The following is a 54,050-nucleotide window of genomic DNA, read 5'->3' on the forward strand; positions in this document are numbered from 1 at the left end:
CACCACCCGGATCACGGCCGACGGGCGGGACGGCTATCCGGTCGAGGCGGGCCGCTATCGGTTGATCGCGGCGCGGGCCTGCCCGTGGGCTAACCGGACCCTGATCGTGCGCCGGCTGCTCGGGCTGGAGGACGCGATCTCGCTCGGGCTGTGCGGGCCGACCCACGACAAGCGGAGCTGGACTTTTGATCTTGACCCGGGCGGCGTCGATCCGGTGCTCGGCTACGAGCGGCTGCAGCAGGCCTACTTCGCCCGGATCCCGGACTACCCGCGGGGCATCACGGTGCCGGCGATCGTCGACGTACCGACCAAGGCCGTGGTCACCAACGACTACCCGCAGATCACCCTCGACTTCTCCACCGAGTGGACCGCGTTCCACCGCGAGGGCGCGCCGGATCTCTATCCGGACGATCGCCGCGACGAGATCGACGAGGTGGCGGACCTGATCTTCCGCGACGTCAACAACGGCGTCTACCGCTGCGGGTTCGCCGGCTCGCAGGAGGCGTACGAGAAGGCGTACGACCGACTCTTCGCGCGGCTGGACTGGCTCGAGGAACGGCTGCGCGGCCAGCGCTATCTGGTCGGCGACACGATCACCGAGGCCGACGTCCGGCTGTTCACCACACTGGCCCGGTTCGATGCCGTGTACCACGGACATTTCAAGTGCAACCGGCAGAAGTTGAGCGAGTTCGACGCGCTCTGGGCCTACGCCCGGGACCTCTTCCACACACCGGGATTCGGCGACACCACCGACTTCGTCCAGATCAAGCAGCACTACTACGTGGTGCACACCGACATCAATCCGACCAAGATCGTTCCGGCCGGACCGGACCTGAGCCACTGGTGGCAGCCGCACCACCGGGTGCAGCTCGGCGGCCGCCCGTTCGGCGACGGCACGCCGCCCGGCCCGCCGCGGCCGGCCGAGCAGGTGCCGGCCGAGCACGGGCTGCCGCCGCAGGCTTCGTGATCTTCGTCATCCTGATCTTGGTGGAGGGAATGCCGGCGCCGGGCCGCCGGTTGTCGTGATCATGGTGAACGACGTACGCGGCGTGGGGGTCTGGCGGAGGTCCGGCCAGACCGGCCCGCAGTTGGCGAAGGAATTGGAGAACCTCGGGTACGCCTCGATCTGGCTCGGGCTGTCGCCGGGCGACCTGGCCGAACCCGAGGAACTGCTCGCGGCGACCGACCGGCTCGTGGTCGGGACCGGAATCGTCAACATGTGGGCGGACGAACCGGAACCGGTGGCCGAGGCCTACCACCGGGTCGCCGCGCGGTTCCCGGGCCGGCTGGCGCTCGGGGTCGGGATCGGGCATCCGGAGGCCACCCGGGAGTACCGCAGCCCGTACGCGACGATCGTCGACTACCTGGACCGGCTGGCCGCGGCCGGCGTGCCGCAACAGGACATCGTGCTGGCCGCCCTGGGCCCGAAGGTGCTCAAGCTCGCCGCGGAACGGACCGCCGGGCCGCACCCGTACCTGGTGACGCCCGAGCACACCCGCCGGTCCCGCGAGCTGATCGGACCTGAGCCGCTGCTGGTGACCGAGCAGAAGGCGGCGCTGACCAGCACGCCGGCGGCCCACGACGTGGCCCGGGATCGGGTCGCGATGTATCTCCGGCTGCGCAACTACGTCAGCAACCTGCTCACCCTCGGTTTCACCGAGGAGGACGTGGCCGGCGACGGCAGCGACCGGCTGATCGATGCGCTGGCACCGCAGGGTGACCCGGCCGCCGTCGCGGCCGCGCTGACCGCGCACCTGGACGCCGGGGCGAACCAGGTGGTGCTGCAGCTGCTCACCGCGGACGGAGAGGACCCGCTGCCCGGGTATCGCGCGATCGCCGAAGCGCTCGGGCTCGGCGCCGGCTGAACCCGGTCCGGCGTTCCTCGGCCGGGACCGCAGACGCCGGGCGACTTGGTGCGTACGCTGTCCGTGAGGGGAGCACGCCATGACGGAAAGGTTCGCCCTCACCGACGCCACGATCGTCACCGGTGACGCCGACGGGACCGTACGGCCGTCGATGTCGATCGTCGTCGACGGTGACGGAGTCATCGAGCGGGTCGGCGCCACTGCGGAGACCCCGGTTCCGGCCGGGTACCGCACGATCGAGGCCACCGGCCGCTTCGTCGTGCCGGGCCTGATCAACGCCCACGCGCACCTGTTCGCCGACGGCCGGCCGATTCCGCCGATCCTGTTGGACGAATCCGCCCAGGGCGTCGTGTCCGCGATCGGGCACAGCCCGGTCGGGAAGTGGCTGTTCAAGCGGCGGACCAAGGCGAACGTGATCACCCAGCTGCACTCCGGCGTGACCACGCTGCGCAGCGTCGGCGACGTGGCCTACGAGGTGGTGGAGGTGGCCCGCGAGATCGACCGCGGCGACTACCCGGGCCCGCGGGTGATCCCGTCCGGGCCGCTGCTCGCCATCACCGGCGGCCACGGGGCACCGCAGATCGCCCTGACCGCCGACTCGCCCTGGGCCCATCGGCGCAACACCCGGCGCAACCTGCAGCGCGGCGTCAAGGCGATCAAGATCTCGGCCACCGCCGGTGTCACCGACGCCCGCGAGGTCGGCTACGCAGGCCGGCCCGAGATGACCCAGGACGAGATGACGGCGATCTGCGAGGAGGCCCACAACGCGGGCGTCGTCGTCGCCGCGCACGCGCAGAGCAAGGAGGGCATCCTCGCGGCGCTGAGGTCCGGCGTCGACACGATCGAGCACGGCGCGGAGCTCACCCCGGACCTCGTGGCCCTGTTCCGGGACAACCCACGCTCCCTGCGCGGGACCTCGGCGCTGATCCCGACGCTCCAGGCGGCGGTGCCGCTGGTCCGGCTGGACCGCCGGCTGACCGGGATCAACGAAGTGGTCCACGCCAACGCGGTGATGATCTTGGACGAGATGATCAACGGCATCCGGGCCGCCCGCGAGCACGGGATCCGGCTCGGCATGGGCACCGACTCGGCGCTCACCTACGTGCCGCACTACGACGCCTGGCGGGAACTGGACTTCCTGGTCCGGTTCGGCGGGCTCAGCCACGCCGAGGCGCTGATCGCGGCGACCCGGACCAACGCGGCGATCCTCGGCCTCGACCAGGTGACCGGCTCGATCGAGACCGGCAAGGCGGCCGACCTCGTCGTCCTCGAGGCGAACCCGTTGGACGGGTTCCGGGCCTTCGTCGATCCGGTCCTGGTCGTCGCCCGGGGCCTGATCATCGACCGTCCCGCCGTGACCCGCTTCGACGACCTCGACGCGCTGCTCGACTCGATCTGACCGTCCTAGCGACAGTCGAGGCCGGAGGACACGGACCCGGTCCGCCAGGTCGCGATGGTCCGGCCGTCCTTGCTCACCGTCACCGAGGCGACGCGGGTCGACCCGGACGTGCGCTGCTCGACGTCGAGCTCCAGGCCGCGGCGGCCGGCCTCGGTCCGAGCCCGGTCCAGGTCCCAGCCGTCCCGGGACGCCGAGTAGACCTGCTCGGCCAGGGCACAGTCGTCCTCGGCGGCGGCCCAGCCGTGCAGCTGGAACGCGAAGACGGCGAGCAGGATCGCGACCACGAGGTAGATCACCCGGACCAGCCCGCTCGGCAGGCCGCCGAGCCGGACCCGGCGGTCGTCCCAGCTCCGGTCGTCGCCGTCGGACAGCCGTACCGTCCAGTTCCGGAACAGGTCCGGCTTCGCCACGATCACGAGACACAACAGCGACAACGCCCCGAGCAGGTACGGAAGCAGCTGGACCATGGGCCAGACCCTAGCGGTGCGCCGGCCCCGGTCCCCGGAAGCTCAGCGGTCGAGGCCGGCCGAGATGTCGGCCATGGTGTCGCTGAAGGCCCGCTCCAGGTCGACGCCGTACGCGTCGGCCAGGGTCAGCACGCTCCACAGGCAGTCGGCCAGCTCGTGCGCGATCTTGGCGTCGAGGTCGGTCGTCGGTCGCACGCCGGCCTTGCCCTGGACGAGCTTGGCCAGATCACCGACGTCGCCGACGAAGCCGATCATGATCTCCTCGGTCGTCCAGCTGCGCCCGTAGCGGGCGGCCTCCACGTCGGCGTACCGGGCGCGGACGGCCCTCGCCGCCGCCTGCAGGTCTGCGAACTCCATGCCCGCAGCCTGTCACCTCAGCGGCTGGGCGGCTCCGAACTCAGATCACGCCGAGGGCGAGGACGGCGTCGGCGACCTGGGTGAAGCCGGCGATGTTGGCGCCGGCCACGTAGTCACCCGGCGTGCCGTACTCGTCGGCCGTCTCCAGGCAGCGGTCGTGGATCGAGCGCATGATCTCGCCCAGACGCTGCTCGGTGTACTCGAAGCTCCAGGAGTCGCGGGAGGCGTTCTGCTGCATCTCCAGGGCGCTGGTGGCCACCCCGCCGGCGTTGGCCGCCTTGCCCGGCGCGAACCGTACCCCGGCGTCGACCAGCAGCCGGATCGCGGCCGGCGTGGTCGGCATGTTGGCGCCCTCGGCCACGATCCGGCAGCCGTTCCGGATGAGTTCCTCGGCGTCGTCCTCGGCGAGCTCGTTCTGGGTGGCGCAGGGGAGCGCGATGTCGCAGGGAACGCTCCAGACCGTGCCGCCGGCCAGGTGCCGGGCGCCGTCCCGGGCCGCGGCGTAGTCGCTGACCCGGCCGCGGTGCCCGTTCTTGATCTCCTTGAGCAGGTCGAGCTCCAGCCCGGCCTCGTCGACGACGGCGCCGTCGGAGTCGGAACAGGCGATCACCCGGCCGCCGAGCTGGTGGATCTTCTCGATCGCGTGCAGCGCCACGTTGCCGGAGCCGGAGATCACCACCCGCTTGCCGTCGAACGAGTCGTCGGCGGTGCGCAGGATCTCGTCGACGAAGAACACGGTGCCGTAGCCGGTCGCCTCCGGGCGGACCTGCGACCCGCCCCAGGTGAGGCCCTTGCCGGTCAGCACGCCCGACTCGTACCGGTTGGTGATCCGCTTGTACTGGCCGAACAGGTAGCCGATCTCACGGCCGCCGACGCCGATGTCGCCGGCCGGGACGTCGGTGTACTCGCCGATGTGCCGGTACAGCTCGGTCATGAACGACTGGCAGAAGCGCATCACCTCGGCGTCCGAGCGGCCCTTCGGGTCGAAGTCGGCGCCGCCCTTCGCGCCGCCGATCGGCAGCCCGGTCAGGGCGTTCTTGAAGATCTGCTCGAAGCCGAGGAACTTCACGATGCCGAGGTAGACGCTCGGGTGGAACCGCAGCCCGCCCTTGTACGGGCCGAGGGCCGAGTTGAACTCGACCCGGAAGCCGCGGTTGAGCTGGACCCGGCCGGCGTCGTCCTGCCAGGGCACCCGGAAGATGATCTGGCGCTCCGGCTCGCAGAGCCGCCGGATCACCTCCGCGTCGGCGTACTCGGGATGCTTGCGGACCACCGGGCCGAGGCTCTCCAGCACCTCGCGGGCGGCCTGGTGGAACTCCAGTTCGCCGGGGTTGCGCCCGACCACCTCGTCGAGGATCGGAATCAGGGTCTCGTCGAGTACGGGCACGAAGGTCCTTTCACGGCCGGTGAGCACGCCGGGAATCGCCCCCGGCCTTGATCATCTGACGGTAGCGGCCCGGTTCTCCGCGCCGCCGCGGCCCTCGGACGATCGAGGGCGATGCCGCTCAGCCGAACGGCGCGGCGGCGACGACGGTCGCCTGGACGGTGCCGTTGGGCGCCGGGTAGCTGATCGTGTCGCCGACGTACCGGCCGATGATCGCCTGGCCGAGCGGCGAGCTGGGGGAGTACACGTCGAGGTCGACGCTGGCGTCCAGCGCCGCCAGCTCCCGGCTGCCGACCAGGAAGGTGGTCTGGTCGTCCTCGCCGTCGAACCGTACGGTCACGACCATGCCCGGCTCGACCAGGCCGTCATCGGGCTTGGCGTCGGTCTCCGCCCGCCGGATCAACTCCCGCAGCTCCCGGATCCGCGCCTGCTCGGCGTCGTCCGGGGTCCGGCCGGGCCGGGTCAGATCGGCCACCGTGTCCTCCAGCTGCTGCAGCGTACGCGGCGTCATCCATACCGGTTCAGCGGTCATGCCGATCAGTTCCTCTCTTCGTCCCGGGACGGGTCGGCGTCCGGGTAAAAACGTCCAGCCTACCGGCGGGGCCGGATGGACCCGCGCGGCCGCCGGAAAAGCGAAACGCCCCTCCGGCCGGCGGCCGGAGGGGCGTCCCCTGCGATGGATCAGTGAGTGGCTGAGCCGCTCCTGGTGGCCGCGTCGCCCGACTCCAGCTCGGCGTGGTCGTCGGCCGCTTCCAGCTCGCCGTGACCGTTGCCATGGCCGTTCTCGTGGCCGTTGCCGTGGGCCTGGTGCTCGGCGGCCGCATCGAGTTCGGCCCGGCTCGGCTTGCGCAGCGTGTCCCGGTAGAAGAACCGGGTGGCCAGCCGGCGCCGGTTCTCCGCCTTGACCTCGCCGTCGCGCATCCCGTCGCCCTCGCCGTCGCGGATCGGCTCCAGCGGCAGGTACTCCCGGTGCTGGGTGAGGGTGTAGGCCTCCTCCTGGGTGACCGGGACGTGCTTCTCCTCGTACCCGCCGGACGGGTCGCGGACGATGATGCCGGACTCCGCGCCGTGCAGCAGCCGTGCCTCGTCCCGCCGCTGCAGGCCGATGCAGACCCGCTTGGTGATCATGAACGCGATCACCGGGCCGACGAAGACCGCCACCCGCAGGAAGTTCGTCACCGAGTTCAGCGACACGTCGAAGATCACGGCGATCAGGTCGTTGCCGCCACCGGCCCAGAACAGCCCGTAGCAGGTGATCCCGGCGACGCCGAAGGCCGTCCGGGTCGGGTTGTTCCGCGGCCGCTCCAGGATGTGGTGCTCGGAGTTGTCGCCGGTGATCCACCGCTCGACGAACGGGTAGGCGACCAGGATCGCCGGGAACAACAGCATCAGGCCGACGCCGGGCACGAAGATGTTCCAGGACCAGGTGGTGCCGCCGATGTGCGACTCCAGGCCCGGCATGATCCGGACCGCGCCCTCGACGAAGCCCAGGTACCAGTCCGGCTGCGAGCCGGCGGTCACCTCGGCCGGGTTGTACGGGCCGAACGCCCACACCGGGTTGATCTGCATCACCGCACCCATCAGCGCGATGACGCCGAACACGATGAAGAAGAAGCCGCCGGCCTTGGCCATGTAGACCGGGAACAGGGGATAGCCCACCACGTTCTTCTCGGTCCGGCCCGGGCCCGGGTACTGGGTGTGCTTCTGGTAGAAGACCAGCCCGACGTGGACGGCGATCAGGGCGAGCAGGATCCCCGGCACCAGCAGCACGTGCGCGATGTAGAACCGGGAGATGATCAGGTCACCCGGGAACTCGCCGCCGAAGATGAAGAACTCGGCCCAGGTGCCGATCAGCGGGACCGACCGGGTCAGCCCGTCGACGAACCGGACGCCGGTGCCGGAGAGCAGGTCGTCCGGCAGCGAGTAGCCGGTCAGGCCCGCGAGGATGGTGGTCATCAGCAGGATGACGCCGAGGATCCAGTTCAGCTCACGGGGCTTGCGGAAGGCGCCGGTGAAGAACGTCCGCATCATGTGGGCGTACATCGCGACCACGAACAGCAGCGCCGCCCAGTGGTGCATCTGCCGGACCAGCAGGCCACCGCGGATGTCGAACGAGATGTTCAGGGTGGAGGCGAACGCCTCCGACATGTGCAGGCCCTTGAGCAGCTGGTACGAGCCGTCGTACTCGATCTCCGCCATCGAGGGCTTGAACCACAGGGTCAGGAAGACGCCGGTGATCAGCAGGACGATGAAGGAGTAGAGCGCGATCTCGCCGAGCAGGAAGGACCAGTGGTCCGGGAAGATCTTGCGCAGGTTGGCCCGGCCCAGCTTGGCCAGGCTGAGCCGCTCGTCGGCCCAGCCGGCCGGACCGGCGGCCGCCTTGAGCACCGGGCCCGGTTGCTTGGGCGGCGTCGTCGCCTGGGTCGCCTGGCTCTCGGTGACCTTGTTGGCCGGTTTCGCCATCAGTTATCACCCTTTTGGAAGTCGCCGTGCGAGTCGCGCTCGAAGAAGCTCGGCCCCACCGGAACGGTGAAATCACTCCGTGCGATCAAGTATCCATCGGAATCCGTGGTGATCGGAAGCTGCGGCAGCGCACGCGCCGCCGGGCCGAACACCACGACGCCGGAATCGCCGAGATCGAACGTGGACTGGTGACAGGGGCAGAGCAGGTGGTGGGTCTGGTCCTCCCACAGGCTGATCGGGCAGCCGACGTGGGTGCAGATCTTGGAGTAGCAGAGGATCCCGCCGACCTGCCAGTCGCGGCGCGACTCGGGGATCTTGATCCGGTTCGGGTCCATCCGGACGATGACGATCGACGCCTTCGCCTTGGCCTGCTGGAACTCGGCGCCGTGCAACTCCTGCAGATTCTCCGGCTGACCGTTGATCAGCTGGCCGATCCGCATGTCCGAGGCCTTGATCGGGGTGTAGCTGACGTCCTGGACGAGCTTGACGCCCTCGGCCCAGATCGTCTTCATGATCGTCTCTTTGCGGGTCGCCGCGACCGGCCACGGGCCCAGGTCGGCCAGCGCGACCAGCGCCGGCAGCCCGAGCGCGCCGAGGGCGCCGGCCAGGCTGCGGCCGAGCACCTTGCGGCGGGTGATCGCCGACTCGTCGATGCCCTTGTTGACGTCCGCCACGACCGCCGTACGGTCGTCGTCGCTGGACACCAGCGGGTGCCGGTCGTCGGCGATCTCGTGGTTGGCCATGATCTGGCGGGACCACTGGATCGCACCGATCCCGATCAGCAGGATCGCGAGGCCGACGGTCAGTCCGAGCCCGACGTGCTGGGCGTTGGAGTGCAGCGGGCCGAAGTCGATGTACATGTCGCGGGGCACCGCGAAGTAGATCACCACGAAGGCGATCGCCAGCACCGGCACCAGGCCGAACATGGTCGCGACCTGGCGGGTGGCCCGGTCGGCGGCCTTCGGGTCGACGTCGGTCAGCCGCGGGTGGTGCTCCTCCATGCCCGGGTCCGGGACCGGGTAGCGGGGCCAGTCCTTGCCGGTGTCGACGCCACCCTGGGTGGCAGTCGCCAGCTCCTTGCCCTGGGGGTCGGTTTCGCCCCGGGTGTCACTCATTTCGCGCGAGCTCCCTTTGCGGTGATCCAGACGGTGAACCCGATCAGCACCCCGAGTCCGACGACCCAGGCCCAGAAGCCCTCGCTCACCGGGCCGAGCCCGCCGAGCGTGAAGCCGCCTTGGTTCGGCTGCGAGTTCAGGTGGTTGAGGTAGCCGATGATCTGCCGCTTCTCCTCCGGGGACAGGGCCCGGTCGGGGAAGGCGGGCATCTGCTGCGGGCCGGTCTGCATGGCCTCGTACAGGTGCCGGTTGTCGACGCCCTCGAGGGTCGGTGCGTACTTGCCGTTCGGCAGCGCGCCGCCCGAGCCGGCGAAGTTGTGGCAGGCCGAGCAGTTGGTCCGGAACAGCTCACCGCCGCGGGCGAGGTCCTCGTCCGACATGCCCTCGGTGTTGTAGTTCTCCTCGGCGGGGATGTCCGGGCCCGGGCCGAGCGAGGCGACGTAGGCCGCCAGCGCGGCGATCTCCTCGTCGGTGTACAGGTTCTTCTTGCGCGGGGCCTGCTGGCCGGGCTGGGCCATCGGCATCCGGCCGGTGCCGACCTGGAAGTCGACCGCGGCGGCGCCGACGCCGATCAGCGGCGGGCCCTGGATGGTCCCGCTGACCTGGCCCTCGCCGTTCAGGCCGTGGCAGGACGCACAGCCCACCGCGAACAGGGCCTTGCCCTCGGCGATCTGCTGGCTCTTTCCGGTGTCGGCCGCGACCTGGTCGGCCGGCGAGACGACGGAATAGATGCCGCCGACCACGACGAGGGCGAACAACAGCATCAAGACCTTGGCGGCCGGATGGCGTCGTCTGGCGGACAGGAATCGCACGTCGGGGGTCCCTCTCGGTGTCAGGGCTGACTCTTCAGTCGTCGAGCTGTTCGGTTGTGGGAGGTCGGTCGGTCGCGCGGGTCAGCGCAGGATGTAGATCACGAAGAACAGCGCGATCCACACCACGTCGACGAAGTGCCAGTAGTACGAGACCACGACGGCGGACACCGCCTGCTCGTGGGTGAAGGTGCGGGCGAGGAACGTACGACCCATCAGGATCAGGAACGCGATCAGACCGCCCAGCACGTGCAGGCCGTGGAAGCCGGTGGCCAGGAAGAACACCGACCCGTAGCCGTTGGAGGAGATGGTCAGCCCCTCGTGGATCAGCTCGGCGTACTCGTACACCTGGCCGCCGATGAAGAAGGCACCCATCACGAAGGTCAGCACGTACCACTCGCGCAGGCCCCACTTGTTCACCTGGAGCAGGGAGCCGGTCCGGCCGACCTGGCCGCGCTCGGCGGCGAACACGCCGAGCTGGCAGGTGATCGAGCTGGCCACCAGCACGCTGGTGTTGAGGATGGCGAACTGGATGTTCAGCATCCCGGACTGGGTCGCCCACAGCGACTCGGCCGCGGGCAGACCGGCGGCGGCGTTCTGGCCGTTGGTCACGTTGCGGATCGTGAAGTAGCCGGCGAACAGCGCCGCGAAGAACATCAGCTCGGAGGCGAGCCACACGATCGTCCCCACGGCCACCATGTCCGGACGGCCCGGACGGCCGTGCAGCCGCGACTGCGGAATGGAGTGCAGGGCCCCGGCCGGCTTCGCGGCGGCGGTCGTCGTGGAGTGCGTGTGTAGAGCCACGGGGTCATTATGTCTGTGCTGCTCCGCCCGGTCACGTCGGGGTTGGCAATGTCGCGTGTGTGTCTGGCCACGTCTTCGGCACGCACTCTTTCCTAGAGTGTGGCGGTGACCGAATCGATACCTGCGGCGCTGCGTCCGGACGCCTTCCACGCCGACCTGCGGACCCAGTTCGACACCTTCCTCGACGACCATCGGGCCGCTCTCGAGGCGTCGCTGGACGGGCTCACCGAGGAGCAGGCCCGGCGCCGCCTGGTCCCGTCGGCGACCACCCTGCTCGGCCTGGTGCAGCACGGCACCTTCGTCGAGCGGGTCTGGTTCGACGAGGCGGTCACCGGGCGCAGCCGGGTCGAGATCGGGATCCCGGACACGCCGGACGAGTCGTTCCTGCTGGCGCCGGACGCGACGATCGCCTCGGTACGGGCCGCGTACCGGGCCGCCTGCGCCGACTCCCGGGCCGCCGCGGCCGGGCTCGGCCTGGACGACGTGGTCACCGGCAACCGGCGGGGTCCGCTGCCGCTGCGCTGGGTCTATCTGCACCTGCTCCGCGAACTGGCCCAGCACTGCGGCCACGCCGACATCCTGCGGGAACAGATCCTGGCCGACTGACCCGTTCCTGCTTTCGGTACGATCTGACGGTTTCCAGCGCGACCGGTGAGGATGATGACGATCATGGCTTCTGACCAGCACCACGGCGAGGCGGCGGAGAAGCCGCTGACCGTCCTGCTCTACGCCTCCGATCGGGGCCGCCGGGACAACGTACGGCTCGCGCTGGGCCGGCGGATCGCCGCCGACCTGCCCGAGATCACCGTGCTGGAGGTCGCCACCCAGCCGGCCGTGCTCTCCGCGATCGAGGCCGGCGGCATCGACGTGGTGATCCTGGACGGCGAGGCCGTGCCCGGCGGGATGGGCCTGTGCCGCCAGATCAAGCACGAGATCCTCGAAGGCCCGCCGGTGCTGCTGCTCGCGGCGCGTGCCGACGACGCCTGGCTGGCGACCTGGGCCCTGGCCGACGCCATCGTCGCCTACCCGGTCGATCCGGTCCGGCTGCCGACCGCCCTGGCGGATCTGGTCCGCCGGACGTCCGGGGTCGCGCCGTCCGCGCAAACCTGAACCGCGCAACCCTGAATCGCGCAAGGCTGAGGAGACCGACCATGACCGACGACACCGGGGTCGCCGATCCGACCTGGCCGGGACTGCTGTCCGACCTGATCCGGGGCGAGGACCAGGCTGTCGAGACCACCGCCTGGGCGATGGAGCAGATCCTGGAGGGAGTCGCCACGCCGGCCCAGATGGCCGCGTTCCTGGTCGCGCTGCGGGCCAAGGGCGAGACCGTCGACGAGCTGACCGGGCTGGCCCGGACCATGATCAGGTACGCCACGCCGCTCGAGGTGCCCGGCCCCGCGCTGGACATCGTCGGTTCCGGCGGCGACCGGGCGGGCACCGTCAACATCTCCACCATGGCGGCGATCGTCGCCGCTGCGGCGGGCACCCGGGTGGTCAAGCACGGCAACCGGGCCGCCTCGTCGGCCTGCGGCTCGGCCGACCTGCTGCAGGAACTGGGACTGGTGCTGGACCTGACCCCGGAGCAGCAGCACCAGGTGATCGCCAAGGCCGGCATCGGGTTCCTGTTCGCCGCGCACTACCACCCGGCCTTCCGGCACGCCGGCCCGGTGCGGCGCGAGCTCGGGGTGCCGACCGCCTTCAACTTCCTCGGCCCGCTGACCAACCCGGCGCAGCCGTCGGCCGTCGCGGTGGGAGTCGCCGACGCGCGGATGGCCGGCCTGCTGGCCGGGGTCTTCGCGGCCCGCGGGCAGCAGGGCCTGGTCTTCCATGGCGGGGACGGGCTGGACGAGCTGACCACCACGACCTCGTCGAAGGTGTGGGTGTTCGGCCCGGACTCACCGCCGACCACGCTCGAGTTCGACCCGGCGACGCTGGGGCTGGCCCGGTCCCGCCCGGAGGATCTGGTCGGCGGGCCGCCGCCGGTGAACGCGCAGATCGCCCGGGACGTCCTGGCCGGCGTCGGCGGCCCGGTCCGCGACATCGTGCTGCTCAACGCGGCCGCCGGGCTGACCGCCTGGGACACCCCGCGGCCGGATCGGCTGGTCGAGCAGTTGGGCGACAACCTGCAGCGGGTCGCGACCGCGATCGACACCGGCGCCGCGGCCGCGCAGCTGGAGCAGTGGGTCACCCTGAGCCGGGCCGTCGCCGCCTGAGCAAGGCCGCAAGGGGCCGGATCGGGCTGGGCTATTCGGTGATCCGGAGCGATTCCAGCGATTCCTGGGCGAGCTCGGCGAGCTCCGGGTCGGCGTCGTCGGGCACCGAGCTGGTCGCCGCGATGAACGAGCCGTCGTCGAGCCGGACCAAGATCACCGAGACCTTGTCGTGCTTGCTGGACAGCCCGTCGATCTGGTAGCTGACCCGGAAGTTGATCATGACTCCGGGATGGCCGTCCACCGCCCAGTCGGACGCGGACAGCCGGCCCAGTTTGGTCGCGTGACCGTCGAAGAACCGTTGCGCATAACGTTCGGCGGCCTTGGTCGCGGTCTTCTCCAGGTCGGTCGAGTTGATCAGGTCCGGGCTGATCTGGGCCAGCGCGACCATGGCGGACCAGGTGGACGTGCCGTCGTACCGCTCGTGCACGGGCGCGTTGGCCAGGAAGCAGGTCTGGAACAGGTAGGGGACCGTGATCGGGTCCGCGTAGAGCCGGAACGGGGAGTCCGGCAGCGTCAGCGTGGCCGGGCCGAGGCTGGCCGTTCGGGTCTTCGGGTCGAGCTTCCCGGTCGGCGCGGCTCCCGGTGTGGTCGCCTTGGTCGTCGGCGGCCGGTTGCCGGGCGTCGGCTCCTCGATCGCGGTCGGCGGTCCCGGGTCGCGCCAGATCACCAGGCCGGCCCCGAGGCTCGCCGCGACCACCAGGGTGAGGCTCAGCGTGATCGCCAGCACCATCCGGGCCGGCGACGCCCGTCGCGGTTCGATCACCTCGGGGTCGTCGAGTTCCGGATAGCCGGTCAGCCAGCCCCGGTCGGCCGCGGTCCCGCCGGCGTCCGGCCGGTCCGCTGCCGTGCGATCGGACGGGCCGTCGCCGTCGTCGTCGCGGACCTCGGCGAGCCGGTCCTCGTCCCTCCGTCCGGTCCGCTGGTCGTCCTGGGCGAAGTCGCCCCGGGCCAGGCGGGCCGCCAGGGCGTCGGGCGGCGGCGCCTTCGGCGACTCACCGATCGCCTGCGTCCACTGGGTGCCGTCCCACCACCGATAGCGTCGGGGCACCCCGGCTGGATCGGGATACCAGCCGGGCCTCGGGACGGTCACGGCGACGAGCCTAATCGAGGCGACAAGGCAATCCTGCAACGGAGCGACCAACCCGTGGGACCGCCGACGCAGCGCGCGAGGCATACTGGCTGATCATGATCTCCCGCGAGTTGGCCGGCCGGCTGAGCGATCGGCTGGAGTGGAAACCCGCTAACGGCGACCAGTTCTTCATCCCGCGGCCGGAGATCGCCGATTCGGTGTTCCTGGTCAGCGACATGGTCGTCGAACTGATCGTGCGGGACGGGCAGCGCCGGTTCCACTTCAACGGCACCGTGGAATGGGCGCTGGACTCGGTCGAGGTCGGCGAGGTCGTCTGGCTGCCGCGTGAGGACCAGTTGCGGGACCTGATCGGCGACCGGTTCGTGTCGCTCGACCGCACCGGCGATGGGTACCTGGTCACGTTGAGCGGCCCGCCGCGCGCCTTCCACACGCCGGCCCAGCCGTCACCGGCCGACGCGTACGCCACGGCGCTGCTGCACCTGCTGGACCAGGATCCGGCCGCCGGGGCGGAGCGGTCAGCCGAACGGTGACGGCAGGCTGAGCAGTACCGCCAGATAGACCCCGGCCAGCATCGCCGGCGCGTACGGGAAGCCGCCGCGCCGGCCGGCGATGATCCGGATCGCCCCGAACACGCCGCCGAGCAGCGCCCCGCAGAGCAGGGCCCAGAGCAGCAGCGTCCAGGACACCGAGCCCGCGGCGGCGCCGAGCAGCGGGGCGAACCGGACGTCGCCGAACCCGAACCCGCCGCGGCTGAGCACCCAGATCGCCAGATACACGACGCCGGCGACGGCGGCCCCGGCCACCGTCCGCAGCAGCATCCAGGCGTCGCCGAACGCGAAGGCGGTCCCGACGGTCGCGGCGGCCATCGCGATCCAGCCCGCGTAGCTGAGCCGCATCGGCAGCCAGGTGGTCGCCCAGTCGATCCCGGCCAGCGCAACGCCGAACACGGCCAGCACCAGCCACAGCGCGACCCGGTGCGGCGGGATCCAGCCGACCGCGATGGCCGCCGCACCCGCCGCGGCGAGCGCGCAGGCCGTGACGAAGCCGGGGCGGGCCAGGGCGGCGTAGGGGATCTTGGCCGGTTCGGCGACCAGCGCCCCGCGGCCGGCCTCGGCGCTGTCGCCGTCGCCGGGCTGGGGCGCCGGCGGCTCCGGCAATCGGCGCAGCACGACGGGCAGGCCGACGCCGACGACGGCCGCCGCGATCATGATCAACAGCGCCGCGTTCAGGGGCTCAGGCATCGCCCACCCGCCGTGGATCCACGAGGCACGAGGCTACTGGTCCGGCCACCTCAGGCGACCGGACGCAACGACGGGTCGGCCGCCGGGACAGCCCGCCGGGGCAGCGTCCGCAACGCTGCGAGCACCCGCAGCTGGGTGAGCCGGGAGCAGGCCAGGGTCTGTCCCTCCAGCAGCAGCCGCAGCGCCGGCCGGCGCATCCGGAGGTAGCGGGTCAGCCGGTCGAGGTCCCAGTTCGTCGCGAGCAGCCGTTGCAGGCCCTGCCGGACCGGCTCGGCCGGGACGAGTTCGTACCGGACGGAGCGGACCTCAGCCGCCGTCACCGTGATCAGGCGGCGGGCCACCGGCGCCGGGATCACGTCGTCGCCCGGGCCGCTGCGGCCGAGCAGCGGCCGGAGTTGATCAAGGCGGAGATCGGCGAGCTCGGCGATCACTCCGGCCGAGACCGCTCCGGCGTTGATCAGGAACCGCAGGTGGGCTCGGAACGGGCCGGCCGTGACCGGTGACGCCGGATCGGCAACGAGGGTGTTGATCATGGAATGCTCCTGGACTGTCGTGGGGAGGATCGCCTGCACCCAGCTAGCCAGACGGCGGGCCGGAACTGGCCGTGCCGCTGTCGTCCGTGCCGGGCTTCTGTTGCCCGTCGGCGCCGGACGTTGGCCCGACCCGGCCACGTGTTGCCCGAGAACGGGCGAGTGTTGTCCGATGCTTCGGAATCGGCCTCCGGCGGCACGGTTGTCGCCGCGGCCGTCTAGGGTCGCCCCATGACTGCCGGATACTTCCGCTTCCCAGACGTCAACGATGATCAACTCGTCTTCTGTGCCGGGGACGACCTGTGGCTCGCTCCGCTGGCCGGCGGCCGGGCCGCCCGGCTGACCGCCGACGCGGCGCCGGTCCGGCATCCGCGGTTCTCGCCGGACGGCCGCCGGGTCGCCTGGGCCTCGGCCCGCGACGGCGGCTGGGAGGTGTGGGCGCTCGAGTTGGACAGCGGTGCGGTGCAGCGGCTCACGTACTGGGGGTCGGACCAGACGACGGTGATCGGCTGGCGGGACGACGAGACGGTGCTGGTGGTGTCGTCGGCGGGCGAGATCAATCTGCGGCACACCACGGTCCGGACGGTCGGCCTGGACGGGCGGTCCGAGCGGCTCGGCCACGGTCCGACCTCGATGCTGGCCGTGCACCCGGCCGGCGCGGTCGCGCTGGCCAGCCGGTACAGTCGGCCGGCCGAGTACTGGAAGCGTTACCGCGGCGGCACCGCATCCCGGCTCTGGCTCGACCCGGCCGGCGACGGCGACTGGCGCCGGCTGCTGCCCGACGTCGAGGCCAGCCTGACCAGCCCGCTCTGGTACGGGGACCGGCTCGTCTTCGCCTCCGACCTGGAGGCGGACCTGCCCGGCAACCCGGACGGCCAGGCGAACCTCTACTCGGTGTCGGCCGAGGGTGACGACCTGACCCGGCACACCCAGCACACGGTCCGGCACGGCTACGTCCGGGACCCGGCGAGCGACGGCCGGACCGTGGTCTACCACGCCCTGGGCGTGCTGTACCGGATGTCCGGGCTGAACACGGATCCCGAGCCGGTCGAGCTCACCCTCGGCACGGCGCTGGCGGGCCGGCAGCCGCGCGCCCTCGACCCGTCCGAGCAGCTCACCCAGGTGCGACCGGACCAAGCCGGCAACGGCAGCCTGCTCGAGTGGCGCGGCAACGCGTTCTACCTGACTCACCGAGAGGGGCCGGCCCGCGCGCTGGCGGCCGACTCCGGGGTCCGGATCCGGGAGCCGCGAGTGCTCGGCGCCACCGGCCGGGCGGCCTACGTCACGGATGCCGACGGCGAGGACGCGATCGAGATCCGGGCCACCGACGCGCTCACCCCGGCGCGCCGGATCGCCGGTGGTCGGCTGGGCCGGGTGCTCGCACTGGAGCCGGATCCGGCCGGCGCGCGGCTGGCGGCGGTGAGTCACGACGGCCGGATCAGCCTGGTCGACGTCGAGTCCGGCGATGTCCGCGAGTTGGGCCGCAGCATCAACGGCGAGGCGACCGGCCTCGCCTTCTCGCCGGACGGCCGCTACCTGGTCTGGAGCGAGCCCAATCCGACCCACCGCTATCTGCGGCTGGCCGACCTGGCCGCGGCGCCGGGCACCGAGCCGGTCCAGCTGACCAGCGGCCGGTTCTCCGACTCCTCGCCGTCCTTCACCGCCGACGGGAAGTATCTGGCGTTCCTGTCCGCCCGCACCTTCGACCCGCGGTACGACAGCCACACCTTCGATCTCGGCTTCAGCGGTGCGACCCGGCCGTATCTGGTGCCGCTGGCGGCGACCACCGAGGCGCCGTTCGGACCCAGCGCGGACGGCTGGCCGGTGGCGCCCGCCGACGCGAAGACCGAAGGCAAGGAGAAGGGTGACGCCGAGGGCGACCAGGACGCCGGAGCGGGCGCCAAGGACGCCGGGGTGGCGACGAAGCCGACCGACGAGATCGCGGTCGACGGCTTCGAGCAGCGGATGCTGCCGTTCCCGGTGCCGGCCGGCGGCTACCGCGCGCTGAGCGCGACCAAGACCGGCATCGCCTGGATCCGGGAGACCGACCGCGGCGTGCTCGGCTCGGCCCGCGCCGACGTACCGGGCGAGGGGCCCGGCGACGCGCTCGAGGTGTACCTGCTCGCCGACCGGAAGCTGGAGACGCTCGCCGACCCGGTGGACGACTATCAGGTCAGCGGCGACGGGACCCGGTTGGTCGTCCGGTCCGGTGCCGAGGTGAAGGTGGTGCCGGCCGACCGGCCGGTCAAGGAGGACGACGATCCGGCCGTGGTCACGGTGGACCTGTCCCGGCTCCGGTTCGAGTTGGACCCGGTCGCCGAGTGGCGGCAGATGTTCGACGAGCAGGGCCGGCTGATGCGTGATCACTTCTGGCGGGAGGATCTCGACGGCGTCGACTGGTCGGGCGTGCTGGACCGCTACCGGCCGATCGTCGACCGGCTGGGCAGCCACGACGACCTGGTCGACCTGCTCTGGGAGACGGTGGGCGAGCTCAACACCTCACACGCGTACGTGATGCCGGCCGGCCGGCCCGACCGGGAGGCGAGGCGGGTCGGCCTGCTCGGAGCCGACCTGGCGCCGGCCGACGACGGCTGGGAGATCGCGGCGATCCTGCCGGGGGAGACCTCGGACCCGGAGGCCAGGTCGCCGCTCCGCGCGGCCGGCGTCGGTGCCGAGGCGGGGGACCGGATCGTCGCGGTGGACGGGCGGCCGGTCGATCCGCGGTTCGGCCCGACCGCCTCGCTCGCGGGAGCGGCGGGCCAGCCGGTCGAGCTGACCCTGCGCCGGCCCGGCCGTGACCAGGACCGCCGAGTGGTGGTCCGGCCGCTGGAGTCGGAGGAGCCGATCCGCTACCAGGCCTGGGTGGCCAGTCGCTCGGCGTACGTCCGGGAGGCCACGAACGGCCGGTTCGGCTACCTGCACATCCCGGACATGGCGTCGCCGGGCTGGGCCCAGCTGCACCGCGACATCGACCTGGCCACGCGGGCCGAGGGCCTGATCGTCGACGTCCGCTACAACCGTGGCGGGCACACCAGTCAGTTGGTCATCGAGCGGCTGGCCCGCCGGGTGATCGGCTGGGATGTCGCCCGGCAGATCAGCACGGCCGAGGAGTACCCGAACCAGGCGCCGCGCGGCCCGGTGATCTTCGTGACCAACGAGTTCGCCGGGTCCGACGGCGACATCGTGTCGGCCGCGGCGCAGGCGCTGCGGATCGGCCCGGTCGTCGGCATCCGGTCCTGGGGCGGCGTGGTCGGCATCGACGGCCGGTTCGGGCTGGTGGACGGCACCGGGGTGACTCAGCCGCGGTACGCGTTCTGGCTGGAGGGTTACGGCTGGGGCGTGGAGAACCACGGCATCGATCCCGACATCGAGGTGCCGATCACCCCGGCCCAGTGGGACGGCCCGGCCGACCCGCAGCTGGACCGGGCGATCGCGGAGGCGGAGCGGTTGCTGGCCGAGCGGCCGGCGGCGGTCCCGCCGCAGCCGGAACCGCCGCGGGCCGCCCGCTGACGCCGATGCCGCCGCAACTGGTGGGGATCCTGATCTTCGGGACGATCTCGTTGATCTTGATCGGGATCGTGGTCGTCCTGGTCTGGCGGATCCTGTGGCTCCGCCGGACCGGGCACCGGGTCACCGGGCAGTGCGTGAACGTGTACTGGGAGCGCTACCCGGGCGACCGGAGCTGGATTCCGCGCAAGCTCTGGTTCTCCACCGTCGCCTTCACCGCCCCGGACGGTGATCGCTATCGGCTCCAGGTGCAGACCCGGGCGCACACGCTCGGGCAATGGATCCCGGTGCTGGTGCCGCCGGGCCGGCCGGAGCGGGCGCGGGTGGATTCGCCGTGGCAGCTGTGGTGGGCACCGGCCATGGTCGGGTTCGTCGCGGTCGTGTTCGTGCTCGCGACCATGATGGTGGCCAGCACGCCGCCGGCGATCGTCGTACGCTGACCTCGATGACTGCCTCCGGGGAAATCGACGAGACCTACCGACCGCTCCATCTCGACTGGCCGTCGTGCCTGAACGCGCGGGACCTGGGCGGGATGCCGACCAAGGACGGCGGCCGGATCCGTACCGGCGCGCTGATCAGGACCGACGGGCACCACAAGCTGACCGAGCAGGGCGTCGCCGCGGTCCGCGCCTACGGCGTGACCAGGATCATCGACCTGCGTCGGCAGCGCGAGCTGGACAAGGAGCCGAGCCCGTTCTTCGGTGACCCGCTCTACCTGCACCACCCGGTGCAGAACCCGGCCGATCCTGATCATGAATGGATGACGCTGGCCGAGATCTACATCGCGATGCTCGATCTGCGGCCCGATCTCTACGCGGCCGCGGTGGCCGCCGTGGCCGACGCCCCGCCGGGCGGCGTCGTCGTGCACTGCGCCGGCGGCAAGGACCGGACCGGGATCACGATCGCGATGTCGCTGGCCGTCGCCGGCGTCGACCCGGCGGTGATCGCCGCCGACTACGCGCTCACCGAGGCCCGGCTGGCCGAGGAGGCCGCGGCGCACGTGGCCGGCATCGCCGATCCGCGTGAGCGCGAGATCGTCGCCGGCCTGGTGCCGACCCCGCCGGAGAACATGATCAAGGTGCTGGACCACCTGACCGAGAAGTACGGCAGCATCGAGGGATTCCTCGAGGCCGGCGGCATGACGGCCGACCAGGTGGCCGCGCTGCGCGAGCGCCTGCGCTGAGGATGAACGCGGTCCGGAACTCAGGACAGCATCCGTCCTGAAGGACTCCTAGGGTCGTGATCATGACGAAGCCGACCGAGTTCAGCCCGTACCGGATCGAGATCCCCCAGGCCGACCTGGACGACCTGGCGGCACGGCTCGCCGCCACCCGCCGGCCGGCCGAGCTGGCCGACGTCGGCTGGGGCTACGGCACCCCGACCTCGTACCTGAAGGACCTGGCCGACTACTGGCGGACCGGGTTCGACTGGCGGGCCGCCGAGGCCCGGCTGAACGCTCACCCGCAGTTCCTGACCGAGCTCGACGGCACCCGGCTGCACGTCCGGCACATCCGCTCGGCCGACCCGGACGCGACGCCGCTGCTGCTGCTGATCCACGGCTGGCCGTTCGCCGACTTCTCGGCCTTGATCGAGCCGTTGACCGATCCGGCGCGGCACGGTGGCGGGCCGTCGTTCCACCTGGTCATCCCGACCCTGCCGGGCTTCGGGTTCTCCGGGCCGCACCGGAGCGCCGGGGCGGGGGCCATCGAACGATCGGCGGAACTGCTGGCCCAGTTGATGGCCGGGCTCGGCTACGACCGCTACCTCGCCCACGGTGGCGACGCCGGCTCGTTCATCGCCCCGCAGCTGGGCCGGATCGACACCGACCACGTGGCCGGGGTGCACGTCAACGACCCGATCACGATCCCGGGCCCGGACGAGGACGGCACGGGCTACGACGAGCGGGACCAGGAACGGTTGGCCAGGCTGCAGGAGTGGGGGAGCAAGGACACCTCGGCCTACTCCGGGATCCACGCCAGGCCGCAGACCCTGGCCAACGGCCTGAACGACTCGCCGGCCGGCCTGCTGTCCTGGGTGATCGACATCGTGCACACCTACATCGACCCGGCCAAGGAGCTGCCCGAGCAGGCGATGGACCGCGACCGGCTGCTGACCGAGATCAGCATCCTCTGGTTCACCGGCACGATCGGCTCGTCGATGGCGCTCTACAAGGAGTCCGCGGTGTGGGGCGCGGAGCCGGCGAACTCCGGCGTGCCGACCGGGATCGCGGTGTTCCCGAGCGGCACCAGCATCCGGGCGATCGCCGAGCGGCAGAACACGGTGATCCGCTGGACCGAGTACGACCGCGGCGGGCACTTCGCCGCGATGGAGGCGCCCGACCTGCTGATCCGGGACCTGCGCGCCTTCGCGGCGATGCTGGACTGAACCGGCCCGGAACGACGAAACGCGCCGGCGGAGATCCGCCGGCGCGTTCGCCGTCTGTCAGGAACCGCAGGTCACCGCTGGGCGCGGACGAATCCGGCGGCCTGGGCCGCCTCCTCGCTGTTGAACCACACCTCGGCGATGGTCCGGTTGTAGCCGGCCGCCTCGGGCAGGTGGTACTTCATCGAGCGCTCGTTGCCCTTGATGGTGAACCCGGCCGGCGGCTCGGCGCCGACGTAGACGCCCTCGCCGTTGTACTTGGCGCGCAGCGCGGCATCCGCCGGCTCGGCGTCGGTCTCCGAGTCGGCCACCTCGGCCACGGCATCCGCGGCCGCGGTCTCCGCCGAGGGTTCGGCGTAGCCCGGGTCGCCCGGCTCGGCGGGCTCCGGGACCGTGCTGCCGGCGGTGTCGTCGGTCGAGATGCTCTCGGTCGCGGGGACGTCGGCCGGCTCGTCGGTGACGGCGGCGATCTCCTCGGTCGGCGAGTCGTCGGCGACGCCCACCGGCCCGGTCCCGTTCACCGGCGTCGTGTCCGCGGCGGCGGGGCGGTGCCCGTTGGCCGCGGAGCCGGCCGGCTCCGACCACGGCGAGCTGGGCGTGGGCGGCGTCGGCGCGTACGGAGCCGACGGCCGGGCCGCCTGCCAGCCCTGGTCCGAGCTGCCCAGCAGCTTCTTCACCACGACCGCGGCGACTCCGGCGACGACCGCGACGATCGCGATCCGCTTGATCCAGCGGCCCTTCTTCTTGGCCTTCTGTTCCTTGATCGGCTCCAGCTCACCCTTGGCGGCCTCCACCACGGCGCGGCCCCGCTTGCCCGCCTCGACGACCACCGGGCTGCCGGCGGCGGCGTTGAGCGCCTCGGTCAGCTTCGGCAGCAACTCCTCGTTCATCCGCAGACGTGCGGCCTCCACGGCCGGTGAGACCCGCTCCAGCGCCTCGTCGAGCCGCGGGCCGAACTTCTCCACAGCGTCATGCGCGGCCTTGGCCCCGCGCTTCTTGGCCTCCGCAGCGTACGGTCCGACACGTTCGACAGCCTGCTCCACGTACGGATTGACCCGCTCGAATGCCGACTGGGCGAGGGGTGTCACCCGTTCGGCGGCAGACTGGGCCAGCGGCCCAACTCTGTCTGCGGCTGACTGCGCGAGCGGCCCTACTCGATCGGCTGCAGTGTGGACCAGCGGTCCAAGTCGGTCAGCGGCCGCGTGAATCGCATCGTCGGCGGCTGGTGCAACCAGCTTTCGGGCGGCTTCCACGCGGTCGGAATTCTTGCGCTTCACGATTCCTCCGTTGGGTCACCTACAGCTCCTGTCCGGAGCATCTCTACACCGTACCGTTACCCACTGGCCGGTGGTCAGAACCCGGCGGTGTGAGGTAGGCGCTTGGCGAGGCATGACAGGATGGCGCACGCGACATCAGACGACGACCAGACGAAGGGGCCATTCCGTGCCGCAGCAGACCGCCATCCTGCACACCAACCACGGCGACATCACGCTGAACCTGTTCGGTGACCACGCGCCGAAGACTGTGCAGAACTTCGTGGGCCTTTCCAACGGGACCCAGGAGTACGTCGACCCGGAGTCCGGGCAGAAGACGACCGGCCGCTACTACGACGGCCTGACCTTCCACCGCGTCATCGACGGCTTCATGATCCAGGGCGGCTGCCCGCTCGGCACCGGCACCGGCGGCCCCGGCTACGAGTTCGGCGACGAGATCCACCCGGAGCTGCAGTTCAACCGGCCGTACCTGCTCGCGATGGCCAACCGCGGCCCCGGCACCAACGGCTCCCAGTTCTTCATCACCACCGGCGCTCAGCCGCACCTGAACCGCAAGCACACGATCTTCGGCGAGGTCGCCGACCAGGCCGGCCGCGACGTCGTGGACGCCATCGGCAAGGTCGCCACCGGCCGGCTGGACCGCCCGGTCGAGCCGGTCGTCATCGAGTCGGTCGAGATCAGCGGGTAGGACCGATAGGTGGCCGGACCCGACTTCACCGCGCCGGCCGATCCGGTCTGTTACCGGCATCCGGACCGGCCGACCGGCATTCGCTGCCAGCGCTGCAAGAAGCCGATCTGCGGCGAGTGCATGAACCCCGCGTCGGTCGGCTTCCAGTGCCCGCGCTGCGTCAACGCCGGGCAGCAGACCAGTCGAGCGCCGCGGACGCTGTTCGGTGCCAACCTGCGCGCCGGCGGCGGGATCGTGACGAAGGTGCTGATGGGCATCCTGGTCGCGACCTTCCTGCTCGACATGCCGACCGGTGGCCTGGTCTCGGGGCTTCTCGAGATGGGGGGCTTCTACATCGAACTGGGCCAGTTCTGGCGGCTGCTGACGTACGGGCTGATCACCACGGGCTCCGGGTCGTTCTTCGCGATCCTGGGCCTGCTGATGAACCTGCTGGTGCTCTGGATGGCCGGCCGCAGCCTGGAATCGGAGCTGGGGCCGGTCCGGTTCGCGGCGCTCTACCTGATCGCCGGGCTGGGCGGCGCGACCGTGCTCTACCTGCTCGCGCCGACCAACTACGGGTTCGCCGGGTCGACGACCGCCCTGGTCGGCCTGCTCGGCGCGAACGCGATCTTCAAGCGACGCACCGGCGAGGACATCCGGCCCGACATCACCCTGCTGGTCCTGCTGGTGCTGCTGAACATCCTGGTCTCGTTCGCGTACTTCGGCTGGATCGGCCTGATCGGCGGGATCGTGGTCGGCGCGATCGCCGGCGCGACGATCGCCTACGCGCCACGGGACCGCCGTGGCACCTGGCAGGCGATCGGCCTCGGCAGCATCGCGGCGGCCTGCCTGGTGGCGATCGCGGCCAAGTTCGTCCTGTTCAGCTGAGCGGGAGCGTGAGCGAGACCGACTCCGGTCCGTCGAAGCCGTGCCGGAAGACGGTGCCGAAGCTCAGCGCGGCCTCGTCCGCTCCGGCCGGCAGCGGGGCGGTGAAGACGATCACGCCGGTCACCGTCACACCCACCGGTACGGTCTCGCTCCAGCGGCTGCGCAGCGGCAGCGAACTCGCCTCGGCCGTCGTGTCGCCCGCGGTCAGCAGGCAGTTCCGGTAGAGCGGCAGGTCCACGGTGTTGCCGGTCCGGTTCGTCACGGCGAGCCGGACCCGGGTGAAGTCGCGGGTGACGATCACCTCCCGTACCTCGAACTCGAGCCCTGACCGTTCGACCGCCACCGGCTCGGCGAGCCGGTCGACGCCGTCCTGGGTCGCGGTCAGGAACTGGAAGCCGGTCCGCAGACCCAGCCCGACGGCCACACCGGTGCCGGCCAGCAGCACCAGGACCAGGACCGCGACGCCCACCGACCGGCCGCGCCGCACCGGCGGCCTGGCTCCCCGCGGCCGCGGGGGCTCGGGCCGGTTCAGGTCGATGCCGATCTTGATCATCGCGAAGCCGAACGCGACCACGGCCGGCAGCACCCAGCGCAACAGGCCGGTGTCGGCCTCGGTCAGGTAGCTGGCCACCGCCACGGCCGTCAGCCCGGCGGCCTCGACGCCCAGCGCGATCAGCACCGCCGGCCAGACCGCGACCCGCCGTCCGCCCGCCATGACCGGACGATAGGGCCGCCGGACCGGCGGTCACCAGAGGCGAACGCCACCGTTTCGAAGGTTCAGCCGGCCGGAACCGTGGGTACGTTCAGCGGCTGCATCGGCGGGGTCAGCCAGAGGGCCAGGATCACGCCGACGGTGACGATCAGGGCGACGACGGCGATCGCGGTGATGATCAACAACACGCGCGTCGGCAGCCACGGCACCGGATCCGCGACCGGGCCGGTACCGGGCGCTGCGGCCGGCGCGGAGGCCGGTTCGGGCGCGGGCGCCTCCTCCGTGGCGACGGCCGGCCCGCCGAGGTCGAGCCGTTCCGCCGCGGCCTGTGGTTGTGCTTGCTGCGTGCCGGGGGAGGGCGGAGCCTGGACCGGCGGCGGACCGCTGGCTGCCTGTTGCTCCGGTGCCCGCTGCTCCGGCGCCCGCTGTCGACGCGGTTGCGGCGGCTGGTGTTGCTGCTGCGGAGGCGGAGGCTGCTGCTGCGGAGGCGGAGGCTGCTGCTGCGGTGACTGCGGCAGGTTCCAGGACCAGGGCTCCGGCGGCTGCTGGTTCGCCATCGCTCAGTCGGTGCCCAGCGCGAAGGCCGAATCGAGGTCGTGCTTGGAGTAGCTGCGGAACGCGATGTGGCTCTCCGTGCTCTGTACGCCGGCCACCTTGTTCAGCCGGTCGGCGACGACCCGGGCGATCTCGTCGTGGTCGCGGACCCGGACGATCGCGATCAGGTCGATCTGCCCGGTCACCGAATAGACCTCGCTGACCCCGTCGAGCGCGGCGAGCTCCTCGGCCACCTCGGGGATCCGGGCCACATCGGCCTTGACGAAGACGATCGCGGTCACCATCGGCGCTCCTCGGGCGAAGTCGGCATGCGGCTCAGCCTAGTGGGGACCGGCCCATCGACGGGAGCCGCCACGGGCCTGCCGGCGGGTGTTCCGCCCGGTGACCGACATCTTGAGCGACTGCTCAATTGCCGTGTTAGGCTCTGGTTGAGCGATCGCTCAAGGCGTACGGAAGGGAGGCGGCATGGGGCTCTTCGTGGAGACCGGGATCGCGACCGAGCTGGACCTGCTCTGGCAGCGGACCCAGCGACCGGACCAGCACCAGCGCTGGGATCTGCGGTTCGGCTCGATCACGTACCTGCCGAAGGACGGGCCCGGGGCGCCGCAGCGGTTCCGCTACGCCACCCGGGTCGTCCCCGGCCTGGTGATCGCCGGCACCGGCGTCACGGCCGCGGACCGGCGGCACCGCGACGGCGGCGCGATCTCGGTGCTCCGGTTCGCCTCACCCCACCCGTGCTGCCCGATCCGGACCGGCCAGGGCTACTGGCGCTACCAGCCGGACGGCGGCACGGTCCGGTTCCGCACCGGCTACGACTACCGGCCGCGCTGGGGCCGACCCGGCCGCTGGGTGGACCGGCTGCTGTTCCGGCCGCTGATGGCCTGGGCCACGGCCTGGTCGTTCGACCGGCTGCGGCTCTGGTGCGAGCGCGGGATCCCGCCGGAGCGAGCACTGCGGCAGGCCTGGGCGGAGGTCGCGGTCCGCGCCGCGGCGGTGGCGCTGGCGGTCGGCCTCGCCTTCGCGCTGCGCTCGCCGTACCCGCTGATCCTGGCTGCGGCGGCGATCGGCCTGCCGCCACTGCCGACCACGCCGGCGGCCCGGCGCTGCCACTACCACGCGGGGCGCTGCCGGTGCCGGCCCGCGGACCGCGCCACGAAGGAGCGAGCATGACCTCGATCTTCCGCAAGGCCCTCGGATCCGACTTCGACCGGCTGCACCCGCAACTGCAGCGGCGTTTCTCGGTCGGCCTGGACAGCGGCGAGGCCTGCATCGGCCGTGGCGTGATGGAGCAGGTCTGGCACGGCCGCGGCTTCGTCCGGCCGTTCCTCGCCCTCGGCGCGACCCGGCACATCCTGGTCCCGCAGGTCGGCGCGGGCGTCCCGTTCCGGATCGAGAACTTCCCCTATCGCGACCGGTACGGCCGCGAGACCGTCACCTTCGCCCGCACCTTCAGCTTTCCCGGCGGGCGCGAGCGGCACTGGGACGCGACGATGATCCACAGCCCGGTCCGCGGCTGCATCGTCGACTACCTCGGCACCCACCAGCACCTGGCCAGCGACCTGCACCTCAGCGCCGAACCCGACGGATCATTGCTGATCCGGTCGGGCGAGCACCGGTTCCGGGAGGGCCCGGTCGACCTGCGGGTGCCGGACCTGATCGGCGGCGAGGCCGAGGTGCGGGAGTCGTTCGACGACGCGACCGGTCGGTTCCGGATCCGGGTGCGGGTGGTGAACCGGCGGTTCGGCCCGCTGTTCGGCTATCACGGTACGTTCGACGCCGAGTTCGTCCGGGTCGCCGAGGCACCGGGCCGGCTCCGTCCCGTACGAGAGGAGGCCCGGGTGTGAACGAGTCGAGGACCGCCGCGACGCGGGAGCGGCTGCTCGCCGGCACCCTGACCTGCCTGACCGAGCAGGGGATCGCGAAGACATCGGCGCGCACCATCGCGGCCGCCGCCGGCGTCAACCAGGCACTGATCTTCTACCACTTCGGCACCGTCGACGCTCTCCTCGCCGCCGCCTGCCAGCACGCCGCCGAGCGGCGCGTCGCCCGCTACCGGGACCGGCTGGCCGGGGTCGGCTCGCTGGCCGAACTGCTCGACCTCGGCCGGGCCATCCACGCCGAGGAACAGGCGGACGGCAACGTCCGGGTGCTGGCCCAGCTGCTGGCCGGCGCGCAGACGAACCCGCAGCTCGGCCCGGCGACCGCGGCCGGTCTGCGGCTCTGGATCGAGGAGATCGAGGCCGTCGCGGCCCGGTTGATCGCGGACACCCCGCTGGCCGGGCTGGTTGATCCAGCCGGGCTGTCCCGGGCCGTCGCGGCGTCGTTCATCGGCCTCGAGCTGTACGACGGCGTCGACCCGGACGGCAGCGCCACCGCGTTCGCGGCCCTTGATCAACTGGCCGCGCTGGCGGCCCTGCTGGACGACCGCAGCCCGGTCGTGCGCAAGGCGATCACCGCGGCGCTGCGCCGCGGCCTGCGGAAGAGCGGCAAGGCCGGCCCGGAGCCGTGGCGTCGGCCATGATCAACACCGGGCGGCGGGCCGAGGCGACCACCGTGATCGGGACCGGCGACGCGATCTGGGCCCGCGCCGCCGCGGAGTTGCTGCTCTGGCGGGTGAAGACGGCGAGCGGCTTCCGGGTCGACGACGATCGCCCGGTGACGCCCGGCCGGCGGGTCACGGTGACGGCCCGGCTGCTCGGGTTCGTCGTGGTCGAGCCGGTCAGGTGGTCGCCGTCGTGACCGAGCCGGACCGGGTCGGCTTTTCGTACCGGACGCTGCCGGCGCACCCGCTGTCCGGCGAGGAGACCTTCCTGCTCGAACGCGACGGCTCGCAGGTACGGCTGACGATTCGCTCGATCACCCGGCCGGCGCCGCACCAGCCCTGGCGAGCGCTGTACCCGCTGGTGCGCCTCGCCCAACTCGTCGTACGCCGCCGCTACCTGCGCGCGCTCGTGGTTCCGTGACGATCATGGTCGCGACCCGCAGCACCGCGGCTCGCCTAGCCTGTGGAGGTGCTTCAGACGGAGGCCGAGTGGCGGCAGCGGGTTCCCGAGCTCGTCGCCCGCTACGCCGACCGGTGGGAACTTGATCTTGGTGAGCCGTTCGCGGGCGGTAGCGCGGCTCACGTGGTTGCGGCGACCACCGCCGACGGGCAGGAGGTGGTGTTGAAGCTGTCGTTGCCGCACCGGGAGGCGCGCGGCGAGGCGGCGGCGCTGCGCTGGTGGGACGGGGACGGCGCGGTCCGGCTGCTCCGGTATGCGCCCGAGGACCTTGCACTGCTGCTCGAGCGCTGCCGGCCGGGTGTGCCGTTGACCGCCGCCGACCTTCCGCCGCGGGCCAAGCTGGCGGTCGCTGCCGGGCTGCTGGCCCGGGTCTGGCGGCACGGGATCCCGCCGCTGGAGTTCGCGGTGGAGTCGTTGGCCGACGTGACCGCCGAGTGGGCCGACCTGGTCGAGGATCGGGTGCGTCGGTTGGCGCCGCCGTACGACCGGAACCCGATCGCCCGCGGCGTCGAGCTGCTGCGCACGCTGCCGGCCGGCAGCGACCGCGAGGTCTTCGTGCACGGCGACTTCAACCCGGGCAACGTGCTGTCCGCCGCCGACGACTCCTGGATGATCATCGATCCGAAGCCGATGATCGGTGACCCCGGTTACGACTTCAGTCCGTTGCTGCTCCAGGTGGACGACCCGTTCACTCACCCCGACCCGGCGCCGGTGCTGCGCGAGCGGGTCGAGCTGGTGGCCGAGATCGTCCAGGTGCCCCCGGACCGGCTGCTGGCCTGGTGTCTCGCCCGGCTGGTCGAGGGTGCGCTCTGGTACGCGGACCGGGGCGAGGTCGGGCTCGGCGGCGATGCGATGGACGCCGCCGTCGTGATCAACGACTTGCTGGCCGTGTCGCCTCGATGAGGTGCCGGGTCGAGTGGGCCACGAACGAGCCGCGGTCCCGGATCAGGGCGTCCATCCGGCGCAACTCCGCCTCGTACTTCTCGACGGAGAAGTCGGGCACCCACCAGACGCACTTGCGCAGGATCCAGACCACCGCGCCGACATCGAGGAATTCCATCCGGCAGCGCGCGGTGCGCAGGTCCGTGATCGTCAGCCCGGCCTGCTCGGCCGCGGCCCGTTCGATCGCGGGATCGCGTCCGTCCGTCGCACCCGGCAGCGGGCCGAGGAAGAACTCGCTCAGCTCGACCACCGACTTCGGCCCGACGTGCTGGGCGAAGTACCGGCCGCCCGGCGCCAGCACCCGGTGGATCTCCGGCCAGTCCGGCCGGATCGGGTGCCGGGAGGTGACCAGCTCGAACGCCCCGTCCGGGAACGGCAGCGGCCCGCCCTGCTCCGTGGGGTGGACCTCGACGCCGCGCGGCCCGAGCAGCGCCCGGGCGCGTTCGACGTTGGGCGGCCAGGCCTCGGTCACGGCCATCCGGGCCGGGAACCGCGGTGCCTCGCCGACCACCTCGCCGCCGCCGGTGTCCAGATCGAGCGCGCTCGCCACCCGGCCCAGCCGGTCGGCGAGCAGCCGGGCATAGCCCCACGGCGGCCGCTCCTCGGTGGCCCGGCCGTCGAGCCAGTCGAAGCTCCAGCCCGTCACGTCGGCCTGGGCCGCCTCCGCGACGAGTTCCTCGTACGTACGCATGCCGCCGATCCTGCCCAGCCGCGGACGGCCGGACAACGCCTTTTCAGCTCGGCAGGACGTCCAGCAGCTCGGGCAGCCGCTCGTCGGTCAGCACCCCGTGCAGCGGCCAGGACCAGTCACCCTCGATCTCGATGATCCGCACCCCGGGCTGCTCCAGCCAGTCGGCGACCCGCTCCGCCTCCTCGATCCCGGCGGCCGGCAGCGGACCGATCGGCGGCGCCACGGTCTCGGCGGTTGCGACGCAGGCCCGGGCCACCGCCTGCGGCACCTCATGCGGCCTGGCCAGGGCCGCCCCGGCCAGCCGGCCGTGCCGGATCACGTGGATCTCCCAGTTCTGCTCGACCCGGCGGGCGGCGACGATCTGGGCGCAACCGGCGATGCTGTTGACCCGGTGGTAGCGCCGGCCGGTGCGGGTCAGCGTCGCCAGCCGATGCCGGATGGTGGCCGCCTCCTCGTACCGCTGCTGGCTGACCAGCCGGCGCAACCGGTGCTGCAGCGCCGCCACGGCCGGCCGGACGTCGTCGCTCAGCGCGGACCTGACCTGATCGACGATCCGGTCGTAGTCGGCCCGGCTGATCCGCCCGTCACACGGCGAACTGCACCGGCCCAGCTCGGCCAGCGCGCAGGACGGCGAGGTCTGGGCCAGGGTGATCCGGGTCGCGCACTGCCGGATCGGGAACCCGTCGTAGAGCGCCAGCATCGCGTCGTTCGCCGACTGCCGCTGCCGGAACGGGCCGAAGTAGCTGGCCTGGTCGTCCCGGACCGTGCGGACCAGCGACAGCCGCGGGAACGGCTCGGTCGTGATCTTGATCCAGTGCTGCCGCTCCGGGAACTTGGACCGCCGGTTGTAGCGCGGCGCATGGGTCGCGATCAGCCGCAGCTCGCACACCTCGGCCTGCAGCGCCGTCGCGCACTCGACCGCCTCGACGCCGGTCGCCACCCGGACCATCTCGTCCATCCGGCGCCGCGACTCGGACGCGGTGAAGTAGGTCCGGACCCGGCGCCGGATGTTGACCGACTTGCCGACGTAGAGCACCTGCCGGTCGTCGCCGTGCTCCGCGACGAACAGGTAGACGCCCGGCGCGTCCGGGAGGTCGCTGGCCCAGGACCGCTTGGCCCGGCGGCCCGGCGACACCTTGCGGCTGAACTCGCGCAGGTCCTCGATCGTGTGCACGCCGAGGTTGCCGACCCGCTCGATCAGCCCGTGCAGCACGTCGACCGTGGCTTGGGCGTCGGTCAGCGCCCGGTGGTTCGGTGTGGTGGGGGAGCGGAAGTGCCGGGCCAGCGTGGCCAATCGGCAGTTCGGCACCTCGTCGGCGAGCAGGATCTGCCGGGCCATCGCCGCGGTGTCCAGCACCAGCCAGCGCGGTGCCGGGTAGTCGAGCTCGGCGCAGGCCCGGCGCAGGAAGCCATGATCGAACGGCGCGTTGTGGGCCACCAGCACGCAGCCGTCGGCGAAGGCCAGGAACGAGGGCAGCACCTGGGCCAGCCGGGGCGCCTCGGCGACCATCCGGTTGGTGATCCCGGTCAGCACCTGGATCAGCGCCGGGATCGCCGACCGCGGATTGACCAGCGTCTGGAACTCGCCGAGCACCTCGCCGCCGCGCACCTTGACCGCGCCGATCTCGGTGATCGCGTCCGCGTCGGTGCTCCCGGTCGTCTCCAGGTCGACCACGCAGAACGTGACTGCGGGCAGCGGCGTGCCGAGCTCGTCGAACGACGGCTGTGCCGCCATCACGTCCCGCGCCACCGCTCCCTGGGCCATGGCACGACGCTAAATCACACGACTGACATTCCCGGATGTCCGGTCTCCGACTTCACCACACTTCCTGTCGCTTCACGCGAGAAGTTACCGTGGCAAAGCGCCGGTTTTTCACGTTAACGTGAAAAACATGTGGCGGGAGTGACCAGTGGGACGTGGGCGGGGTCAGCCGCCGCACTCGACGAACACGCTGCCGTGGGTCGCTCGTGCCGTCACGGTGCGCGGGGCGCGCGGGTCGGTGGGCACGGTGATGATCGCCTCGTCCTCGGCGTCCACCTCGACCGCGTACGGCAGGCAGGGGCCGAGGTCGATCGCGATGGTGCCGTTCGCCGTGGCGGCGACCACGTCGTCGGGCTGGCGTACCTCGAGCGAGATCTCGCCGTTGCGGGTCCTGGCCGTCACCGACCGCGCCGACGAGTCCTCGACCAGGATCCGGCCGTTGTCGCTCTCGGCCTCGATCGGTCCCGCGGCGTCAGAGATCTGGATCTGCCCGTCCCGGGTGCTCAGCCGCAGACTGCCGTCGAAGCCCTGCACCTCGATCGGGCCGGTACGGTTCGTCGCGATCACCGTGGTGCCCTCCGGGACCTCGACCGACAGTTCCAGTTCGCAGTCGTACGAGGACGAGGCAGGGCAGTCGGCGTCGACCCGGCTGCCGTCCGGCGCCACCTCGATCCGCGGCTGGTCCCCGCTGTGGCTGCCGCTGCCGTAGACCCGGATCCGGCCGGCCGGCCCGGTCCGCAGATCAAGATCAACTCCCTGCCGCCCGGCGTCCACGGTGACCGTCGGTGCGGCGGCGAGCTCGGTGCTGAACTCGTACGGCCGGGTGCCGGGCAGCACGTCCTGACTGATGTTCAGCGCCGCGAGCACGACGCTCAACGCCAGCAGCGGCAGCACGATGATCAACATCCGGCGCCGGGCCGGTGTGATCATGGTGGTCGCCGTCTCGCTCATCAGGTCATCATCCTGTGACGCCGAGGTAGCGCAGTACGGCCAGCACCCGGCGGTGCTCGCCGCCGTCGGGGTTCAGCCCGAGCTTGCTGAAGATGCTCGAGATGTGCTTCTCCACCGCGGCCGGGCCGATCACCAGCAGCTCGGCGATGCCCGCGTTGGAACGGCCCTCGGCCATCGCCGCGATCACCTCCCGCTCCCGCGGCGACAGTGCGGCGATCGGGTCGGCCCGCCGGCTCCGGGCCAGCAGTTGCTTGATCACCTCGGGGTCGATCGCGGTGCCCCCGGCGGCGACCCGCTGCACCGACTCGATGAACTCCTCGACCTCGGCCACCCGGTCCTTGAGCAGGTAGCCGACCCCTTCGGTCCGGTTACCGATCAGCTCGGTGGCGTACCGCTCCTCGACGTACTGCGAGAGCACCAGGACGCCGATCTCGGGCCACCGCTGCCTGATCACCAGCGCGGCCCGCAGCCCCTCGTCGAGGAACGTCGGCGGCATCCGTACGTCGACGACGCAGACATCCGGTTGATCATGGTCGACGGCCCGGAGCAGCTGCTCGGCGTCCTCGACCGCGGCGATCACCTCGGCGCCGGCGTCGGTCAGCAGATGCCGTACGCCCTCGCGCAGCAGCACCGAGTCCTCGGCGATCACGACCCGCATGGCAACTCCGCTCTGATCATGGTCGGTCCGCCCGGCGGGCTGTCGACCGTGAAGGTCCCGTCGATCCCCTGGACCCGCCCGGCCAGGCCGGCCAGGCCGCCGCCGGCCGAGAACCGGGCGCCGCCGCGGCCGTCGTCGATCACCTCGACCACCATCCGGTCCGCGCCGAGGCGGCTGATCCGTACCGTGATCTTGGAAGCACCGGAGTGCTTGGCGGCGTTGGTCAGTGCCTCGCTGACCACGAAGTAGGCGGCCGACTCGATCGCCGCCGGCGGCCGCCGGTCACCGGTCAGATCGGGCGCGACGGTGATCTCGGCCGGGATCGGCAGCCGGCCGGCCAGTGCCGACAGCGCCGCGTCCAGGCCGCGGTCGGTGAGCACCGGCGGATGCAGCCCGCGGGTCAGGTCGCGCAGCTCGGTGATCGCGGTCTTGGCGTCGGCGTGGGCCTGGTTGAGCAGCCGGAGCACCTCCGGGTCGGCGTCGTCACCGGCCGCGCGCAGCCGTACCTTCGCGCGACCGATCGCCACCGCGACCGCGATCAGCCGCTGCTGGGCGCCGTCGTGCAGGTCCCGCTCGATCCGCTGCCGCTCCACCTCGGCCGCGTCGACCACCCGGGCCCGGCTGACCGTCAGCTCCTCGACCCGGCGGGTCAGCGACGTCCCGCCGAGCAGCCGGCGCGCCACGGTGAGATCGACCTCGACCAGCAGCTTGATCAACAACGGGCTGAGCACCAGGCCGGCGGCCAGGGCACAGGTACTGACCAGCCCGGCCACCCAGTACGAGTCGACGGTGACCGGGCCGACCGACGCCGACCGGGTCGGGAAGCTGGACCAGTAGAGGGGCAGCAGGCCGAGTGTGATCGGCAGCGCGAGCGCCAGCACGACGCCCATCAGCGTGACGAAGGAGAGCGGCAGCCGGACCGCCCAGTAGCCGAGCTGGCGCCAGGTGTGCCGGTTCCGCAGGTAGCCCCAAGCGCCGCGGAAGGCCGAGGTCGTCGCCGGCGGGTCGGGCCGCGCGATCACGGCCCCGGTGCCGGTCTGCAGGATCCGTCGCTGGCTGTCGCCGAGGCGCCAGAGCAGCCGGCCGAGCAGGGCGAACAGCGGGAAGCCGACCACGATCGGCAGGGTCAGCAGCCCGATCGCCGACAGCAGCAGCAGGCCGAGGCCGAGCAGGCCGGTCAGCCCGTCCAGCCAGAGCGTCGCGCCGGCCAGCCACAGGCCGGGCGAGGCCCAGGCCCGGACGGGGTTGGCGGGGATGGCGACGCGGTCCACGCTGGGCAGCGTAGTTACCTCGGGCCCGCCGAGCCCATCCGGCGGGCCGACGACCCGACCTCCGGTTAACCCGACCCCGTCAGCCGCCGAGCCGCTCCCCGGCCGGCGGGCGCGCCGAGTGTGACCCTACGGCCGTTCGAAATCGATTTCAGCGCGTCTTTCCGTCACACTCGGCGACGAGTTGGCGGTACGGGAGGGCGGGTCAGGGGTCGGTGAGGCCGAGGCGCCGGCGCAGCTGGGCGTTCTGGTCCTGGAGGTCGAGGACCATCGCGACGCCGGCGAGGTTGAGGCCGGCGGCGGTGAGTTGGGCGATCCGGCGCAGGCGTTCGATGTCGTCGTGGCTGTAGCGGCGGGTGCCGCCCTCGGTGCGGTCGGGTCGCAGGAGCCCGGCGCGTTCGTACGCGCGCAGGTTCTGCGGTCCGGTGCCGCTCAGCTCGGCGGCGACCGTGATCCCGAAGACACCGCGCTGGGGGTCCATCAATGCCTCCGTCGGTTCGTCGATCCGGATCTTGAATCTCTTCTGGCCTCTCATCATAATGTGTGGTGTCACCACAGATTTGGTGTCAGAGGCGCATCGATTTCTCGACACGACGGAGGTGAATCTGATGTTGATGCGTACTGATCCTTTTCGTGAGCTGGACCGGTTGAGCCAGCAGATCCTGGGCACCACCACGAGGCCGGCCTTCATGCCGATGGACGCCTGGCGGGACGGCGACACGTTCCACGTCGAGTTCGATCTTCCCGGGGTGGATCCGGAGTCGGTCGACCTCGACATCGAGCGGAACGTGCTGACCGTCCGGGCGGAGCGGCCGGTGGTCGAGGTGAGCGGCGAGCAGATCGCCGCCGAGCGCCCGCGCGGCGTGTTCAGTCGCCAGTTGATCTTGGGCGACAACCTCGACCTGGACAAGATCAAGGCCGACTACCGCAACGGTGTCCTGCGATTGGAGATCCCGATCGCGGAGAAGGCCAAGCCGCGCAAGATCTCGATCACGGCGAGTGACGAGGGTCGGACCCGGGAGATCTCGGCCTGATCATCGACGACGGCATGGCCGGCCCGGCCTGCTCGGTCAGGTTCCGGGCCGGCCTGCCGCGCCGCGTTCCGTGGAGGTGGGTCGATGCCATCGAACCGTGCACACCAGATCGCCGTTCTGCTGCGGGCGAGCCGTGAGCTCGACGTCATCGGTGACGTGTCCGTTGTCGTGGACAGCCCTGGCGAACTGATTGCCTGGGCCGGGCTGCTGCCGTCGCCGACCATGATCATCTGGCGCGCCGAGGAGACCGGCCGTCGGTACGTCTGCCTGACCGCCATGCACCGGGAGGCGCCGATCCGCGGCCAGATCATGATCACCCTGGACGGCGATCGGCACCCCGGACTGTGGCGCCGGCTGCTGGCCGGGCGCGGCGAACTGCCGCCCGGCACCGAACACGTCGCCGACGCCGGCCGCCTGATCGACGCCTGGCACCCACTCGACGACGACCTCAACCATGATCACGAGGAGCCCGGCACCATGACCGACGGGCAGACCCGGGACTGAACCGGGGGGGGCGCTCAGCGCCGGGCCGACGGCGGGGCGAGGGTCGAGCCCTCGAGGATGCCGCAGCTGAGCCGGGTCCGCAGCGGGGCCTCGGACGGGTCGGCCATCAGGCGCAGCAGCAGCCGCACGGCTTCGGCGCCCATCTCGTAGCGGGGGATCTTCAGCTCGGTCAGGGCCGCGTTCTCCGGCCGGAACTGGGTGCCGCCGAGCCCGATCATGGACAGGTCGCCCGGGATGTCCAGGCCGCGGTCACGGACGGCCGCCGCGAAGGGCTCGACGAAACCGTTGTTCTCCAGGATGACGGCGGTGACGCCGCGCCGGACGATCTCGGTCAGGAACTCGTCCAGGCCGAGCTTGCCCGGCGTCGGATCGACCGAGACGCGCAGCAGCGGGGAGTCCTCGGCTGCGAGACCGTACTGCCGGCGCCCGGCCAGGAAGCCGGCCTGCCGGGCCGGGATCGGCTCGTCCGGCTGCAGCTGGGCCATCGCGATCCGGCGGTGCCCGAGCTCGACGGCCCGGCCGACCAGGGCTGCGGTGCCGCCCACGTAGTCGCCGGCGACGTAGGACAGCTCCACGCCCGGGAAGGAGCGCTCGCCGACGAAGACGAACGGGTAGCCCTCGCCGGCCAGCCGGACGATCTCGTCGGTCTTCTCGTTGGTGCCGAGCAGCAGGCCGCCGTCGGCCAGCCGCAGGTGGTTGACCCCGCCGGCGTAGATGGAGCGCCGGTGGTCCTCGTTCTTGGCGCCGGTGACCAGCAGCAGGTGGTACTCGGCCTCGTCGGCCGCCTCCTCGATGCCGACCAGGAAGTCGTGGTAGAAGTTCTGCGATCCCAACGGGAACAGGGCTTCGTAGGTGAACACGCCGATCAGCCGGCTGCTCCCGCCGGCCAGGTTGCGGGCCGCGATGTCAGGGACGTAGCCGAGCTCGCGAACCGCCTCCATGACCCGCTCCCGGGTCGCGTCGCTGACCCGGATCGAGCCGTAGTCGCGGCCGTTGATCACCGACGACACGATGCCGGGGGAGACGCCGGCGTGGCGGGCCACGTCGGCCTGCGACACCCGTCTCGGCCCGGTCCGAGCCCTGCGCGCCACGTTCGTCCTCCCTCGTCGTGCCCCGAGGCCATGGTCCGACCTCGTCCGTGGATTCTCGCCGAATCGGCCCCGGACAGCACCTTGACTCCGGTGCCGCCTCACTCCTAGCGTATTGCGTAATGCGCTTTATCACTACCCAACGGAGGTGTGGTCCCCGATGACGGAGCGGTCGACCGAGGTCCTGGTGATCGGTGGCGGTCTGGGCGGTGTCGGCGCCGCGCTGGCGGCGCTGACGCTGGGCCGGAAGGTGATCCTCACCGAGGAGTCGCCCTGGCTGGGCGGGCAGGTGACCTCCCAGGCGGTGCCGCCGGACGAGCACCCGTGGATCGAGAAGGAGTCGCCGTCGCGGCTGTACCGGCGGTTCCGCAACGGCGTCCGCTCCTACTACCGGCGGACCTACCCGCTGAACGAGGACGCCCGCACCAACGACCTGCTGAACCCGGGCGGCGGCGGGGTGAGCCCGATCTGCCACGAGCCGCGGGTCGCGGTGGCGGTGATCGACGAGCTGCTGGCGCCGTACCGTTCGGACGGCCAGCTGCTGGTGCTGCTCGATCATGAACCGGTCGCCGCCGACGCCGACGGGGACCGGGTCACCTCGGTCCGGGTCCGGTCCAGTCGGACCGGCACGGAGTCGATCCTGACCGCGCCGTACGTGATCGACGCGACCGAGACCGGCGACCTGCTGCACCTGGCCGGCGTCGAGCATGTGTACGGGGCGGAGAGCCGGGACGAGACCGGCGAACTCCACGCCGTGGACGGACCGGCCCAGCCGCTGAACCAGCAGTCGTTCACCTGGTGCTTCGCGGTCGACTACGACCCCGACGGCGATCACACGATCGACAAGCCGGCCGACTACGACTACTGGCGTGCCTACCGGCCGGGGGAGTACTGGCCCGGCCCGCTGTTCGGCTGGGACGACGTCGAGCCGCACACGCTGAAGGCGCGTCGGCGGGCGATCTTCGAGGACCCGGATTCCTGGCGGGGCGCGGTGACCCGGGACTTCTGGCACTACCGCCGGATCTTCACCCGCCGGCATCACGAGGACGGCCGCTACCGCGGCGACGTGACGCTGGTGAACTGGCCGCAGATCGACTACATGGACGGACCGATCCTCGGCGTCGATCGAGAAACCGTCGATCGACATCTGGCCGGGTCCCGGGCCCAGAGCCTGTCCTTCCTCTACTGGATGCAGACCGAGGCGCCCCGGCTGGACGGCGGCACCGGCTACCGCGGGCTGCGCCCGCGCGGTGATCTGCTCGGCTCCGATGATCATCTCGCGCTGCGCCCGTACATCCGGGAATCCCGGCGGATCAAGGCCGAATTCACCGTGCTGGAACAGCATCTGGGCGTCCAGGCCCGGGAGGCCGCCGGGCTGCCGGACGGTTCGGAGCTGTTCCCCGACACGGTCGGTGTGGGTTCCTACCGGATCGACCTGCATCCCAGCACCGGTTCCGGCGCCGGGCCGCGCAACTACATCGACGTGTCCAACTATCCGTTCCAGATCCCGCTCGGCGCGCTGATCCCGCAACGGGTGGACAACCTGCTGCCCGGCAACAAGAACATCGGCTCCACCCACATCACCAACGGCTGCTACCGGCTGCACCCGGTGGAATGGGTGATCGGCGAAGCCGCCGGCGCCCTGGCCGCGCACGCCCTGGACACCGGCCAGACGCCGCGCGCGATCCGTAACGACCCGACCCGGCTGGCGGACTTCCAACGCCTGCTGGCCACCACCCTCGACACCCGGCTGGCCTGGACCGATCAGGTCCGTGCCACACGGCGTTAGCCGCCGCCGGGTCATCCATACCCACATCGGAGTGAACCATGGAGAACCCCCAGCAGTTCAGCCGGGAGCGGCGGGTGCTGACCCGCCGTTCCTTGATCAAGACCGCGACCCTGGCCGGCGGTGCGTTGGCCGTCGGTACGTCAGCAGCCTGCACCCCGGACAAGACGGTCGAGACCAACAAGGGTGAGGCGAACGTCAACGCCCAGCTGCCCTCGTACGTCCCGGTGGAGTTGATCAAGCCCGACCTGCCCGGTGATCAGGCCCTGATGCCCGGCTACTACGCGTACCCGAAGGATCCGAAGCCGGTCTTCGACACGCCCCCGGGCGCCGGGCTGGACAAGATCACGATCATGTACCCGACGTTCATCGCGGCGCCGCCGGGACCGGACCGGAACACGTTCTACGCCCAGGTGCAGACCGAGCTCGGGGCGCAGCTCGACCTGCAGCCGATCCCGTCGGCGGACTACGGGCCGAAGTTCCAGACCACGGTGGCCGGCGGCTCGCTGCCGGACGTGATGATGTTCCCGCTGCCGACGCCGGACCAGCCGCGCGTGATGGAGCGGTTGTTCGAGGACCTCGGGCCCTACCTGGCCGGCGACAAGATCAAGGACTTCCCTTATCTGGCGAACATTCCGGAGGCGTCCTGGAAGCCCGCCGTCTCCAACGGGACGGTCTACGCGGTGCCGCAGCCGCGCTCGGTGGCGGGCGGTGCGATGTACTACCGGCGGGACCTGTTCGACCAGTTGCAGGTGAATCCGGAACCGGCGAGCTACGCCGAGTTCCTCGAGCTGTGCAAGGCGGTCACCGACCCGAAGCAGAGTCGCTGGTCGATGGCCAACGCCGGCAACGCGCGCGGCCAGATCGCCGAGATGCTCGGTGCACCGAACGGCTGGAGCGAGTCCGGCGGCGAGTTCACGAATGCGTACGCCGACGAGCGGACCAAGGAGTCGGTCGCCCGGACCGCCGAACTGGTCAAGGCCGGCGTCTTCCACCCGGACGCCGCGTCGGCCAGCTACACCCAGTTCCGCGACTTCTTCTTCGCCGGCCGGACCGTCCTGCTCAGCGACGGCTACGCCGGCTGGGACCTCTTCGTCCGCCAGCTCGGCGGGGTCGCCGAGGGCACCGGGAAGCTCGGCCTGATGATGCTGCCGAAGTACGACGGCGGCGGCGACGCCCCGCACTTCGCCGGCACCGGCTTCCAGGCGATCACGGTGATCAAGAAGGGTCTCGGTGAGGAGCGGACCCGCGGCGTGCTGAACGTCCTCAACTACCTGGCCGCGCCGATCGGGTCGGCCGAGCACCTGCACCGCAAGTACGGCGTCGAGGGCAAGGACTTCACCTGGGAGGACGGGCTGCCGACGCTGACCCAGCAGGGCACCACGAACTTCCTGGACCTGCAGTACATCGTCGACGCCCCGACCATCATCGGCCCCGGCCCGCGGGACGGGGTGGACCGGCAGCACGCCTGGCACCAGCGGGCCACCGCGGACCTGGTCAAGGACCCCAGCATCGGCCTCTACTCCGACACCGCCAGTCGCAAGAAGACGACGCTGGACAAGGTGATCAACGACGCGGTGACCGGCATCATCTTCGGCCGCAACCCGCTCAGCGACTACGACGAGGCGTTCGCGAAGTGGCGCTCCGAGGGCGGCGACAAGATCGCCGCCGAGTACGGCGAGGCCTTCAAGGCTGCGAACGGCTGAGCGCCCGGGTGGCGAGCTCGGTGATGAAGCCGGCGACCTCGTCCGGCTTCTCCTCGGCCATGAAGTGCCCGGCCTGGATGGGCCGGTAGCTGAGGTCGGGCGCCCAGGCACCCCACAGGGCCGCGGCGTCGAAGCCGAGCTGGGAGCCCCAGTCCTGGGAGAGAACGCCCACCGGCATGATCAACTTCCGGCCGGCCGCCCGGTCGGCCTCGTCCATGGCCAGATCGATGCCGGCGGTCGCCCGGTAGTCGGCCACGATCGAGTCGACCGCGGCCACCGAGCTGTCGAGGTAGTGCCGGCGCACCTCCGGGGTGAAGGTCGAGCCGTCGGTGTCCCAGGCGTCCAGGAACGAGGCGAAGAACTCCGGGGCGACGGCGGTGATCATCTTCTCCGGCAGCCCGGGCGGCTGGGCCATCAGGTAGAGGTGCCAGGCGACCTTCGCGTTCACTCCCTGCAGCACGGCCCAGGTGTCCAGGGTCGGCAGCACGTCGAGGATGCCGAGGAAGTCGATCGTCTCCGCGTGGTCCAGGCCGGCCCGGACGCCGACCAGTGCGCCCCGGTCGTGCCCGACGATCCCGAACCGTTCGAACCCGAGGGCCTGCGCGACGGCGACGACGTCCAGGGCCATGGTCCGCTTCGCGTACGTCTCCGGAGCGGTCCCGGCGGGCTTCGTGCTGCGGCCGTAGCCGCGCAGGTCGGGCGCGATCACGGTGTGGCGGTCGGCGAGCCGGCTCGCCACCCGGTGCCACATGTAGTGGGTCTGCGGGAAGCCGTGCAGCAGGACGACGGCCGGGCCGGTGCCGCCGACGGCGACGTTGAGGTCGACACCGTCCGCGCCGGGCAGGGTCCGGTAGTCGAAGCCGTCGATGGCGAGGTCGGTCATGGGGTCTCCTTCGTCTGGATGGCCGGCTTCCCGGAGAAGATGCCGGCGGGCAGTGGGCGGGTGCGGTCCGCCGTCGCGGTCAGGGCGGGCAGCAGCACGGTGTCGATCAGGGCGTCCAGGTAGGCGTCGTCGACGAGCAGTCCGTTGACCCGGCGGAGCAGCAGGGCCGCGCCGACGATCTCCTCGTACGGGAAGGGATCCACGCCATCCGGCAGTTCGCCCCGGGCGACCGCGGCGTCGATCACCGGACGCGGTAACCGGGCGCCGGTCGGGCCGGTCGAGACCTCGATCGCCTCGCAGAGCTCCGGGTCCTCCAGGCCGGCCTGAAGCAGCAGCATCGCCGTCCGGCTGTCGGCGGACCGCATGGTTCGGTCCAGCCGCCGGCAGAGGGCGAGCAGGTCGCCGCGCAGGCTGCCGGTGTCGATCGCGTCCGCGCCGTCACGCCGCGCCGGGCCGGCCTTGAGTGCGGCGATCACCATCTCCCGCCTGGTCTTCCACCGGCGGTACAGGCTCGCCTTCGCGGCACCCGACCGACGGGCGATCTCCTCGAACGTCACGCCCTCGTAGCCGGATTCCGCCAGCACAGCGCCGACGGCGGCGAGGATGCGCTGCTCCAGTTCGTCGTCCCGCGGCCGGCCGCCGCGGGCCGGACCGTCACTCTTTCGATACGGCACGGGCCGTATCGTATCTGGGATCCGCGGCGGCGCAAATCGTCACGAGGTGACGGCGCGGCGCCAGTCCTCCCCGTGGACGCGCAGGGCCTGCCGACTGCGGTCGGTGAAGGCCGAGGACTGGGCGCCCAGCCGAGCCCGGACCGCCGGCAGCAGGGCCTCCCGGGTCGGCCGGTCCATCCCGTACGCGTCGCAGAAGAGCCGAAGCCGGTCGGTCTGCCGGTCCGGCGGATAGCCGAGCGCGACGCAGTCCTCGGGGCTGTACAGCGGGACGAAGGTGCGGACCGCGTAGCCCAGGTCCCAGACCGCCGTCGTCGGCCTGGCGAAGTCCCAGTCGATGAACGCCTGCGGCCGCCCGTCGCGATAGACCGTGTTCGCGGGCCCGAGATCGTTGTGGCAGACCAGCGGCCCCGGCGGCGCGTACGGGTCCGGCCGCCACCGTGCGTCCGGCGGTGCGGCGAAGCCGGCTGCGGCCTCGTGCAGGCTCCGGATCCGGGCCGCGACCTCCGCCAGGGCGGCGTCGTCGTAGCACCGGGCGACGCGGCCGTCGCTGCCGGGAACGTAGGTCAGGATCTCCCGCTGCCCGGCCTCGTCGACGCCGATCACGCGGGGCGCCGCCGTGAAGCCGACCGTCTCGAGGTGGTGCAGCAGTGCGTGGACGGACCGGGTCCAGGGGCGGAGCGGCCGGTGCACGGTCTCGCCGACCCGGGACACCGGGCCCGAGTCGTGCCCGCCGGTCAGCAGGTGCTCCTTCACCCGCCCAGTATCCGCGCGTTCCGTCGCGCTGCTGCCTACCGGGCCGGTAGTCCGGCGCCGGGCCGCTCGTCGATCAGCGCAGCGCCGGGCCGGGCCAGGTCGTCGTCGATCGGGCCGCCGAGGGCGTCGCCGTTCGCGAGGGCCTCGGGCCCGCCGGCGTTCGCGGAGGTCAGCCGGCGCCGCCGGCGGTAGGTGCTGAGCATGGAGTACGTACCCAGGGCCGCCCAGAGGAAGTTCGCCGCCGAGCTCGGCCAGGCGCCGTAGAGTGCCGTCGCCGTTCCGCCGAGCAGGCCGCCGACCGTGTTCAGGGCCCCGTACCGGAGGGAGGCCGAGGTCAGTCGTCCCCGCGTCAGCATGACGTAGGCGACGAACGTGCCGATGGTTCCCAACCATCCCAAGACTGCGGCCAGCATCCTTGTCCTTATCCGAGTGGCCCCGACGATTTCCGGTGCAACTATGAAGACGCCGGAGGTTAAGATCAATTGCAGTCCTCTGCACTCATGGTTTAGAAATGCTGAATATGGATATCGATCCGCGCCGCCTGCGCGTGCTGCTGGCGATCGGCCGCACCGGCGGCGTGCTGGCGGCGGCCGACGAGCTGGGCATCACACCGTCGGCGGTGTCCCAGCAGCTCAACAAACTGGAGGACGAGGCCGGCCACGTCCTGGTGGTCCGCACGCCGCGCGGCTCGGTCCTGACCCCGGCCGGACTGGCGATGGCCGAGGCGGCCGAGGAGATCGAACGGGCGCTGTCCGTGGCCCGCGGGCGGATCGAGGGCGAGGCGGACCTGGTCGGCGTGGTCCGGCTGGGCGGGTTCAGCAGCTTTGTGCGGACCATGGTGATCCCTCGGCTGCCCGAGTGGCGGGCGCAGTTCCCGCAGCTCCAGGTACGGATCGTCGAGGCCGACATCCCCACGCTGATCCGGCTGCTGCGCCGGCGCGAGCTCGACGCGGCGGTGCTGGAACTCGACTCGACCACCGTCGAGCAGCGCCCGCTGTCACCGGGGATGTCGGAGGAGCCGCTGCTGGACGAGCCGTGGAAGCTGGCCGTACCGAACGGGGCCCTGATCGACGCCGAGAACCTCGACCTGACCCGGCTGCCGCTGCCGTGGCTCGAGGTCGACGCCTCGGCCGCCAACGCCGCCGTGATCGGCCGGCTCCGCCGGTCCGCGAGCCCGTCCGCCGAGACGGTGCACCGCTACCAGGAGACGCTGACCGCGCTCGCCCTGGTGGCCGCGGGGGAGGGAGTGGCCGTGGTGCCGACACTGGCGTTGTCGGGGATCGTCCACGACGGCGTCACGATCTTGGACATCCCCGGCCTGGGCACCCGCCGGATCGTCCTGCGGCGGTTCGACGAGCGACGGTCGGGCCGGCCGGTGGACACGATCGCGCGGTTGCTGCGGGAGTCCGTGACCTCGTTCGAGGCCACGGATCCCAGCTGAGCAAGGGTTGTCAGGCGGGCGGGACGATGCCGCGGGCCGCGGCGGCGACCATGATCAACTCCTCGGCGGCGTCCCAGCCGAGGGCGCCGGTGTTGATCACCAGGTGGTAGTGCTCGGCCGCGTTCGGGTCGGCCCGGTAGGCCTGCCGGACGTAGCGGGTCCGGGCCTCGTCGTTGATCTTGCGGTTCTGCTTGGCCTCCTCGGCGGTGATGCCGTGCTGCTCCATCGCGGCGGCGATCCTGGCCTCGACCGGGCCGTCCAGGCGAACGTGCAGGGCGGTCGGGACGTCGGCCAGGACGAGGGCTGCGGCGCGACCGAGGATGACCCCGCCGGACCCTTCGGCGATCTCCCGGAGCCGCTTCTCCGAGCGCTCCCGGACCAGCTGTTCCGGCGGATGCACCGCCGCCAGGCTCGGGTCGGCGTAGAAGGACATCGCCGAGACGTTGGCGAGTCGGGCCCACCAGCCGCCCGGGCTCTCGCCCTTGGCCTCGGGCGCGTCCGGCGAGATGCCGAGCTCGGCGGCGATGGCGACCGAGATCGCCCGGTCCAGGAAGGGCAGGCCGAGTCGGGAGGCGATCCGCGGAGCGAGCACGCTGCCGCCGGCGCCGTACGAGGCCGAGATGGTCACGGTTCCCACGGGCCAAGTGTGCCGTCAATCGCGAGCCGCGGACAGTGCCGCGCGCCCCGGCGTGTCGAGACCGGGGCTGACGGCGAAGAAGTCCGGGCCGGGCTCGGCCTCGAGCTGCAGCCGCCGGCCGCCGGCCCAGTCGGCGTCGAGGGCCAGCCGCCAGGAGTGCAGCGCCGTCCGCGGGGCCGGGTCGTCGCGGCCGGCGAACAGGGGGTCACCGACGATCGCGTACCCGATCCAGGCCAGGTGCACCCGCAGCTGGTGCCGTCGGCCGGTGACCGGGCTGACCTCCAGCAGATCGGCGTCCGGGCCCCGGGTGAGCCGGCGGAAGGTGGTCAGCGACGGGTACGTGCGGACCTGGTCGAAGACCGCCGCCGCGGGCACCGACCAGGTCGGCGGGTCGCCGTGCTGCTCGATCGCGGCCCGGTCCGCGGCGATCCGGATCCGGCCCTTGCGTCCCGTACTCAACGGCAGGTCGATCGTGCCCCGCTCGGGCAGTCCGGCCGGCCGGACGATCGCGAGATAGCGCTTGTCCGCCGCCCGTTGCGCGAACTGGCGGGTCAGCCCGCCGTGGAACCGCAGCTCCTTGGCGAGCAGGATCAGGCCGGAGGTGACCTTGTCGATCCGGTGCACCGGATACAGCGTCTCGCCGGCGGCCTCGGCCAGCCGGACCAGGTCGGTGTCGTGGCGTTCGCCCATCACGGAGATGCCGACCGGCTTGTTCAGGGCGAGCACAGCCTCGTCCTCGTAGCAGCAGGCCGCACGCAGCGTCGCCCAGTCGGGCCCGGAAGTCACCCGGACGAGGTTACGGGCACGCCGTCGGAACGGGACTGTCAGTGGTGCCCGGCAGAGTTCTTCGTACGGAAGCACAACGGGCCCGAGGAGGACCGATGAGTGAGAGTCTGCACGTGGACTGCGGCACCTGCGCGGCGCGCGGTCCGGCCTGCGACGACTGCGTGATCAGCGTCCTGCTCGGCGCGCCGTCCGAAGGCGTCGACCTGGACGCGGACGAGCGGGCCGCCCTGGCGGCGCTGGCCGAGAACGGGCTGGTCCCGCCGCTCCGGCTGATCCCCGGCGCTGCCAGGGTCGAGCCGATCCAGTCCCCCCTGACCTGGCAGGACTACGCCTGAACCGCCATCCGGCCTGGTCGTGGGCGGATGTTCCATCCTTCGAAACGACACGGCGAGAATCGGCGTGTCGCGTGTTTGCGCGTGATCATTCCGTGACCTAGTGTGTTCCCTGCGCGATGGACATCGCGCACGCTGAGTTCCTCAACCGTGAGGGTCGCCCACGAAGCGGCGCGGACGAGGAAGCCGGGGAACCAATCTAGTGGGGTGAATCGGCGGGCGCGGTCGGCCTTGAGTCGCTGAACGCGCGGTCGTAGGGCTTCCTTCCCAGCCCGAATCCGTCAGCTCACCTGGTAAGCGTCGAGTGAGAAGGGACTGTACGCGTGACCGCACGCTCCGCTGGGGCTCGGACATCATCGCTGTTTCGCATCGTGACCCGGCGGGCAGGCTTTGGCCTTGCTGCGGTCACTCTCGGTGTCACCATGCTGGTCGGCGCCCAGGGCACGTTCGCCCGGGCCGAGCCGCCGCTCACCGTGGAGGATGCGAAAGCCCAGATCGAACAGCACGAGGCTGAGGCCGCCGGGCTGGACCAGGAGTACAACGACGTCAAGCTGGAGATCGCGGACGCCGAGAAGGCGCTCAAGCAGAAGCAGCAGAGTCTCCAGGCGCAGCGCGCGAAGATCGCGAAGCTCCGCAAGATCGTCGGGCAGGTGGCGCTGGCCAACCTGCAGAACAAGAACCTCGGCACCACGGCGCAGCTGTTCCTGCACGCCGACACCGATCGGTTCCTGAGCCAGCTGTCGACGGTCGAGAAGATCACCCAGAACCAGAACAGCGCGCTCCAGGACTACCAGGAGCAGCAGGCCGCCCTGGTCACCCTCGAGCAGTCCGCGGCCGACGAGCTGGAGTCGCTGGAGAAGCAGCGCGACGAGCTCAAGAAGATCCGCAAGGACGCCGACAAGAAGGTCAAGGACGCCGAGAAGATCCTGGACCGTCTCACCGAGGAGCAGCGCCAGGCGCTCGCCGCCGAGGAGCGCCGTGAGGCCGACGACTCGGAGCGCGCGGCCCAGGCCAGCGACGACGACTCGGACAACGGTGACACCGACGAGAGCTCCGACGACAGCGACTCGGACGACGAGCCGAAGGTCTCCGGTTCGGGCAAGGGCGCCAAGGTGCTCGCCTGGGCGCTGACCCAGAAGGGCAAGCCGTACGTGTTCGGCGCCGACGGCCCGGATTCCTACGACTGCTCCGGGCTGACCCTCAAGGCGTGGGGCAAGGTCGGGGTCGACCTGCCGCACTCCTCGTCGGCCCAGTTCCGGATGGGCACCCACGTGTCGAAGGAGAACCTCCGCCCGGGCGATCTGGTCTTCTACTACAGCTCGTCCCGGCCCAGCCACGTCGGCATCTACGCCGGCAACGGCCAGGTCTTCCACGCCCCGAACTCCCGCAAGCCGCTCGGCTACTCGTCGCTCGACTCGATGCCGTACGTCGGTGCGCGCCGCTACGGCTAGACCCTCGAGGCTGCTCGGCATCAAAGCCCACGTGACCGTTGTCCTGGTCACGTGGGCTTTGCTCATGACCGGCTGCTCGGTCCTGTCGCCGTCGCCGGACCAGGTGCCGAGCCAGGCCGACGCCGAGCGGACGCTGGACCGGGTCGAGGCCGCGGTCCGGGATCGGCGGGAGGACTCCTTTCTCGCCCAGTTCGAGACCACGGACCAGGAGCTCGGCCGGACCGCCGAGCTCTGGTGGGGCAACCTGACCGCGCTCGACGTCAGCCGGTTCCAGCTGGCTGCCAGGCCGCTGGACCCGGCCGGACTGGGCGACGTCGCCATCGACTGGGCCGTGCCCGGGGACTCGGGGACCGCGAGCCACCACGGCCGGTTCAGCTTCCGCGCCGACGCCGAGGGCACGGTCAGGATCGCGGCCGTCGAGCCCGCCGCCGCGCCGGCCGCCCGGCCGAGTTGGTGGTCCGACCAGCTCCGGGTGGTCCGGCAGGGCCGCGCAACGGTGGTGGCGGTCGGGTCCGACCCGTTCTCGGCGGCGACCTGGGCAAACCGGGCGGACCGGGCGGCCGACCGGGTAGCGGAACTGCTGCAGCTGGACCGGCTGCGGCAGGGCTGGACGGGTGACGTCGTGGTCGAGCTGCCGGCTACGAGCGAGGGCTACCACCGGTTGCTCGGCGGCGATCCGGGCAGCCACGACGGCTACGCCGCGGTCGCCTGGGCCGAAGGGGTCGGCGACCCGCGCGCGGAGCGGATCGCGGTGCGGGTGGTCGTCAATCCGACCCGGGCCGACCTCGATCCGCGGGCGGTGGATCTGCTGCTGACCCACGAGGTGACCCATCTGGCCCGCTACGACGCGGGCTCGCGGGCGCCGCTCTGGGTGGTCGAGGGCTTCGCCGACCACCTCGCCTACACGGCCGCGCCGGACCTGCAGGCCGCGGCCGAGCAGAGCCTGCGTGACACCGTACGTTCCGGGGGCGTGCCGGACGAGCTGCCCGGCGACGACGCGTTCCGCCGCGGTGAGCTTGATCGCGCCTATCTGCTCGCCTGGTCCGCCTGCCGGCTGATCGCGGAGAGCCACAGCGAGGAGGGCCTGCAGCGGTTCGTCGTCGCGGCAGGGGTCGGTCAGCCGGTCGACCAGGCGCTCCGGTCCGCCACCGGGGTCGGCCTCGCCGAGTTCCGGACCCAGTGGGCGAAGTCCCTCGCCGCGGTGCGATGAGCGCGCCGGGTACCACGTTGGTGATCACCAACGACTTCGGCCCGCGGATCGGCGGCATCGAGTCCTTCGTCGAGGACGTCTGCCGGTTCCTTGATCATGACGTCGTCGTGCTGACCTGCCGGGTGCCGGGCAGCGAGGCGTACGACCGCGCGGCCGGGTTCCCGATCCACCGGCGGGACCCGGTGCTGCTGCCCACCCCGGGCGTCGCCGCCGACGCGGCCGGCCTGCTGCGGCGGTACGGGGCGGAGCGGGTGATCTTCGGCGCCGCCGCGCCGCTCAGCCTGCTGGCCCCTTCGCTCCGGGCGGCCGGTGCGTCCAAGATCATCGGGATCAGCCACGGCCACGAACTCTGGTGGGCCCGGCTGCCGCCGAGTCGGGCGCTACTGCGGCGGATGGTGGCCGGGCTGGACCGACTGACCGTGATCTCCGACTTCACCGGGGACCGGCTGCGGGCCGCCCTGCCACCCGTGCAGGGGCGAAAGCTGATCATGATGCCGCCGCCGGTCGATCCGGCCGTGTTCCACCCGGGGGACCGGGAGCCCGACGGGATCGTCCGTTGCGTCGCGGCCGCCAGATTCGTGGCCAGGAAGGGGATCGACGTCCTGCTCCGGGCTTGGCGGCGGGTCCGGACCGAGCTGGGCCGCGGTGCCGAGTTGATCATCGTCGGCGACGGCCCGCAGCGCCGGCGTTGGCAGGCGCTGGCCGGAGAGCTGAGGGTCGCCGACACCGTCCGCTGGACCGGGCCGCTGACCCGGCCGCAGGTGGCCGAGGTGCTGCGCCGCGCCGACCTGTTCGCGTTGCCGGTGCGGACCCGGCTGGCCGGCCTGGAACCGGAGGGTCTCGGGCTGAGCTTCCTGGAGGCCGCCGCGACCGGCCTGCCGATCCTGGTCGGCGACTCGGGCGGCGCCCCGGAGACGGTCCTCGACGGCGTCTCCGGCTGGGTGGTCGATCCGCTGGACCATGATCGACTCGCCGACCGGCTGCTGGAGTTGATCAAGGATCCCGAGCTGCGCCGCCGGATGGGGCGGGCCGGTAGTGATCATGCACTGGCCGGGTTCGGGTCGGACCGGGTCCGGGCGACTCTGCGAGAGTTGATCGCATGACCACGCCCGCCCTCGAGGCCGAGACCTTCATCCGCGCCGACCCGGCCCGGATCGCCGCCGTCCTGGCCGACCCGGCCTGGCAGGCCCGGTGGGCCGGCGGGCTCCGGCTCCTTCCGTACGAGGACCGCGGCGTCGAGGGGATGCGCGCCGTCGTCACCGGCGTGCTCACCGGCAGTTGCGAGTGGTGGATCGAGGCGCGGCCGGGCGGCGGCGCCGTGGTCCATTTCTGGCTCCGGGCCCGACCACCCCGTCGCGACTGGCTGCGCGCCGGCCCGCTGGCCGCCCGCCGCGACCTGCTGCACCGGCGCAACGTCGGCCGCCGCTGGCGTACCGCGTTGTTCCGGCTCAAGGACGCGTTGGAGGGAAATACCTCGTTCCCTGGACGTACTCCAGGTTCTTCCTGAACCCGGGGTCCGCCAGCCGTCGGTCGACCTCCTCCTCGCCGACCTCCTCGATCCGCTCCATCAGCCAGTAGAGATTGCCGTACGGGTCGGTGACCCGGGCGATCCGGTCGCCCCAGAAGACGTGCGTGGGCAGCGTGACCGAGGCGCCGCCGGCGGCGACGGCCCGGTCGTGAACGGCCTGCACGTCGGTCACGTACACGCGCAGGAAGCCCGGGGTCGGCGGCCAGTCGGGGACGTCGAACATCAGCACCACCGAGTCGCCGATCCGTACCTCGGCGTGCCCGATCCGGCCCTCGTCGTCGGTCATCCGGCCGAGATCGACGGCGTCGAACACGGTGACCAGGAAGTCGATCAGGCCGGCCGTGTCCTGGCCGAGGATCCACGGCGTGACGGTGTGGTAGCCGTCCGGCACGGGCTTGCGCTGGCTCATGGTTCTCCTTCGTTCGTCGAGGAGTCGGACCGTACCGAGGGTTGTGGACAGGAATTGACTACAACCGGAACAATCATCGGCGAAGCGGAAGGAGACCCGATGACGTCGACCCGGCTGCTGACCCTGATCTCGCTGCTCCAGGGCGGCCGGCGGTGGCCGGCCGCCGAACTGGCCGAGCGGCTCGAGGTCAGCCCGCGCACGCTGCGGCGTGACCTGGACCGGTTGCGCGACGCCGGTTACGCGATCGACGCCCTGACCGGGCCCGACGGCGGCTACCGCCTGGTGCCCGGCCACGACCTGCCGCCGCTGTTGTTCGACGACGACCAGGTGCTGGCGATCGCGGTGGCGCTGCGGACCTTGCCCGAGTCGATCGCCGGACTGACCGACGCCGCCGATCGGGCGTTGATCAGCATCCGCCAGGTGCTGCCGACCCGGCTCAAGGCCCGGATCGACCTGCTCGAGGTGAGCGGCGCGGGTGGCGGGCCGGCGCCGGTCGAGCCGGGTGAGCTGGTCGCGATCGCGGAGGCGATCCGGCGCCGCGAGGTGCTGCGGTTCGACTATCCGGGCGCCGATGGCCCGGCCGTCCGGCGGGCCGAGCCGCACCACCTGGTGGCCCGCGGCGGCCGCTGGTACCTGATCGGCTGGGACCACGACAGGGACGACTGGCGGACGTACCGGGTGGACCGGCTTCGGACCAGGACCCCGACCGGACCGCGCTTCGAACGGCGCCCGCTGCCGGCCGGCAGCCCGGCCGACTTCCTGGCCGAGCGGATCGGCTGCGGCCCACTGCTCTGCCGCGGCACCGCCGTGGTGCAGCTGCCGGCCGAACAGGTGGTGCCCTGGGTCGGCCCGGCCGCGACGGTCGAACCGGCCGGCCCGGACCGCTGCCGGGTGACCGCGAACTCGTGGACCTGGGGCGGCCTGGCGGCCTGGTTCGCGTTCTTCGACGTCGACCTGGAGCTGATCGAGCCGGCCGAACTGATCGCGGCCGGGCACCAGCTCGCGGACCGGCTGACCCGGTCGCGGCCGGCTGCCGGGTGACGCCGCGGACAACGGGCGACACCTTCCCTGCTTCGGACAACAGGTCCGCCAACACCGACCAGGAACAATGGAAGGTGACAACAGGGAGAGCGGGGGAGAACCATGGACAGGTCAACAGTCTTCCGTCACGGCTCAGCGGCTCCGGGTGGTTGACGATGAAGGGGACACAAACCGGGTCGGAGTCCACCGGGTCGACGATCGTCGACGTCGAGGTCCATCTGCTCGAGCGGGCCAAGTCGGTGCTCGGCGTGCGTACAGCGCGGCGGGCCGTCGAACTGGCCCTGCGGGAGGTGATTCGGCGGGAGCGGGCACGACGGGACCTGGGCACCCGGCCGCAGCTCGCCGAGGAGACCGAGTAGCCGGCACCGACCGGTCGGCGCACCAGCGGGGTGTGCCGCCCAGGTAGCTTGCCGGTGCCCGAGCAGGCGTGAGGCGACGGGACGAGGCGGGAGCGCTGCCGCGTGACCGCCGAGGGTTCCGCCGTGCCCGCTCGGGCTCCCGCAACCGGCAAGCTATCTGGGCGGTACATCCCGGCCCGGCCGCCCAGCATTAGGGTGTTCCGGGTGAGCGAACAGACCAGCGCCAGCATCCGGATCGGCGCGTCTCCGGCGGTGATCATGGACGTGATCGCCGACTTCGAGCACTACCCGGAATGGGTCGATTCGATGCGGAGCGCCGACGTGCTCTCGACCGGCGCCGACGGTCGTGCCGAGACGGTACGGATGACGCTGCAGCATCCGCTGGTCTCCGACACCTACGTGCTCCGCTACGCCTGGCAGCCGGAGCGGGTCGACTGGAAGCTGGTCGAGGGGTCGCTGCTGAAGGCGATGGACGGCAGCTACGAACTGGCGGCGGCGGGCGACGGCAGTACGGTCACGTACCGGCTCACTGTCGACGTCAATCTGCCGATGATCGGGATGTTCAAGCGCAAGGCGGAGAAGACGATCATCGACGGTGCCCTGAAGGGGCTGAAGCGGCGCGTCGAGAGATGACGGCGACGATCGGCGTCGACATCGGGGGCACCAAGGTCGCCGCCGGGGTGGTCGACGACAAGGGTGGCGTGACCGACCGGCTGGTCGTCCCGACGCCGACGCACAGTCCACAGGCGGTCGAGGACGCCATCGTCGACGTGGTGAACGACCTGCGCCGTCGTCACACGGTCGACGCGGTCGGCATCGGCGCCGCCGGCTGGGTCGACAGCGATCAGGCCACGATCCGGTTCTCGCCGCACCTGGCCTGGCGGTCGGAACCGTTGAAGGACCGGCTGGAGTCCCGGATCGACGTACCGCTGATCGTCGACAACGACGCCAACGCCGCGGCCTGGGCCGAGTACCGGTTCGGGTCCGGGCAGGGTTCCTCCGTGATGATCTGCATCACCCTGGGCACCGGCATCGGCGGCGGGCTGGTGGTCAACGGGCAGCTGTTCCGCGGCACCTACGGCATGGCCGGCGAGTGGGGTCACATGATCAGCGTGCCCGGCGGGCACCGGTGCGAGTGCGGCAACCGTGGCTGCTGGGAGCAGTACGCCTCCGGCAACGCGCTGGTCCGCGAGGCCCGGGAGCTGGCCCGGACCAAGTCGCCGCTGGCGTACCGGCTGCTCGAGTCGGTGAACGGTGACATCGACCAGATCACCGGTCCCGGTGTCACGGCGCTGGCGCTGGAGGGCGAGCCGACCTCGATCGAGCTGCTGGCCGACGTCGGCCAGTGGCTGGGGCAGGGGATCGCCAACCTCGCCGCCGCCCTCGATCCGGACCTGTTCGTCATCGGCGGCGGGGTCAGTGCGGCCGG

The 54,050-nt window shown here is 71.7% G+C and carries 62 protein-coding genes and 1 riboswitch (2 of these 63 only partly in view); of the genes, 33 read left to right on the forward strand and 29 right to left on the reverse strand.

What is annotated here, in order from left to right:
* The 3 genes from AC6CCG_RS09375 to AC6CCG_RS09385 form a co-directional block, all read left to right on the forward strand.
* Positions 1-967, forward strand: partial view of a glutathione S-transferase family protein gene (locus tag AC6CCG_RS09375; RefSeq protein ID WP_496654225.1) — the 3' portion only. The gene continues 71 nt to the left of window position 1, outside the view; only the last 967 of its 1,038 coding nucleotides appear in the window; its start codon lies beyond the left edge, outside the window; it ends in the stop codon at positions 965-967.
* Positions 968-1,028: 61 nt separating this feature from the next.
* Complete coding sequence (locus AC6CCG_RS09380; RefSeq protein ID WP_496654406.1) at positions 1,029-1,865, forward strand: TIGR03620 family F420-dependent LLM class oxidoreductase; 837 nt, start codon at positions 1,029-1,031, stop codon at positions 1,863-1,865.
* Between the two features lie 79 nt (positions 1,866-1,944).
* Entirely contained in the window at positions 1,945-3,264 is a 1,320-nt protein-coding gene (locus tag AC6CCG_RS09385; protein ID WP_496654226.1) for an amidohydrolase family protein, read from the forward strand.
* 5 nt (positions 3,265-3,269) lie between these two features.
* Here AC6CCG_RS09385 and AC6CCG_RS09390 read toward each other — a convergent pair whose 3' ends face one another.
* The 8 genes from AC6CCG_RS09390 to ctaE all read right to left on the reverse strand — a co-directional run bounded on the left by AC6CCG_RS09390 (position 3,270) and on the right by ctaE (position 10,663).
* Positions 3,270-3,731, reverse strand: a complete 462-nt coding sequence (locus AC6CCG_RS09390) for a hypothetical protein (RefSeq protein ID WP_496654227.1) — start codon at positions 3,729-3,731, stop codon at positions 3,270-3,272.
* 42 nt (positions 3,732-3,773) lie between these two features.
* Entirely contained in the window at positions 3,774-4,088 is a 315-nt protein-coding gene (locus AC6CCG_RS09395) for a MazG nucleotide pyrophosphohydrolase domain-containing protein (protein ID WP_496654228.1), read from the reverse strand.
* 40 nt (positions 4,089-4,128) lie between these two features.
* Positions 4,129-5,475: an NADP-specific glutamate dehydrogenase gene (gene gdhA / locus AC6CCG_RS09400; protein WP_496654229.1), complete on the reverse strand. Its 1,347-nt coding sequence runs from the start codon at positions 5,473-5,475 to the stop codon at positions 4,129-4,131.
* Positions 5,476-5,593: 118 nt separating this feature from the next.
* Positions 5,594-6,004: a GreA/GreB family elongation factor gene (locus AC6CCG_RS09405; protein ID WP_496654230.1), complete on the reverse strand. Its 411-nt coding sequence runs from the start codon at positions 6,002-6,004 to the stop codon at positions 5,594-5,596.
* A 149-nt stretch (positions 6,005-6,153) separates the two neighbouring features.
* Complete coding sequence (gene qcrB, locus AC6CCG_RS09410) at positions 6,154-7,935, reverse strand: cytochrome bc1 complex cytochrome b subunit (RefSeq protein ID WP_496654231.1); 1,782 nt, start codon at positions 7,933-7,935, stop codon at positions 6,154-6,156.
* The gene (gene qcrA / locus AC6CCG_RS09415) at positions 7,935-8,936 is read right to left on the reverse strand and encodes a cytochrome bc1 complex Rieske iron-sulfur subunit (protein WP_496654407.1); all 1,002 of its coding nucleotides are present in this window, start codon (positions 8,934-8,936) and stop codon (positions 7,935-7,937) included. Before qcrA ends, qcrB begins: the two co-directional genes overlap by 1 nt.
* A gap of 110 nt (positions 8,937-9,046) precedes the next feature.
* Complete coding sequence (gene qcrC / locus AC6CCG_RS09420) at positions 9,047-9,862, reverse strand: cytochrome bc1 complex diheme cytochrome c subunit (protein WP_496654232.1); 816 nt, start codon at positions 9,860-9,862, stop codon at positions 9,047-9,049.
* Between the two features lie 81 nt (positions 9,863-9,943).
* Positions 9,944-10,663 carry an aa3-type cytochrome oxidase subunit III gene (ctaE, locus tag AC6CCG_RS09425; RefSeq protein ID WP_496654233.1) on the reverse strand — a complete coding sequence of 240 codons (720 nt, stop codon included), beginning with the start codon at positions 10,661-10,663 and terminating at the stop codon, positions 9,944-9,946.
* Between the two features lie 105 nt (positions 10,664-10,768).
* On the opposite strand from ctaE, the gene AC6CCG_RS09430 reads away from it, so the two are divergent.
* The 3 genes from AC6CCG_RS09430 to trpD all read left to right on the forward strand — a co-directional run bounded on the left by AC6CCG_RS09430 (position 10,769) and on the right by trpD (position 12,879).
* Positions 10,769-11,269: a DinB family protein gene (locus AC6CCG_RS09430; RefSeq protein ID WP_496654234.1), complete on the forward strand. Its 501-nt coding sequence runs from the start codon at positions 10,769-10,771 to the stop codon at positions 11,267-11,269.
* Between the two features lie 63 nt (positions 11,270-11,332).
* Positions 11,333-11,773: a response regulator transcription factor gene (locus AC6CCG_RS09435; protein ID WP_496654236.1), complete on the forward strand. Its 441-nt coding sequence runs from the start codon at positions 11,333-11,335 to the stop codon at positions 11,771-11,773.
* Between the two features lie 41 nt (positions 11,774-11,814).
* The gene (gene trpD / locus AC6CCG_RS09440; RefSeq protein WP_496654237.1) at positions 11,815-12,879 is read left to right on the forward strand and encodes an anthranilate phosphoribosyltransferase; all 1,065 of its coding nucleotides are present in this window, start codon (positions 11,815-11,817) and stop codon (positions 12,877-12,879) included.
* A 31-nt stretch (positions 12,880-12,910) separates the two neighbouring features.
* Here the strand turns inward: trpD and AC6CCG_RS09445 are convergent, their stop codons facing one another.
* Positions 12,911-13,969, reverse strand: a complete 1,059-nt coding sequence (locus tag AC6CCG_RS09445; protein ID WP_496654238.1) for a DUF2510 domain-containing protein — start codon at positions 13,967-13,969, stop codon at positions 12,911-12,913.
* A gap of 95 nt (positions 13,970-14,064) precedes the next feature.
* On the opposite strand from AC6CCG_RS09445, the gene AC6CCG_RS09450 reads away from it, so the two are divergent.
* On the forward strand, positions 14,065-14,499 hold the full coding sequence (locus tag AC6CCG_RS09450; RefSeq protein ID WP_496654239.1) for a pilus assembly protein CpaE: 435 nt from the start codon (positions 14,065-14,067) through the stop codon (positions 14,497-14,499).
* On the opposite strand, the gene AC6CCG_RS09455 is transcribed toward AC6CCG_RS09450, so the two are convergent.
* Entirely contained in the window at positions 14,485-15,210 is a 726-nt protein-coding gene (locus tag AC6CCG_RS09455) for a prepilin peptidase (protein ID WP_496654240.1), read from the reverse strand. The two genes, AC6CCG_RS09450 and AC6CCG_RS09455, sit on opposite strands and share 15 nt — an antisense overlap.
* A gap of 50 nt (positions 15,211-15,260) precedes the next feature.
* A complete protein-coding gene (locus tag AC6CCG_RS09460) occupies positions 15,261-15,743 on the reverse strand; it encodes a hypothetical protein (protein ID WP_496654241.1) in 483 nt (160 codons plus the stop codon).
* 228 nt (positions 15,744-15,971) lie between these two features.
* On the opposite strand from AC6CCG_RS09460, the gene AC6CCG_RS09465 reads away from it, so the two are divergent.
* From AC6CCG_RS09465 to AC6CCG_RS09480, 4 genes are all read left to right on the forward strand, one after another.
* Positions 15,972-19,250 carry a S41 family peptidase gene (locus AC6CCG_RS09465; RefSeq protein ID WP_496654242.1) on the forward strand — a complete coding sequence of 1,093 codons (3,279 nt, stop codon included), beginning with the start codon at positions 15,972-15,974 and terminating at the stop codon, positions 19,248-19,250.
* A 5-nt stretch (positions 19,251-19,255) separates the two neighbouring features.
* A complete protein-coding gene (locus tag AC6CCG_RS09470; RefSeq protein WP_496654243.1) occupies positions 19,256-19,687 on the forward strand; it encodes a DUF3592 domain-containing protein in 432 nt (143 codons plus the stop codon).
* Between the two features lie 5 nt (positions 19,688-19,692).
* Entirely contained in the window at positions 19,693-20,430 is a 738-nt protein-coding gene (locus AC6CCG_RS09475; protein WP_496654244.1) for a tyrosine-protein phosphatase, read from the forward strand.
* A 62-nt stretch (positions 20,431-20,492) separates the two neighbouring features.
* Positions 20,493-21,632, forward strand: coding sequence for an epoxide hydrolase family protein (locus tag AC6CCG_RS09480; RefSeq protein WP_496654245.1), 1,140 nt, complete (start codon positions 20,493-20,495; stop codon positions 21,630-21,632).
* 71 nt (positions 21,633-21,703) lie between these two features.
* On the opposite strand, the gene AC6CCG_RS09485 is transcribed toward AC6CCG_RS09480, so the two are convergent.
* Positions 21,704-22,672: a sunset domain-containing protein gene (locus tag AC6CCG_RS09485; protein WP_496654247.1), complete on the reverse strand. Its 969-nt coding sequence runs from the start codon at positions 22,670-22,672 to the stop codon at positions 21,704-21,706.
* 400 nt (positions 22,673-23,072) lie between these two features.
* Here AC6CCG_RS09485 and AC6CCG_RS09490 point away from each other — a divergent pair, with 400 nt between their 5' ends.
* Both AC6CCG_RS09490 and AC6CCG_RS09495 read left to right on the forward strand, forming a co-directional pair.
* Positions 23,073-23,591, forward strand: coding sequence for a peptidylprolyl isomerase (locus AC6CCG_RS09490; protein WP_496654248.1), 519 nt, complete (start codon positions 23,073-23,075; stop codon positions 23,589-23,591).
* 9 nt (positions 23,592-23,600) lie between these two features.
* Positions 23,601-24,458, forward strand: coding sequence for a rhomboid family intramembrane serine protease (locus tag AC6CCG_RS09495; protein WP_496654249.1), 858 nt, complete (start codon positions 23,601-23,603; stop codon positions 24,456-24,458).
* On the opposite strand, the gene AC6CCG_RS09500 is transcribed toward AC6CCG_RS09495, so the two are convergent.
* From AC6CCG_RS09500 to AC6CCG_RS09510, 3 genes are all read right to left on the reverse strand, one after another.
* Positions 24,451-25,173: a hypothetical protein gene (locus tag AC6CCG_RS09500; RefSeq protein ID WP_496654250.1), complete on the reverse strand. Its 723-nt coding sequence runs from the start codon at positions 25,171-25,173 to the stop codon at positions 24,451-24,453. The genes AC6CCG_RS09495 and AC6CCG_RS09500 overlap by 8 nt on opposite strands.
* A 62-nt stretch (positions 25,174-25,235) precedes the next feature.
* The gene (locus AC6CCG_RS09505; protein WP_496654252.1) at positions 25,236-25,727 is read right to left on the reverse strand and encodes a hypothetical protein; all 492 of its coding nucleotides are present in this window, start codon (positions 25,725-25,727) and stop codon (positions 25,236-25,238) included.
* Between the two features lie 3 nt (positions 25,728-25,730).
* Positions 25,731-26,009, reverse strand: coding sequence for an Lrp/AsnC family transcriptional regulator (locus AC6CCG_RS09510; RefSeq protein ID WP_496654253.1), 279 nt, complete (start codon positions 26,007-26,009; stop codon positions 25,731-25,733).
* 181 nt (positions 26,010-26,190) lie between these two features.
* Here AC6CCG_RS09510 and AC6CCG_RS09515 point away from each other — a divergent pair, with 181 nt between their 5' ends.
* From AC6CCG_RS09515 to AC6CCG_RS09540, 6 genes are read left to right on the forward strand one after another with little or no spacing between them, the layout of a single operon-like run.
* Positions 26,191-26,895, forward strand: a complete 705-nt coding sequence (locus tag AC6CCG_RS09515) for a hypothetical protein (RefSeq protein WP_496654254.1) — start codon at positions 26,191-26,193, stop codon at positions 26,893-26,895.
* Positions 26,892-27,569 (forward strand): DUF4166 domain-containing protein, encoded by a 678-nt coding sequence (locus AC6CCG_RS09520; RefSeq protein WP_496654255.1) that lies wholly within the window; start codon positions 26,892-26,894, stop codon positions 27,567-27,569. Before AC6CCG_RS09515 ends, AC6CCG_RS09520 begins: the two co-directional genes overlap by 4 nt.
* Positions 27,566-28,246, forward strand: a complete 681-nt coding sequence (locus tag AC6CCG_RS09525; RefSeq protein ID WP_496654256.1) for a TetR/AcrR family transcriptional regulator — start codon at positions 27,566-27,568, stop codon at positions 28,244-28,246. Before AC6CCG_RS09520 ends, AC6CCG_RS09525 begins: the two co-directional genes overlap by 4 nt.
* A complete protein-coding gene (locus tag AC6CCG_RS09530) occupies positions 28,243-28,464 on the forward strand; it encodes a DUF1990 family protein (protein WP_496654257.1) in 222 nt (73 codons plus the stop codon). The genes AC6CCG_RS09525 and AC6CCG_RS09530 overlap by 4 nt, the downstream gene beginning before the upstream one ends.
* Positions 28,461-28,688 carry a DUF1990 family protein gene (locus tag AC6CCG_RS09535; protein ID WP_496654259.1) on the forward strand — a complete coding sequence of 76 codons (228 nt, stop codon included), beginning with the start codon at positions 28,461-28,463 and terminating at the stop codon, positions 28,686-28,688. The genes AC6CCG_RS09530 and AC6CCG_RS09535 overlap by 4 nt, the downstream gene beginning before the upstream one ends.
* Before the next feature lie 48 nt (positions 28,689-28,736).
* Positions 28,737-29,630, forward strand: a complete 894-nt coding sequence (locus AC6CCG_RS09540) for an aminoglycoside phosphotransferase family protein (RefSeq protein WP_496654260.1) — start codon at positions 28,737-28,739, stop codon at positions 29,628-29,630.
* Here the strand turns inward: AC6CCG_RS09540 and AC6CCG_RS09545 are convergent.
* The 6 genes from AC6CCG_RS09545 to AC6CCG_RS09570 form a co-directional block, all read right to left on the reverse strand.
* Positions 29,599-30,360 carry a class I SAM-dependent methyltransferase gene (locus AC6CCG_RS09545; protein ID WP_496654262.1) on the reverse strand — a complete coding sequence of 254 codons (762 nt, stop codon included), beginning with the start codon at positions 30,358-30,360 and terminating at the stop codon, positions 29,599-29,601. The genes AC6CCG_RS09540 and AC6CCG_RS09545 overlap by 32 nt on opposite strands.
* A gap of 43 nt (positions 30,361-30,403) precedes the next feature.
* Complete coding sequence (locus AC6CCG_RS09550; RefSeq protein ID WP_496654263.1) at positions 30,404-32,125, reverse strand: DEDD exonuclease domain-containing protein; 1,722 nt, start codon at positions 32,123-32,125, stop codon at positions 30,404-30,406.
* A gap of 162 nt (positions 32,126-32,287) precedes the next feature.
* Positions 32,288-33,073, reverse strand: a complete 786-nt coding sequence (locus AC6CCG_RS09555) for a DUF4097 family beta strand repeat-containing protein (RefSeq protein ID WP_496654264.1) — start codon at positions 33,071-33,073, stop codon at positions 32,288-32,290.
* 7 nt (positions 33,074-33,080) lie between these two features.
* Entirely contained in the window at positions 33,081-33,731 is a 651-nt protein-coding gene (locus AC6CCG_RS09560) for a response regulator (RefSeq protein ID WP_496654265.1), read from the reverse strand.
* Positions 33,719-35,002 (reverse strand): sensor histidine kinase, encoded by a 1,284-nt coding sequence (locus AC6CCG_RS09565; protein WP_496654266.1) that lies wholly within the window; start codon positions 35,000-35,002, stop codon positions 33,719-33,721. The genes AC6CCG_RS09560 and AC6CCG_RS09565 overlap by 13 nt, the downstream gene beginning before the upstream one ends.
* A gap of 202 nt (positions 35,003-35,204) precedes the next feature.
* Positions 35,205-35,480, reverse strand: coding sequence for a MerR family transcriptional regulator (locus AC6CCG_RS09570; protein WP_496654267.1), 276 nt, complete (start codon positions 35,478-35,480; stop codon positions 35,205-35,207).
* A gap of 124 nt (positions 35,481-35,604) precedes the next feature.
* On the opposite strand from AC6CCG_RS09570, the gene AC6CCG_RS09575 reads away from it, so the two are divergent.
* Together AC6CCG_RS09575 and AC6CCG_RS09580 are read left to right on the forward strand one after the other, a co-directional pair.
* Positions 35,605-36,033 (forward strand): Hsp20/alpha crystallin family protein, encoded by a 429-nt coding sequence (locus AC6CCG_RS09575; RefSeq protein ID WP_496654408.1) that lies wholly within the window; start codon positions 35,605-35,607, stop codon positions 36,031-36,033.
* A gap of 84 nt (positions 36,034-36,117) precedes the next feature.
* The gene (locus AC6CCG_RS09580) at positions 36,118-36,537 is read left to right on the forward strand and encodes a hypothetical protein (RefSeq protein WP_496654268.1); all 420 of its coding nucleotides are present in this window, start codon (positions 36,118-36,120) and stop codon (positions 36,535-36,537) included.
* 14 nt (positions 36,538-36,551) lie between these two features.
* On the opposite strand, the gene AC6CCG_RS09585 is transcribed toward AC6CCG_RS09580, so the two are convergent.
* A complete protein-coding gene (locus AC6CCG_RS09585) occupies positions 36,552-37,628 on the reverse strand; it encodes a LacI family DNA-binding transcriptional regulator (protein WP_496654269.1) in 1,077 nt (358 codons plus the stop codon).
* A 157-nt stretch (positions 37,629-37,785) separates the two neighbouring features.
* On the opposite strand from AC6CCG_RS09585, the gene AC6CCG_RS09590 reads away from it, so the two are divergent.
* On the forward strand, positions 37,786-39,414 hold the full coding sequence (locus tag AC6CCG_RS09590) for an FAD-dependent oxidoreductase (protein WP_496654270.1): 1,629 nt from the start codon (positions 37,786-37,788) through the stop codon (positions 39,412-39,414).
* Positions 39,415-39,452: 38 nt separating this feature from the next.
* Complete coding sequence (locus AC6CCG_RS09595) at positions 39,453-41,117, forward strand: extracellular solute-binding protein (protein WP_496654271.1); 1,665 nt, start codon at positions 39,453-39,455, stop codon at positions 41,115-41,117.
* Here AC6CCG_RS09595 and AC6CCG_RS09600 read toward each other — a convergent pair.
* Genes AC6CCG_RS09600 through AC6CCG_RS09615 form a run of 4 tightly spaced genes read right to left on the reverse strand, consistent with a single transcriptional unit; the run spans position 41,098 to position 43,840 of the window.
* Positions 41,098-42,000: an alpha/beta fold hydrolase gene (locus AC6CCG_RS09600; protein ID WP_496654272.1), complete on the reverse strand. Its 903-nt coding sequence runs from the start codon at positions 41,998-42,000 to the stop codon at positions 41,098-41,100. The two genes, AC6CCG_RS09595 and AC6CCG_RS09600, sit on opposite strands and share 20 nt — an antisense overlap.
* The gene (locus AC6CCG_RS09605; protein ID WP_496654273.1) at positions 41,997-42,674 is read right to left on the reverse strand and encodes a TetR/AcrR family transcriptional regulator; all 678 of its coding nucleotides are present in this window, start codon (positions 42,672-42,674) and stop codon (positions 41,997-41,999) included. Before AC6CCG_RS09605 ends, AC6CCG_RS09600 begins: the two co-directional genes overlap by 4 nt.
* A 39-nt stretch (positions 42,675-42,713) precedes the next feature.
* Positions 42,714-43,427: a phosphotransferase gene (locus tag AC6CCG_RS09610; protein ID WP_496654274.1), complete on the reverse strand. Its 714-nt coding sequence runs from the start codon at positions 43,425-43,427 to the stop codon at positions 42,714-42,716.
* A 35-nt stretch (positions 43,428-43,462) separates the two neighbouring features.
* Positions 43,463-43,840: a CBU_0592 family membrane protein gene (locus AC6CCG_RS09615; protein ID WP_496654275.1), complete on the reverse strand. Its 378-nt coding sequence runs from the start codon at positions 43,838-43,840 to the stop codon at positions 43,463-43,465.
* Between the two features lie 98 nt (positions 43,841-43,938).
* On the opposite strand from AC6CCG_RS09615, the gene AC6CCG_RS09620 reads away from it, so the two are divergent.
* Positions 43,939-44,868, forward strand: a complete 930-nt coding sequence (locus tag AC6CCG_RS09620) for a LysR family transcriptional regulator (protein ID WP_496654276.1) — start codon at positions 43,939-43,941, stop codon at positions 44,866-44,868.
* A 10-nt stretch (positions 44,869-44,878) separates the two neighbouring features.
* Here the strand turns inward: AC6CCG_RS09620 and AC6CCG_RS09625 are convergent, their stop codons facing one another.
* Both AC6CCG_RS09625 and AC6CCG_RS09630 read right to left on the reverse strand, forming a co-directional pair.
* The gene (locus AC6CCG_RS09625; protein ID WP_496654277.1) at positions 44,879-45,505 is read right to left on the reverse strand and encodes a cytidylate kinase-like family protein; all 627 of its coding nucleotides are present in this window, start codon (positions 45,503-45,505) and stop codon (positions 44,879-44,881) included.
* Between the two features lie 15 nt (positions 45,506-45,520).
* Positions 45,521-46,291, reverse strand: a complete 771-nt coding sequence (locus AC6CCG_RS09630) for an RluA family pseudouridine synthase (protein ID WP_496654278.1) — start codon at positions 46,289-46,291, stop codon at positions 45,521-45,523.
* A gap of 95 nt (positions 46,292-46,386) precedes the next feature.
* On the opposite strand from AC6CCG_RS09630, the gene AC6CCG_RS09635 reads away from it, so the two are divergent.
* The 5 genes from AC6CCG_RS09635 (at position 46,387) to AC6CCG_RS09655 (ending at position 50,791) form a co-directional block, all read left to right on the forward strand.
* Positions 46,387-46,626 (forward strand): hypothetical protein, encoded by a 240-nt coding sequence (locus tag AC6CCG_RS09635; RefSeq protein ID WP_496654279.1) that lies wholly within the window; start codon positions 46,387-46,389, stop codon positions 46,624-46,626.
* Between the two features lie 120 nt (positions 46,627-46,746).
* Positions 46,747-46,937: riboswitch (cyclic di-AMP (ydaO/yuaA leader) on the forward strand.
* 108 nt (positions 46,938-47,045) lie between these two features.
* Positions 47,046-48,074, forward strand: a complete 1,029-nt coding sequence (locus tag AC6CCG_RS09640; RefSeq protein WP_496654280.1) for a C40 family peptidase — start codon at positions 47,046-47,048, stop codon at positions 48,072-48,074.
* A gap of 64 nt (positions 48,075-48,138) precedes the next feature.
* Positions 48,139-49,284, forward strand: coding sequence for a hypothetical protein (locus AC6CCG_RS09645; protein WP_496654281.1), 1,146 nt, complete (start codon positions 48,139-48,141; stop codon positions 49,282-49,284).
* Positions 49,281-50,387 carry a glycosyltransferase family 4 protein gene (locus AC6CCG_RS09650; protein WP_496654282.1) on the forward strand — a complete coding sequence of 369 codons (1,107 nt, stop codon included), beginning with the start codon at positions 49,281-49,283 and terminating at the stop codon, positions 50,385-50,387. Before AC6CCG_RS09645 ends, AC6CCG_RS09650 begins: the two co-directional genes overlap by 4 nt.
* On the forward strand, positions 50,384-50,791 hold the full coding sequence (locus tag AC6CCG_RS09655) for a hypothetical protein (protein ID WP_496654283.1): 408 nt from the start codon (positions 50,384-50,386) through the stop codon (positions 50,789-50,791). The genes AC6CCG_RS09650 and AC6CCG_RS09655 overlap by 4 nt, the downstream gene beginning before the upstream one ends.
* Here AC6CCG_RS09655 and AC6CCG_RS09660 read toward each other — a convergent pair.
* Positions 50,733-51,221, reverse strand: a complete 489-nt coding sequence (locus AC6CCG_RS09660; protein WP_496654284.1) for a VOC family protein — start codon at positions 51,219-51,221, stop codon at positions 50,733-50,735. The two genes, AC6CCG_RS09655 and AC6CCG_RS09660, sit on opposite strands and share 59 nt — an antisense overlap.
* A gap of 99 nt (positions 51,222-51,320) precedes the next feature.
* Here AC6CCG_RS09660 and AC6CCG_RS09665 point away from each other — a divergent pair, with 99 nt between their 5' ends.
* The 4 genes from AC6CCG_RS09665 to AC6CCG_RS09680 form a co-directional block, all read left to right on the forward strand.
* Positions 51,321-52,262 (forward strand): helix-turn-helix transcriptional regulator, encoded by a 942-nt coding sequence (locus AC6CCG_RS09665; protein ID WP_496654285.1) that lies wholly within the window; start codon positions 51,321-51,323, stop codon positions 52,260-52,262.
* 155 nt (positions 52,263-52,417) lie between these two features.
* Complete coding sequence (locus tag AC6CCG_RS09670; protein WP_496654286.1) at positions 52,418-52,621, forward strand: type II toxin-antitoxin system VapB family antitoxin; 204 nt, start codon at positions 52,418-52,420, stop codon at positions 52,619-52,621.
* 204 nt (positions 52,622-52,825) lie between these two features.
* Positions 52,826-53,254 carry an SRPBCC family protein gene (locus AC6CCG_RS09675; RefSeq protein ID WP_496654287.1) on the forward strand — a complete coding sequence of 143 codons (429 nt, stop codon included), beginning with the start codon at positions 52,826-52,828 and terminating at the stop codon, positions 53,252-53,254.
* On the forward strand, positions 53,251-54,050 hold the 5' portion of the coding sequence (locus AC6CCG_RS09680) for an ROK family glucokinase (protein WP_496654288.1). The gene runs 238 nt beyond the window's last position; the window shows 800 of its 1,038 coding nt (coding positions 1-800); its start codon is at positions 53,251-53,253; the stop codon falls past the right edge of the window. The genes AC6CCG_RS09675 and AC6CCG_RS09680 overlap by 4 nt, the downstream gene beginning before the upstream one ends.

Source organism: Microlunatus sp. YIM B11417 (genome assembly GCF_059617205.1).

Coding starts and splice junctions, on each gene's coding strand:
- AC6CCG_RS09555 (WP_496654264.1), bottom strand. CDS start 33,073: ATGAGCGAGACGGCGACCACCATGATCACACCGGCCCGGCGCCGGATG.
- AC6CCG_RS09475 (WP_496654244.1), top strand. CDS start 19,693: ATGACTGCCTCCGGGGAAATCGACGAGACCTACCGACCGCTCCATCTC.
- AC6CCG_RS09665 (WP_496654285.1), top strand. CDS start 51,321: ATGACGTCGACCCGGCTGCTGACCCTGATCTCGCTGCTCCAGGGCGGC.
- AC6CCG_RS09550 (WP_496654263.1), bottom strand. CDS start 32,125: ATGGCCCAGGGAGCGGTGGCGCGGGACGTGATGGCGGCACAGCCGTCG.
- AC6CCG_RS09465 (WP_496654242.1), top strand. CDS start 15,972: ATGACTGCCGGATACTTCCGCTTCCCAGACGTCAACGATGATCAACTC.
- AC6CCG_RS09640 (WP_496654280.1), top strand. CDS start 47,046: ATGCTGGTCGGCGCCCAGGGCACGTTCGCCCGGGCCGAGCCGCCGCTC.
- AC6CCG_RS09670 (WP_496654286.1), top strand. CDS start 52,418: ATGAAGGGGACACAAACCGGGTCGGAGTCCACCGGGTCGACGATCGTC.
- AC6CCG_RS09570 (WP_496654267.1), bottom strand. CDS start 35,480: ATGGACCCCCAGCGCGGTGTCTTCGGGATCACGGTCGCCGCCGAGCTG.
- AC6CCG_RS09455 (WP_496654240.1), bottom strand. CDS start 15,210: ATGCCTGAGCCCCTGAACGCGGCGCTGTTGATCATGATCGCGGCGGCC.
- AC6CCG_RS09435 (WP_496654236.1), top strand. CDS start 11,333: ATGGCTTCTGACCAGCACCACGGCGAGGCGGCGGAGAAGCCGCTGACC.
- AC6CCG_RS09545 (WP_496654262.1), bottom strand. CDS start 30,360: ATGCGTACGTACGAGGAACTCGTCGCGGAGGCGGCCCAGGCCGACGTG.
- AC6CCG_RS09520 (WP_496654255.1), top strand. CDS start 26,892: ATGACCTCGATCTTCCGCAAGGCCCTCGGATCCGACTTCGACCGGCTG.
- AC6CCG_RS09530 (WP_496654257.1), top strand. CDS start 28,243: ATGATCAACACCGGGCGGCGGGCCGAGGCGACCACCGTGATCGGGACC.
- AC6CCG_RS09560 (WP_496654265.1), bottom strand. CDS start 33,731: ATGCGGGTCGTGATCGCCGAGGACTCGGTGCTGCTGCGCGAGGGCGTA.
- AC6CCG_RS09385 (WP_496654226.1), top strand. CDS start 1,945: ATGACGGAAAGGTTCGCCCTCACCGACGCCACGATCGTCACCGGTGAC.
- AC6CCG_RS09600 (WP_496654272.1), bottom strand. CDS start 42,000: ATGACCGACCTCGCCATCGACGGCTTCGACTACCGGACCCTGCCCGGC.
- AC6CCG_RS09515 (WP_496654254.1), top strand. CDS start 26,191: ATGGGGCTCTTCGTGGAGACCGGGATCGCGACCGAGCTGGACCTGCTC.
- AC6CCG_RS09580 (WP_496654268.1), top strand. CDS start 36,118: ATGCCATCGAACCGTGCACACCAGATCGCCGTTCTGCTGCGGGCGAGC.
- AC6CCG_RS09645 (WP_496654281.1), top strand. CDS start 48,139: ATGACCGGCTGCTCGGTCCTGTCGCCGTCGCCGGACCAGGTGCCGAGC.
- AC6CCG_RS09390 (WP_496654227.1), bottom strand. CDS start 3,731: ATGGTCCAGCTGCTTCCGTACCTGCTCGGGGCGTTGTCGCTGTTGTGT.
- qcrB (WP_496654231.1), bottom strand. CDS start 7,935: ATGGCGAAACCGGCCAACAAGGTCACCGAGAGCCAGGCGACCCAGGCG.
- AC6CCG_RS09590 (WP_496654270.1), top strand. CDS start 37,786: ATGACGGAGCGGTCGACCGAGGTCCTGGTGATCGGTGGCGGTCTGGGC.
- AC6CCG_RS09510 (WP_496654253.1), bottom strand. CDS start 26,009: ATGGTGACCGCGATCGTCTTCGTCAAGGCCGATGTGGCCCGGATCCCC.
- trpD (WP_496654237.1), top strand. CDS start 11,815: ATGACCGACGACACCGGGGTCGCCGATCCGACCTGGCCGGGACTGCTG.
- AC6CCG_RS09660 (WP_496654284.1), bottom strand. CDS start 51,221: ATGAGCCAGCGCAAGCCCGTGCCGGACGGCTACCACACCGTCACGCCG.
- qcrA (WP_496654407.1), bottom strand. CDS start 8,936: ATGGAGGAGCACCACCCGCGGCTGACCGACGTCGACCCGAAGGCCGCC.
- AC6CCG_RS09480 (WP_496654245.1), top strand. CDS start 20,493: ATGACGAAGCCGACCGAGTTCAGCCCGTACCGGATCGAGATCCCCCAG.
- AC6CCG_RS09620 (WP_496654276.1), top strand. CDS start 43,939: ATGCTGAATATGGATATCGATCCGCGCCGCCTGCGCGTGCTGCTGGCG.
- AC6CCG_RS09470 (WP_496654243.1), top strand. CDS start 19,256: ATGCCGCCGCAACTGGTGGGGATCCTGATCTTCGGGACGATCTCGTTG.
- AC6CCG_RS09505 (WP_496654252.1), bottom strand. CDS start 25,727: ATGGCGAACCAGCAGCCGCCGGAGCCCTGGTCCTGGAACCTGCCGCAG.
- AC6CCG_RS09635 (WP_496654279.1), top strand. CDS start 46,387: ATGAGTGAGAGTCTGCACGTGGACTGCGGCACCTGCGCGGCGCGCGGT.
- AC6CCG_RS09380 (WP_496654406.1), top strand. CDS start 1,029: ATGGTGAACGACGTACGCGGCGTGGGGGTCTGGCGGAGGTCCGGCCAG.
- AC6CCG_RS09450 (WP_496654239.1), top strand. CDS start 14,065: ATGATCTCCCGCGAGTTGGCCGGCCGGCTGAGCGATCGGCTGGAGTGG.
- AC6CCG_RS09615 (WP_496654275.1), bottom strand. CDS start 43,840: ATGCTGGCCGCAGTCTTGGGATGGTTGGGAACCATCGGCACGTTCGTC.
- AC6CCG_RS09460 (WP_496654241.1), bottom strand. CDS start 15,743: ATGATCAACACCCTCGTTGCCGATCCGGCGTCACCGGTCACGGCCGGC.
- AC6CCG_RS09595 (WP_496654271.1), top strand. CDS start 39,453: ATGGAGAACCCCCAGCAGTTCAGCCGGGAGCGGCGGGTGCTGACCCGC.
- AC6CCG_RS09650 (WP_496654282.1), top strand. CDS start 49,281: ATGAGCGCGCCGGGTACCACGTTGGTGATCACCAACGACTTCGGCCCG.
- AC6CCG_RS09395 (WP_496654228.1), bottom strand. CDS start 4,088: ATGGAGTTCGCAGACCTGCAGGCGGCGGCGAGGGCCGTCCGCGCCCGG.
- AC6CCG_RS09500 (WP_496654250.1), bottom strand. CDS start 25,173: ATGGCGGGCGGACGGCGGGTCGCGGTCTGGCCGGCGGTGCTGATCGCG.
- AC6CCG_RS09405 (WP_496654230.1), bottom strand. CDS start 6,004: ATGACCGCTGAACCGGTATGGATGACGCCGCGTACGCTGCAGCAGCTG.
- AC6CCG_RS09655 (WP_496654283.1), top strand. CDS start 50,384: ATGACCACGCCCGCCCTCGAGGCCGAGACCTTCATCCGCGCCGACCCG.